The sequence below is a fragment of the Streptomyces sp. NPDC058457 genome (genome assembly GCF_042720695.1).
Lineage (GTDB): Bacteria > Actinomycetota > Actinomycetes > Streptomycetales > Streptomycetaceae > Streptomyces.
Genome location: NZ_JBHXLU010000004.1, coordinates 1 through 57,671, shown reverse-complemented (window position 1 = coordinate 57,671; position 57,671 = coordinate 1). Strand labels below are relative to the sequence as shown.

Genomic DNA, 57,671 nt, shown 5'->3' with positions numbered 1-57,671 from the left:
CCAAGGGGGAGCGGTAGCCCTCCAGGCAGGAGCGGTAGCCTGCCAGAGCCCCTCTCGAACATTCGCTCCCCACGGGATAGCCTCCGGTAATGGCCGATGGACAGTGGTATCCCCCCGAGTGGCCGGACCGCATCCGCGCACACGCGGAGGGCACCCTCGTGCCGGTGGCCCCGAAGCGCGCGGCCACCGTGCTGCTCCTGAAGGACACCCCGGACGGTCCCGTCGTCCACATGCTGCGCAGACGCGCCTCCATGGCCTTCGCCGGAGGCGCGTACGCGTATCCGGGCGGCGGTGTCGACCCGCGCGACGACGACCACCAGGTCCGCTGGGCGGGCCCCACGCGCGCGTGGTGGGCCGAGCGGCTGGGCGTCGACGAGGCGGGCGCCCAGGCGATCGTCTGCGCGGCCGTGCGGGAGACGTACGAGGAGGCGGGCGTCCTGCTCGCCGGGCCCGCCGCGGACGCCGTGGTCGGGGACACCACCGGGGACGACTGGGAGGCCGACCGCGCGGCCCTGGTCGCCCGTGACCTGTCCTTCGCCCAGTTCCTGGACCGGCGTGGCCTGGTCCTGCGCTCGGACCTGCTGGGCGCCTGGACGCGCTGGATCACCCCGGAGTTCGAGAGCCGCCGCTACGACACCTGGTTCTTCGTCGCCGCCCTCCCGGAGGGCCAGCGCACCCGCAACGCCTCCACGGAGGCCGACCGCACGGTGTGGATCGGCCCGGCGGAGGCGGCCGCCGGCTACGACAAGGGCGAGCTGCTGATGATGCCGCCCACCATCGCCACCCTGCGCCAGCTCCTGCCGTACACCACGGCTGCCGAGACGCTCGCGGCGGCGCCCGCGCGGGACATGACGCCGGTGCTGGCCCGCGCCCGCCTGGAGGACGGTGAGATCGTCCTGACCTGGCCGGGCCACGACGAGTTCACCAAGCACATACCGACCGACCTGACGAGCGGTGGAGCCTGACCATGACGGACGCAGCAGCCCTGCCCGGCCAGCCGCGCGGCGGAGCCCTCTCGGGTCCTGCCACCGCGCGGGCCGTCAACGTGCTGGCGCCCAACGCCTCCGCGATGACCCTGGACGGCACCAACACCTGGATCGTCGCCGAGCCCGACTCCGACCTGGCCGTGGTGATCGATCCGGGCCCGCTGGACGACGGCCACCTCAAGAACGTCGTCGACACGGCCGAGAAGGCCGGCAGACGGATCGCGCTCACCCTCCTGACCCACGGCCACCCCGACCACGCGGAGGGCGCCGTACGCTTCGCGGAACTGACCGGCACGCGCGTGCGTGCCCTTGATCCGGCGCTGCGCCTCGGCGACGAGGGCCTGGCCGCCGGCGACGTGATCACGACCGGCGGGCTGGAGCTGCGGGTCGTACCGACCCCGGGCCACACCTCCGACTCGCTGTGCTTCCATCTCCCGGCCGACCGCGCGGTCCTGACCGGCGACACCGTCCTGGGGCGCGGTACGACGGTCGTGGCGCACCCGGACGGCCGGTTGGGCGACTACCTGGACTCGCTGCGGCGGCTGCGCTCGCTGACGGTCGACGACGGGGTCCACACCGTCCTGCCGGGCCACGGACCCGTCCTGGAGGACGCCCAGGGGGCCGTCGAGTTCTACCTGGCCCACCGCGCCCACCGGCTGGCCCAGGTAGAGACGGCCGTCGAGAACGGCCACCGCGCCCCCGCCGAGGTCGTCGCCCACGTCTACGCCGACGTGGACCGCTCCCTGTGGCCGGCCGCGGAACTGTCCGTCCGGGCCCAGCTGGACTACCTGACCGAGCACGGGCTGATCCAGTCGGAGATCTAGTCCCAGCCCTCCGGCCGGGGCGCCTTCACGCCGTGCACGCGCGCGTACTCGTCGGCGAGCCACGGGCCGAGGTCGTCCACGTACGACCGCAGTACGGCGAGGTCGCCGACCGGCTCGTACCCGGACACGGCCGCGCGGCGCAGCTGTTCGGCACGCTCCGGGTAGTAGCCGGCGAACGCCTCGGCCATCTCCCGCAGATCGCTCGTCCAGCCGTTCCAGCGGGGCATGACGAGGGTGAAGCCGGTGCGGACTAGATGCCGTGACATGAAGCGCACCAGGGGGCGCAGGGCCTCCTCGGTGTCGTCCGCGGCCGCGATCCGGTCCCGCCAGCGCGGCAGCCGGTGAGCCAGGTCGCCGTTGGTCTCGCGGGCGAGCAGGGAGTCGGGTCGGTAGCGGGGCAGGAACTCGGCGAGGTCCTCGCCGAGCAGCGGGGTGCACTGGCAGGCCACGAACCAGCCGATGTCGTACCGCTCCAGCTCGCTGAGCACCCGCCCGCGGGAGTACAGCAGGGTCCCGACCCCGTCGATCTCCGGGAACTCCTTGTCGACGGCCTCCCCGAGGGCACGGGCCGCGTCCCGGTCGGCGCCGGTCGGCTCCTTGCCGAGGACGGCCACCAGATCCAGGTCGCTGCGCCCCACGCGCGCGGTGCCGCGCGGGATCGAACCGTAGAGGTAGGCGCTGTCCAAGCACGCCCCGAAGGTGTCCAGGAGCCGGTCGCGGGCGGTGGCGACCACAGGGCGGAAAGCGCGCGGCACGCGCGCGTGCGAGCCCTCGCGCTCGATGAAGCCCAGGGGGTCGAGGCCCCGGGACGCGACTGTTTCAGGCATGGGGAACCAAATACCAGCCCGTCCGGCGATTGAGGGCGAGGTCGGAGGCGAATGATGCGGGGATCCGGGGGCGGCAGCCCCCGGAAACCGGTGCCTACCGGGACCGCTTCGCCAGCCGCTCGACGTCCAGCAGGATCACGGCCCGCGCCTCCAGGCGCAGCCAGCCACGCTGGGCGAAGTCCGCGAGGGCCTTGTTCACGGTCTCGCGGGACGCGCCGACCAGCTGGGCCAGCTCCTCCTGCGTGAGGTCGTGGACGACGTGGATGCCTTCCTCGGACTGCACGCCGAAGCGGCGGGAGAGGTCCAGCAGGGCGCGCGCGACCCGGCCCGGCACGTCGGAGAAGACCAGGTCGGACATGGCGTCGTTGGTCTTGCGCAGTCGGCGGGCGACCGCGCGCAGCAGGGCGGTGGCCACCTCGGGGCGCGCGTTCAGCCAGGGCTGGAGGTCGCCGTGGCCGAGGCCCAGCAGCTTGACCTCGGTCAGCGCGGTGGCGGTCGCCGTGCGCGGGCCCGGGTCGAACAGCGACAGCTCGCCGATCAGCTCGCCGGGGCCGACCACGGCGAGCATGTTCTCGCGGCCGTCGGGGGAGGTGCGGTGGAGCTTGACCTTGCCCTCGGTGACGACGTAGAGCCGGTCGCCCGGGTCGCCCTCGTGGAACAGGGAGTCGCCACGCGCGAGGGTCACCTCACTCATGGAGGCACGCAGCTCCGCGGACTGCTCGTCATCGAGCGCCGCGAAAAGCGGGTTGCGCCGCAGAACGTCGTCCACGAGTTCTCTCCTTGTCGACCTGCTCAGGGGATCTTGCTCCCCCTTGGTACCAGGGGACCGTGCTCCCCATTTTGCCGGACGGTCCAAACAGTGTGATCTGTCACAAGGATGCCGCACAGGTGTGCCGAGGTAAGCGGCAGGGGTCCAATCGGGGGCTGATCTTCCGGGCCTGGGGCGGATGTCGGTGCCGGGCTTTAGGCTGGCCGGGTGTCCAAATCGCCGGTGAGAGCACAGGCCAAGGGGGCTGGGCGGGTGGTTGTACGAGGTGATTCCGCTGTGGGCGAACATGGGTCCGATGCCGTCTCCGGTGAGCCGAAAAAGGTGACAAAAGCAGTGAAAGCCGCGAAGAAGGCGGCGGTGGAGAAGACAGCGGCGAAGAAGGCGACGACGAAGAAGAAGGCGACGGCGAAGAAGACGGCGACGGCGAAGAAGACGGCGACGGCGAAGAAGACGGCGACGGCGAAGAAGACGGCAGCGGCGAAGAAGACGGCAGCGGCGGTGAAGGCGGCGCAGGCGAAGACCGCGGCCAGGCGTGTCGCGTCCAAGACAGCCGCGGTCGAGAAGGCCGCCGCGAAGCCGCAGCCGGCCGGGAAGCCCGAGTCGCAGACCTCGCTGGTCCGCCGGGCCCGCCGGATCAACCGCGAGCTCGCCGAGGTGTACCCGTACGCCCACCCCGAGCTGGACTTCGAGAACCCCTTCCAGCTCCTGGTCGCCACGGTGCTGTCCGCGCAGACCACCGACCTGCGCGTCAACCAGACCACCCCGACGCTGTTCGCGAAGTACCCCACCCCCGAGGACCTGGCCGTGGCCAACCCGGAGGAGGTCGAGGAGATCCTGCGGCCGTGCGGGTTCTTCCGGGCCAAGACCAAGTCGGTGATAGGGCTCTCCAAGGGGCTGGTGGAGGAGTTCGGCGGCGAGGTCCCCGGCCGGCTCGAAGACCTCGTCAAGCTGCCCGGCGTCGGCCGCAAGACCGCGTTCGTCGTGCTCGGCAATGCCTTCGGACGTCCCGGCATCACCGTGGACACGCACTTCCAGCGCCTGGTCCGCCGCTGGCGGTGGACCGCGGAGACCGACCCCGACAAGATCGAGGCGGCCGTCGGCGGGCTGTTCCCCAAGAGCGACTGGACCGACCTCTCGCACCACGTGATCTGGCACGGCCGCCGGATGTGCCACGCCCGCAAGCCCGCCTGCGGCGTCTGCCCCATCGCCCCGCTCTGCCCGGCCTACGGCGAGGGCGAGACCGACCCGGAGAAGGCGAGGAAGCTGCTCAAGTACGAGAAGGGCGGCTTCCCCGGCCAGCGGCTCAATCCGCCGCAGGCGTATCTGGACGCGGGCGGCCGCCCGGCGCCGCCGCTGGGCGGCGTATCAGGAACATGACCCAGGGGTCTTCTCAGGGACGGAGAACGGAACGATCAAGGAGACTTCGGGCGTTGGAACGGGCAGGACGGGGGAGCAGGGCAGGACGGGGGATGCCGTGACACACAGCAGCAAGGAGCAGACCGGCGGTGCGCGCGCGGGCGTGTCGCTCGGCAAGGAGGGCCTGCCGGAGTGGCTGGACCCGGTGATGCGGGCCGCCGAGACGGTCCAGCCGCTCCAGCTGAGCCGCTTCCTGCCGCCGGAGAACGGCGCGGGGCGGCAGTCGGCCGTGCTGATCCTGTTCGGGGAGGGAGAGCAGGGGCCGGAGCTGCTGCTGATGGAGCGGGCCGGCTCGCTGCGCTCGCACGCCGGGCAGCCCTCCTTCCCCGGCGGCGCCCTCGACCCCGAGGACGGCGACCCGAAGGCCGACGGGCCGCTGCGGGCCGCTCTTCGCGAGGCCGAGGAGGAGACCGGGCTGGATCCGGCCGGCGTCCAGCTGTTCGGGGTGCTGCCCAGGCTGTACATCCCGGTGAGCAAGTTCGTGGTCACCCCGGTGCTGGGCTGGTGGCGCGAGCCGAGCCCGGTGGGGGTGGTGGATCCGAACGAGACGGCGCGGGTCTTCACCGTTCCCGTGGCGGATCTCACGAACCCGGCCAACCGGGCCACCGCCGTGCACCCCAGCGGCCACCGAGGTCCGGCATTCCTGGTCGAATCGACCCTGGTGTGGGGGTTCACGGCCGGGGTGATCGACCGACTGCTGCACTACGCGGGATGGGAGCGCTCCTGGGACCGCGAGAAGCTGGTCCCGCTCGACTGGCGGTCATGACAGGGTGTCCACCGTGCTGTGTCATCCGGGGGACGCCGTGTCCGATTGCCGCTGCGCGGCGGGCCGGACCCCCGGCCGACCTGTAGAGACCGCGAAGCGACGAGGCGAGGCTTGACTCGGTGAACGTGCTGGACATCCTGTTGCTGGTCGCCGCCGTGTGGTTCGCGATCGTCGGCTACCGCCAGGGGTTCGTCGTCGGCATCCTGTCGGTGATCGGCTTCCTGGGCGGCGGACTCGTCGCCGTCTACGTCCTGCCGGTGATCTGGGACGCGGTGACCGACAACGCCGAAGTGGGCACCACCGCCGCGGTCGTCGCCGTGGTCGTCGTCATCGTCTGCGCCTCCGTCGGCCAGGCCCTGACCACCCACCTGGGCAACAAGCTGCGCCGGTACATCACCTGGTCCCCGGCCCGCGCCCTGGACGCCACCGGCGGCGCGCTGGTCAACGTGCTGGCGATGCTGCTGGTCGCCTGGCTGATCGGCTCCGCCCTCGCGGGCACCACCCTGCCGACGCTCGGCAAGGAGGTGCGCAACTCCAAGGTGCTGCTCGGGGTGTCCAGAGCGCTGCCCAACCAGGCCGACACCTGGTTCGCGGACTTCTCCGCGGTCCTCGCGCAGAACGGCTTCCCGCAGGTCTTCAGCCCGTTCGCCAACGAGCCGATCACCGACGTCTCGCCGCCCGACCCGGCCCTCGCGAACAGCGCGGTGGCCACCACCGCCAAGCAGTCCATCGTCAAGGTGACGGGCACCGCGCAGAGCTGCGGCAAGATCCTTGAGGGCACCGGGTTCGTCTTCGCCGACCGTCGCGTCATGACCAACGCCCACGTGGTCGGCGGCGTCGACGAGCCCACCGTCCAGATCGGCGGCGAGGGCCGTAAATACGACGCCAAGGTCGTCCTCTACGACTGGCAGCGCGACATCGCCGTACTGGACGTGCCGGACCTGCGGGCCAAGGCCCTGAAGTTCTCCGCCACGGACGCCGACACGACCGACGGCGCGATCGTCGCCGGGTTCCCGGAGAACGGCTCGTACGACGTCCGGCCCGCCCGGGTGCGCGGCCGGATCACGGCCAACGGCCCGGACATCTACCACCGCGGCACCGTCCGCCGTGACGTCTACTCGCTGTACGCGACCGTCCGCCAGGGCAACTCCGGAGGCCCGCTGCTCACGCCCAAGGGCAGGGTGTACGGGGTCGTCTTCGCGAAGTCACTGGACGACGCCGACACCGGGTACGCCCTCACGGCCGACGAGATCCAGGCGGACATCGCCCGGGGCCGTACCGCGAGCCAGCAGGTGGGCACCGACAGCTGCGCCCTGTAGAGCCCCTCCAGAGGTCTTCGGGGCCCGCGGGGCCGTGTGAGCCGTCAGCCGCGGGTGTGGCGCAGACGTACCGAGACCCAGCGGGCCCGACGGCGCAGGATGCGCGGAATCCCCACCCTGAGGTCCGTGCCCGGCGGCTGCGGAGCACCTCCTCGGTGGGAGTTCAGGCCGCCTGTCGTACGGCGGTTGCGGGGTGCGTCACTGTAGTCGTGCGTCCAGCCCATACCCCGACGTCTGCCCCTGCCCCAAGGTCGATAACCTCCCGCGCGCCCCTGAATCGGCCTATGCGCCGGGCATGTGGCCGTTCGTAGAACAGCTGTGCAGGTCCGGATACCGGGCGCATCGGCGCGGTCACCGATCGGGTTCGGGGTCTTTCAGCCAGTTGACGAGTTCGGCGGAGAACGCGACCGGGTCCTCCTCATGAGGGAAGTGCCCGAGCCCGTCGAACAGCCGCCAGCGGTACGGCGCTTCGACGTACTCGCCGGAGCCGGCCGCGCTGCGGGTGCGGGTCACCGGGTCCAGGGAGCCGTGCAGATGGAGCGTCGGGACGCGCACCGGGCGCTTCATCCTGCGGTTGAACTGGATGCCGTCCGGGCGCGCCAGCGAGCGCACCAGCCAGCGGTACGGCTCGATCGAGCAGTGTGCGGTGGAAGGGATGCACATGGCCCGCTGGTACGTCTCCACCGCCTCGTCGTCCGGCAGCCGCGGCCCGGACCAGTCCCGGATCAGGCGGCCGACCAGCGCGCCGTCGTCGGCGGTGAGCTGCCGCTCCGGGATCCAGGGCCGTTGGAAGCCCAGGATGTAGGAGGCGGCGGCGGTCTGCCGGCGGTCCCGGAGCATCGCCGAGCGCCAGCGCCGCGGGTGCGGCATGGACACCACCGCGAGCCGTCGTACCAGCTTGGGGCGCATCGCGGCCGCCGTCCACGCCAGGTAGCCGCCCAGGTCGTGGCCGACCAGCGCGGCGTCCGGCTCGCCCAGGGAGCGGATCACGCCGGTGATGTCGAGTGCGAGGTTCGCCGGGTCGTAGCCGCGCGGGGTGCGGTCGCTGCCGCCGACACCGCGCAGGTCCATGGCGACGGCCCGGAAGCCCGCGTCGGCGAGCGCGACCAGCTGGTGCCGCCAGGTCCACCAGAACTGCGGGAAGCCGTGCACCAGCATGACCAGCGGTCCGTCGCCGAGCTCGGCGATGTGGAAGCGGGCGCCGTTCGCGGCGACGTCACGGTGTGTCCAGGGGCCCTCCGGCCGTACGGCCGAGGGAGCGGGATCCGTCATGACGTCGAGCGTGCCACAGCCTCGATGGCCGGCACCTCGTCCCGGGGGAGCTCCGGGCGCGGATGCGGCTTGGCGTTCTGGAGCACGCCCGCCGTCTCCTTCACCGAAGCGGCCACCTTCTGCGGACCCTTGCTCTTCTTCGCCTTCTTCGCGAACACCACGCCGATCAGCGCGAGGGCGACGGCCACCAGGACGTTCGCCGCGAAGGAGAGCAGGAAGCAGATCGCGAGATTCCAGTGGCTCCAGGTCCGAATCCCGTACGCCAGCGCGAAGTTGAGCATCGGCAGGGAGAACAGCAGCAGCACACCCGCCACCGAGAACGCGCCGCCGCTCGCCGCGCCCCGCTTGACGTCCTGCTTCAGCTGGGCCTTGGCCAGCGCGATCTCGTCGTGCACCAGTGCCGACATCTCGGTCGTGGCCGAGGCGAACAGCTGGCCGATGCTGCGTTCGGCACCGACCGGGCTGCCGTCGGGTGCGCTCATCGCGGTCTCCCTCTGCGTCTTCGTCATCGTCTTTGCGTGCCGGTCTTCTGGCACCGGTCTTCTGGCACCGGTCCTTTTGTGCCGGCCTTTTTTGTACCGTCTCGTCAGATCATGCCGGACGGCCGCCCTGCTCGCCTGCCCCGCCCGGTACTTCGGCGGGCGCGTCCCGCCTGCCGGCCCCCTAGGGGGCGGCCTTCTCCGCGGCGATCCTGCGGTGTTCGGCGGCCTTCCGCTCGTAGATCTCCGCCATCCGCAGGTGGTACGCGGGGTTGTCCTCCTCGTAGACGTCCGGGATGCCGTCGAGGTCGTCGTCCCGCTCCTCGGCCGCGACCAGCCTGCGGTAGCGGGTGTTGCGTATCTTCAGCAGCACGGTGGCGCACAGGGCCGCGATGAGCGAGCCGGTGAGGACGGCGGCCTTGACCTCGTCCGTGAGTACGGCGTCGCCGGCGAAGGCGAGTTCGCCGATGAGCAGCGACACGGTGAAGCCGATGCCGGCGAGCGTGGCCACCGCGAAGACGTCGGCCCATTCGAGGTCCTCGCTGAGCGAGGCCCGGGTGAAGCGGGCGGTCAGCCAGGTCCCGCCGAAGATCCCGGCCGCCTTGCCGACGACCAGGCCGAGGACGACCCCGAGCGTCTCCGGCTTGGTGAAGACGTCGCCGAGCGCCCCTCCGGACACCGTCACACCGGCGCTGAAGAGCGCGAACAGGGGCACGGCCAGCCCCGCGGACACCGGCCGCACCAGATGCTCGACGTGTTCGCCGGGGGAGTGCTCCTCACCCTCACGGGTGGTGCAGCGCAGCATCAGGCCCATGGCGACACCGGCGATGGTCGCGTGCACGCCGCTGTTGTACATCAGCGCCCAGATCACGACGGCGAGCGGCACGTACACGTACCAGCCGCGCACGCCTCTGCGCAGCAGCAGCCAGAAGACCGCGAGGCCGAGGACCGCGCCGCCGAGCGCGGCGAAGTCGATCCGGTCGGTGAAGAAGACCGCGATGATCAGGATCGCGATCAGGTCGTCGACGACCGCGAGGGTGAGCAGGAAGGCGCGCAGGGCGCCCGGCAGCGAGGTGCCGATCACCGCCAGCACGGCCAGCGCGAAGGCGATGTCGGTGGCCGTGGGCACCGCCCAGCCCTGCGTGGAGCCGCCGCCGGTGAGGTTGGTGAGGGTGTAGACGAGCGCCGGTACGGCCATCCCGCACAGCGCGGCGACCACCGGGAGGACGGCTGCCTTCGGGTCCCGCAGGTCGCCGGCGACCAGTTCGCGCTTGAGCTCGATGCCGGCGACGAAGAAGAAGACCGCGAGCAGGCCGTCGGCGGCCCAGTGGGCGACGGAGAGGTCCAGGCCGAGGGCACCGGGGCCGAAGTGGAAGTCGGCGACGCTCTCGTAGCTGTGGTGGAGCGCGGGGATGTTCGCCCAGACCAGTGCGGCTATCGCGGCGACGAGGAGGAGCACACCGCCGACGGTCTCGGTCCGCAGCGCGTCCGCCACGATGGTCCGCTCGGGCAGCGAGAGCCGGCCGAGGACCTTCCGGACGGGGGCGGTGCGGGGCGCGGACACGGGGACCTCCGGTCGGTGGGCAGGGCAGGGCTACTTGCCGACCAGACTTCCCGGCACACCTTGGGGTCACGTTACTTTGCTTAGTTTACCTAAGATGTGATGGGAGTTGCCAGGTGAGTCTCACGGTAGGTGCAAAAAGGGCGCCCGGCGCGTTTCGCGCCGGGCGCCCTTCGAGCCCTTCGTGGCCGTGCTGCCGGTCGGGGTCAGTCCTCGCTGGGCGCCGCCGGGAGCTTCGCCTGGATGAGGTCCATGACCGTCGAGTCGGTCAGCGTCGTCACGTCACCGAGCTGCCGGTTCTCGGCGACGTCGCGCAGCAGCCGGCGCATGATCTTGCCGGAGCGGGTCTTCGGCAGCTCGGCCACCGGCAGGACCCGCTTCGGCTTGGCGATCGGACCGAGCGTGGTGCCCACGTGGTTGCGCAGGTCGTTGACCAGCCCCTCGTCCTCCGCGTTCGCCGTACCCCGCAGGATCACGAAGGCGACGATCGCCTGTCCGGTCGTCTCGTCCGCCGCACCGACCACGGCCGCCTCGGCGACCGACGGGTGGGACACCAGCGCCGACTCCACCTCGGTGGTCGAGATGTTGTGCCCGGAGACGAGCATGACGTCGTCCACCCGGCCGAGCAGCCAGATGTCGCCGTCGTCGTCCTTCTTCGCGCCGTCACCGGCGAAGTACTTGCCCTCGAACCGCGACCAGTACGTGTCCAGGAACCGCTGGTCGTCGCCCCAGATCGTGCGCAGCATCGACGGCCACGGCTCGGTCAGCACCAGGTAGCCGCCACCGCCGTCGGGCACCTCGTTGGCCTCGTCGTCGACGACCGTCGCCGAGATGCCGGGCAGCGGGGTCTGCGCGGAACCGGGCTTGGTCACGGTGACGCCCGGCAGCGGCGAGATCATCATCGCGCCGGTCTCGGTCTGCCACCAGGTGTCCACGATCGGCGTCTTGTCGGCACCGATGTGCTTGCGGTACCAGATCCAGGCCTCGGGGTTGATGGGCTCGCCCACCGAACCCAGCACCCGCAGGCTGCTCAGGTCGAACTTCGCGGGGATGTCGTCGCCCCACTTCATGAACGTGCGGATCGCCGTCGGCGCCGTGTACAGGATCGTCACCCCGTACTTCTGCACGATCTCCCAGAACCGGCCCTGGTGCGGGGTGTCCGGGGTGCCCTCGTACATCACCTGCGTCGCGCCGTTGGCCAGCGGCCCGTACGCGATGTACGAGTGGCCGGTTACCCAGCCGACGTCGGCCGTGCACCAGTACACGTCCGTCTCCGGCTTGAGGTCGAACACCGCCCAGTGCGTGTACGACGCCTGGGTGAGGTAGCCGCCCGAGGTGTGCAGGATGCCCTTCGGCTTCCCCGTCGTGCCGGACGTGTAGAGGATGAACAGCGGGTGCTCGGCGTCGAAGGCCTCCGGTGTGTGCTCGGCCGGCTGCCGCTCGACGATCTCGTGCCACCACACGTCCCGCGAGTCGTCCCAGGCCACTTCCTGCCCGGTGCGCCGCACGACCAGTACGTGCTCGACGTTGTCCACCTTGCCGATCGCCTCGTCCACGGCCGGCTTGAGCGCGGACGGCTTGCCGCGCCGGTAACCGCCGTCGGAGGTGATGACGACCTTGGCGTCCGCGTCCTGGATACGGGTGGCCAGCGCGTCCGCCGAGAAACCGCCGAAGACCACGGAGTGCGCGGCGCCGATCCGGGCGCAGGCGAGCATCGCGACCGCCGTCTCCGGGATCATCGGCATGTAGACCGCGACCCGGTCGCCTTTCTGAACACCCAGCTCCAGCAGGGCGTTGGCCGCCTTGGAGACCTCGTCCTTCAGCTCGGCGTAGGTGATCGCACGGCTGTCGCCGGGCTCGCCCTCGAAGTGGATGGCGACCCGGTCGCCGTGCCCGGCCTCCACATGCCGGTCCACGCAGTTGTACGCGACGTTGAGCGCGCCGTCCTTGAACCACTTGGCGAACGGCGGGTTCGACCAGTCCAGTGTCTCGGTCGGCTCCTTGGCCCAGGTCAGCCGGCGGGCCTGCGCGGCCCAGAAGCCGAGCCTGTCAGCCTTGGCCTGCTCGTACGCCTCGGCCGTGACATTGGCGTTCTCGGCCAGGTCAGCAGGCGGCGCGAAGCGTCGCTCCTCCCTCAAGAGGTTGGCCAGGCTTTCGTTGCTCACGACATCTCCCTTTCGAAGGGTGTCCGTTGTGTCCCAGGCCACAGCTCATCAGACCTGGGGCCCCGGTGACAAGGGCCGCCGAAAAATTGGTTTAGACCTATCAGGTGTGGCGGGTCATGTCACCGTCGGGCGTGCCGCCGTCGGGCGTGCCGAGCCTGCCAGTGCCGGGTGTGCCGTGGCACACCGGGCCCGCCGCTGCCGGCCGATGTCCGCCGGTGCCGGGCGGTGCCCGCCGGTGCCGGCCCGTGGTGCCGACGGGCCCGGTCGCCGTTTCGCTCACGCCGGGCTGGGCAGCTCCTCCGCGCCGGGTACCCCCTGGAACACCTCTCCCGCTCCGTCCGCGTCGCCCCGGCCGAGCAGATACGCCTGCGCCTCGCCCACGTGGAAGTACATCCCGTGCAGCTCCAGCTCACCCGCGGCCAGCGCCCGCGCCACCGAGTCGTGCGCCCGCAGATGCTCCAACTGCTGGACCACATTGGTCAGGCAGAGCCGCTCCACCGTGTCCGCCGGTGCCCGCCCGGCCAGCCGGACCCCGGTACGGCCCTCGTCGGCCAGCCGCGCCAGGCTCGGCAGCCCGTGCCGCAGCCACCGCCCGAGCGGGGTCGCCGCGCCCCCGGTCCCGGAGCCGAGCAGCGCCTGCATCGCCCCGCACCCGGAGTGCCCGCACACCGTGATGGACCGCACCTGCAGCACGTCCACCGCGTACTCGATCGCGGCCGCCACCGAGTCGTCCCCGTTCTCCTCACCCGGAAGAGGGACCAGGTTGCCGACGTTGCGGACGACGAACAGGTCCCCCGGACCACTGGAGGTGATCATCGAGGTGACGAGCCGGGAGTCGGCGCAGGTGAGGAAGAGCTGCGACGGCCGCTGCCCCTCGCGCGCCAGCCGGGCCAGCTCCTCCCGGACCAGGGGCGCGGTGTCGCGCTGGAACGCACTGATCCCGCGGGCGAGTTCACGGCCCGCCCCGTCCGATCTGCCGAGCCGGCGTCCGGAGCCGTGGCTCACGCGCGGCCCGGGACGGTGGCTGTTCGCCGGTCCGTGGCCGTTCGCAGGTCCGTGAGCTTGCTCCGGGCCGTGGCCGTGTTCCGGTCCGTGGCCATGTGCTGGGGCGCGGCTGTCCTCCGGTCTCTGGCCGTGCTCCGGTCCGCGACTGCGTTCCGGTGCGTGGCCGTACTCCGGTGAGCGGACGCCCGCGCGGCAGCCGGTCAGTTCGGCGGAGCCGCCCTGCGCGGTGTGGGCCCTGCGCCAGTCCCGCAGTGACTCATATGCCGCGTGGTCCATGAACGAACCGTCCAACTCCACCACGGCGTGGGCGCCCTGCGGCACGAGATGCAGGACTCTGCTGAGCCGGGGCACCGCGAGGAACGTCAGCTGTCCTCTTACGTGTACGCGATGGACTCCCCCTTTCTCTTCATGGGTGATGCGGGTGCGGGCGAGGCGGTGGAGGGCGACGGCGACGGCCACGGCGACCCCGAGGACCACGCCCTCCAGGACGCCGAGGAGAACCACCCCGAGCGTGGTGACGGCGTACACCAGCACTTCGCGGTGGCGGGTCACCGTGCGGATGTGGTGCAGGGACACCATCTGGACGCCGACGGCCATCACCAGGGCGGCGAGCGAGGCGAGCGGGATGAGATCCAGGACCGGGACCATCAGCAGCGCGGCGACTACTACGAAAACGCCGTGCAGCATCGTGGAGTTCCGGCTCACGGCACCGGATTGCACATTCGCCGAACTGCGCACCGCGACTCCCGCGACCGGCAGCCCGCCGAGCGCCCCCGACACGATGTTGGCCGCGCCCTGTCCGAGCAGCTCCCGGTCCAGGGCGGCGCGGCCGAGGCGGGACTGGGGCCCGGTGCGGCCGGCCACCAGCTTGTCCACGGCGACCGCGCCCAGCAGCGACTGCACGCTGCACACCAGGGTGGTGGTGAGCACGGCGGCGACGAGGCCGAGCACCGGCCCCTCGGGCAGGCCCGCCAGGGCATGGCTGCTCCAGGACGGCAGGTCGACCCGGGGCAGGGTGAGCCCGGTGAGTGCGGCGGTCGCGGTGGCACCGGCGACGGCGACCAGGGCGGCCGGGACCGTGCGCAGTAGACGGCCCGCTCTGCCCGGGATCCGGGGCCAGCCGAACAGCAGGGCCAGGGTCAGTGCGCTCATCGTCACGGCGGCCGGGTGCAGGTTGGCCAACTGAGCGGGCAGCGCCCGGACGTTGGCTAGGACGGAGCTCTGCGGGTTGCCGCCGAGGACGATGTGCAGCTGGGCGACGGCGATGGTGATGCCGATGCCGGCGAGCATGCCGTGTACCACGGCCGGGCTGACGGCGAGTGCGGTGCGGGCCACGCGCAGGCAGCCCAGGCCCAGTTGGGCCAGGCCGGCGAGGACGGTGATGCCGCAGGTGGCCCGCCAGCCGTACCGGTGGATCAGGTCGGCGGTGACCACGGTGAGCCCCGCGGCGGGGCCGCTGACCTGGAGCGGGCAGCCGCCGAGCCGGCCGGCGACCAGACCGCCGACGGCCGCCGCGACCAGTCCGGCCTGGAGCGGGGCGCCGGTGGCGAGGGCGATGCCGAGGGACAGCGGCAGGGCGATCAGGAACACCGCGACGGACGCCGACAGGTCGGCGCCCGCGACGGGGAGGCGGCCGCGCGGGGGCGTGGACGGGCGCTGCGGCCGGTCAGCGGCGGTGACGGCCTTGGGAGTTGTGGCCCGGGCGAGGCCGAGGCTCTCGGGGTGGGTGGGTACGCAGGCTGATGACATGTTTCCCGTCTCCTCCGGGGCAGCGCGGTCGCGGATCTGGGGGTCCCCTCGCCTGAGGGGCTCGGTCGCGGCCGTGGGTCACGGCGTGCAGTGGCGGGATGAATCAACACTCGGTAAACGAATCGTAATGCAGAGTAAAGGTCAAGCATGGATTTTCTGTGCAAATGGGGCACTCGTTCACCTCCATGGGTGAACTGAGCAGTTCATCGGCTTGTCGTATTAATCCCTCTCTCGGTCCTATGCGACCTTGGCCGCGCTGTCGGCAGATACCCGGCACATCGCCATAAAACGCCGTCACTGGCGTTCGCCGAGAGAAGGAAGAAGGTGAGCGGAATTGGCCGCCACCCAGAGGATTGCCGTCGGCGCCGTGGCCGCCGCGGCCTGTGCCGCGTCGGTCGCCGGTTGCGCGACCGGTACCAACTCCGAAGAAGGGACGTCCGGGCCGCAGAAAGGAGCGCCGGCGCCCCAGAGCGTGGTCCGTCTGATCGGCGACGGGTCCACCGCGTACACCGGGGGGCAGCCGCATCTGCCCCGCCCCGAGCGGCTCAAGGCGGGTGAGAAGCCGCCACAGTTCGTGGTGTTCTCCTGGGACGGTGCGGGCGAGGACAGCCAGAAGCTGTTCTCGCACTTCCGCAAGGTCTCCAAGGAGAACCACGCGAACATGACGTTCTTCCTCAGCGGCGTCTACATGCTGCCCGAGGAGAAGCGTGACCTCTACCGGCCCCCGCAGCACTCGCCCGGCAGCTCCGAGATCGGCTTCAACGACGAGCAGGGCATCGCCGACACCGTCGAGCAGCTACGGCTGGCCTGGCTGGAGGGCAACGAGATCGGCACTCACTTCAACGGGCACTTCTGCGGCCCCGACGGCGGGGTCGGCGAGTGGTCGGTGGCCGAGTGGAAGAGCGAGATCGCCCAGGCCAAGCAGTTCGTGAAGACCTGGAAGACCAACACCGGCATGAAGAACGCCGCACCGCTGCCCTTCGACTACGACAAGGAGCTCATCGGCGCCCGAACCCCCTGCCTGGAGGGGCAGAAGAACTTCGTGAAGGCGGCGAGCGAACTGGGCTTCCGCTACGACACCAGTGGTGTCAACGACCAGGTCTGGCCCAAGAAGAGGGAAGGGCTGTGGGACCTGTCGATGCAGCTCGTCCCCTTCCCCGGCCACTCCTACGAGCAGTTGACCATGGACTACAACTTCATGGTCAACCAGTCCGGCACGTCGACCCAGGGTGACCCCGACAAGTACGACTACTGGGGCGACCAGATGCGCGACGGGCTGCTCCAGGGCTTCAACCGCGCCTACAACGGCAACCGCGCACCGCTGGTCATCGGCAACCACTTCGAGTCCTGGAACGGCGGCACCTACATGCGCGCCCTCGACGAGGTCGTCGAGAACGTCTGCAACAAGCCCGAGGTGCGCTGTGTCTCCTTCCGTCAGCTGGCCGACTGGCTGGACGCCCAGGACCCGCAGGTCCTGGCGAGACTGCGCAGCCTGAACGTGGGCGAGGCCCCGCGGCAGGGCTGGGAGTCCTTCCTGTCCGGGCGTCCCGCCCCGGCACCGAAGGGGGTGCCCGGGGCGCCGGCGGTCAAGCAGTAGGCGCGGAACCGGGGCCGGCCGCCCGTCAGACGGGGGCGGCCACTCCCTCGCCGAGTACGAAGCCGGGGTCGATCTGCGCCGCCAGGTCGACCCCGGTGCGCTCGTTGCCCCATGACAGGGCGTTCTTCAGGTGGAAGTGGACCATCTGCCGGGTGTAGCGCTCCTGGTCGCGCAGCTCGTATGTCGCGTCGGTGGCCACCTTGAGGGTGTGCAGGGCACGGGAGTTGGGGTTCTCCAGGAGCTCGAACCGGGGCGGGCGGCCCTTCTCCATGGCGCGCACCCAGTCCGAGTGCCCGACCGTGACCAGCAGGTCGTCCCCGACCTCCGAGCGCAGGAAGTCGATGTCCTCCTGTCCCTGCACCTTGTTGCCGACGACCTTCAGCACGACGCCGAAGTCCCGGGCGTACTCCTTGTACTGGCGGTAGACGGAGACTCCCTTCCGGGTCGGCTCGGCGACGAGGAACGTGATGTCGAAGCGGGTGAACATGCCGGAGGCGAAGGAGTCCGAACCCGCCGTCATGTCGACCACGACGTACTCGTCGGGGCCGTCGACGAGGTGGTTCAGGAACAGCTCCACCGCTCCTGTCTTGGAGTGGTAGCAGGAGACCCCCAGGTCGGCGTCCGTGAAGGGCCCGGTGACCATCAAACGGACGGCACCGCCGTCGAGTTCCACCGGCCGCGCACACGCGTCGTACACCGGGTTGGGCTCCCGCACCCGGACCAGCCGTGAACCCTCGCCGGGCGGGGTGGTCTTGATCATCGTCGCGGCGGAGGTGATGCGCGGGTTGTTGCCGCGCAGGTAGTCCTTGATCAGGGAGAGCCGCTCGCCCATCGCGGGCAGCGCCTCCGCCTCCGTCTCGTCGAGACCGAGCGCGGGGCCCAGATGCTGGTTGATGTCGGCGTCGACGGCGACGACCGGCGCGCCGGCGGCCGCGAGATGGCGGATGAACAGGGAGGAGAGCGTGGTCTTGCCGCTGCCGCCCTTTCCGACGAAAGCAATTTTCATGTTCACGAAGGGTAGTCGGGTGATAGCTGTACGTGCACATGAAGTGAAGAAGACCACTCCTTCGTGGAGTCCTCGGGCGGGGTGCGTACTGTCGTACTCATGAGTACGACAGGTGCGACCGCTGATCCGCTCGCGGCCCTGGGTTCGCTGCCCGGGGTGGCCGAGTCCGTGGAGTCCGTGCGCAAGGCCGTGGACCGGGTCTACGGGCACCGGGTCATGCGGCGCCGCAGCAATGCCGTCACCTCGGAGGCCGCGCTGCGCGCCGCCCGGGGCAGCGCCGCGCTGTCCGGTGCCGACTGGGCGCTGGAGGAGGTGCGGCGGCGTTCCGACTTCGGTGTGGACGACGACGCGCGCGTGGTGGGCGCGGCCCTGCGGCTGACCGCGGAGGCGGGCCAACTGCTCTCCATCTGGAGGCAGTCGCCGCTGCGGGTGCTGGCCCGGCTGCACCTGGTGGCGGCCGCGACCGGTGACGACGAGGTCGGCCGGCCGCGCCGGGCCGGCGAGGGCGTCGACGAGCCGCTGGTGGAACTGCCGCTGCCGGACGCCGACGAGGTGTCGGGGCGCCTGGAGGGGCTCGCCGAGCTGGTCGTCGCGGGGGGCGGGGCGCCCGCACTGGTGACGGCCGCCGTGGTGCACGGCGAACTGCTCGCGCTGCGGCCCTTCACCTCGTGCAACGGGCTGGTCGCGCGCGCGGCCGAGCGGATCGTGCTGATCGGCAGCGGCCTCGACCCCAAGGCGATCTGCCCCGCCGAGGTCGGCCACGCCGAACTGGGCCGCGCCTCCTACCTGGCGGCCCTGGACGGCTATGTCTCCGGCACTCCGGAAGGGATGGCGGCCTGGATCGCGCACTGCGGGCGCGCGGTGGAACTCGGCGTGCGCGAGTCGACGGCGGTGTGCGAGGCGCTGCAGCGCGGGGCGGCGTAGGGCCTGGGCGGAAGGCCGCGCGGGGATTCGGTCGCGCGGGGCTCAGGCCACGCGGGGCTCCGGAAAAGGGTTGCGGCGGTACGAGTTCTCGTACCGCCGCTGGCATGCTCACCGGGTTACCAAGCGTCCTCGATATGTCGCCCATCAGGTCGGGTGCTTTGCCCGTCACCTGGTGCGGCTGGCCCGTAATCGACGGGTCGACGTCGCGTGGGTGCCCAGTGTCCATGCTGGGTCCGTGGGGCCAAATGCGTTTTAAAGGTGATCCTCTCGGATGTCCTTTGGTCTCGCGGGCCGCTAACCCCTTTGTACTGCAAGCCCGGAGCAAGCGGAAGCCCTGCCTGCAGTTCTTTACTTTTAGGTTCAAAGACGCACTAAAGGGGCGTCGGTTCAGGCGACCGTGCTCCGGCGTCGGCTCGCGTACCAGACCAGGCCCGCGGTGGCGGCCGCCGCTCCTATGGCCGCCGCGGCGACCAGGGCCGGGCGCGGGGGCGTGGAGATCCGCTGCTTGAGCCGTACCGGCCGGTGGAAGTCCAGGATCGGCCAGCCTTGGGCGAGCGCCTCGCGGCGCAGTGCGCGGTCCGGGTTCACGGCGTGCGGATGCCCGACGGCCTGGAGCATCGGCACGTCGGTCGCCGAGTCGCTGTAGGCGTAGCAGCGGTCCAGGTCGTACCCCTCGGAGGCGGCCAGCTCCCGGACGGCCTCGGCCTTGGTCGGGCCGTACGCGTAGTACTCCACCTCGCCGGTGTAGCAGCCGTCGTCGCCGACGACCATGCGGGTGGCCACCACCCGGTCCGCACCCAGGAGTTCGCCGATCGGCTCGACCACCTCGGCGCCCGAGGTGGAGACGATGACGACGTCCCGGCCGGCCTGGTGGTGCTCCTCGATGAGGGAGGCGGCCTCGTCGTAGATGATCGGGTCGATCAGGTCGTGCAGGGTCTCGGCGACGATCTCCTTGACCTGCTGGACATTCCAGCCACGGACGAGGCCGGACAGGTAGGCGCGCGTGCGCTCCATCTGGTCGTGGTCCATACCGCCGAGCAGGAACACGAACTGGGAGTACGCGTTGCGCAGCGCCGCCCTGCGGTTGATCAGGCCGCCTTGGTAGAACGACTTGCTGAAGGTGAGCGTGCTCGACTTCGCAATGACCGTCTTGTCCAGGTCAAAGAAGGCCGCTGTGCGAGGCAAGGAGTGGTTTTCCACGACCCCGAGCATAGGCGCCCACCATTCGGCGTAAGGTGGGGCGCGTGGGTTTGCCTGAGAGGGCTCTCGGGTACACCATGGAAGTCACGGATCGTTCGCGACCGTGCTAACCCGGTCCGGCTCCTCCCCCCCCGAGTCGGCCGTGGAGACGACCCCCACTCTCCCCCCCGGTGGGGGTCGTCGCATGTCCGGACGGGTTTTTCCCCTCTCTCGCAGGCCGTGAGGCCTTCATCGGGCGGCCTCGGCCGCCCTTTTCGTTTGCCCATGATCCGTCACGGCGGGTAGTCGCAGCGCTGCGCTGTGGAAGCCGCGCAGGGCCCGGAACGGGCCTCACCGGTAGGGGCGACAGCGATATTCACAACCATCGGGTTGTCCACAGTTTTGGACCAAGATCCACACGATTTCCGGGTTCGCTGCACCGTGATTCCAGCGCGCTCCGGCGGCGGCGAGTTCATGGCCGGTTCCGTTTGTCGGGCGCCAATGGCCGGTTTCTGTCGGCCGTGCATATGGAGGCCGCTTGCCGGCTCTCCGCACGTTTGGGAATCGCGTGGCCGCAGGGGCCATGCGGAAGAACGCAGCCAAGGGGGAAGCTCACGTGGCCGGAACTGTCACCCAGGATCCGCCGTCCGCCGCCTCGGGACGGCCCGGACGCCCGATGATCGTCACCGAGGACGCCGAACTCCTCGACGACCTGCTGCGCCTGTGCGCGGCGGCCGGCGCCAAACCGGAGGTCCACCACCGCCCGCCGGAACGCGGCGGCGGCTGGGAGTCCGCCCCGCTCGTCCTGGTCGGCGACGACGCCGCGCGGCGGGTGCGGGGCGCCGCACGCCGGCGCGGGGTGGTGCTGGTCGGCCTCGACCAGGACGACCCCGACGTGTGGAAACGGGCCGTGGAGATCGGCGCGGACCACGTCCTGATGCTGCCCGACGGCGAGCAGTGGCTCGTGGACCGGATCGCCGATGTCGTGGAGGGCGTGGGCCGCCCGGCCCTCACCGTCGGCGTCATCGGCGGCCGTGGCGGGGCCGGTGCCTCCACACTGGCCTGCGCGCTCGCCGTCACCTCCGCGCGGGAGGGACTGCGCACCCTGCTCGTGGACGCGGATCCGCTGGGCGGCGGAATCGACGTACTCCTCGGCGGCGAGACGGCCGAGGGCCTGCGCTGGCCCGCCTTTGCCGCCTCGCGTGGCCGGCTGGGCAGCGGAGCCCTGGAGGAGTCGCTGCCCGAACTGCACTCGCTGCGGATTCTCAGCTGGGACCGGGGCGACTGCGTGGCGATCCCGCCGCCCGCCGTCCGCGCGGTGCTCGCGGCCGCCCGGCGGCGCGGCGGCACGGTCGTCGTCGACCTGCCGCGCCGCCTGGACGACGAGGTCGCCGAGGTCCTCACCCAGCTCGACCTCGCCGTCCTGGTGGTTCCCGCCGAACTCCGTGCCATCGCGGCGGCCGGACGGGTCGCGGCCACCGTCGGCATGGTCGTACGCGATCTCAGGGTGGCGGTACGGGGGCCGTACGCGCCGGGGCTGGACGACCGCGAGGTGGCCCGGCTGCTCGGCCTGCCGCTGGCCGGCGAAGTACCCGCCGAACCCGGCCTGTCCCGTCCGAGCCGGAAACCGCCGGGGTCCGTCGCACGCGGACCGCTGGCCCGCTTCTGCAAGGGCTTCTGGGAGCGCACGCTGGTCGAGGCGGGGGGCGCCGTATGAGGCCCGGCACCGTGGGCGCGGACGGCCCGGCCCTGCTCGACGGGGTACGGCGCTGGCTTGCCGAGAGCGGCGCCGAACCGACACCCGCGCGGGTGGCGCAGGCGCTGCGCGAACAGGGCCGGGTCCTCGGCGACGCCGAAGTCCTCGGCGCGGCCGAGCGACTGCGCTCGGAACTGGTCGGCAGCGGCCCCCTGGAGCCGCTGCTGGCCGACCCCACGGTCACCGATGTCCTGGTGACCGCCCCGGACCGGGTCTGGGTGGACCGCGGCGGCGGTCTGGAACTCACCCGGGTCGCCTTCCCGGACGCCGCGGCGGTACGACGCCTCGCGCAGCGGCTGGCCGCGGTGGCCGGCCGGCGCCTGGACGACGCGCGGCCCTGGGCGGACGCCCGGCTGCCCGACGGCACCCGCCTGCACGCGGTGCTGCCCCCGGTGGCCATCGGCTGCACCTGCCTGTCCCTGCGGGTGGTCCGGCCCCGGGCGTTCACGCTCGGCGAACTGGTCGCGGCCGGGACCGTGCCCCCGGGCGGCGACCGGATCCTGCGGGCGCTCATCGCGGCCCGGCTCTCCTTCCTGGTCAGCGGGGGCACCGGCACCGGCAAGACGACCCTGCTGAGCGCGCTGCTCGGCCTGGTCGGACCGGGGGAGCGGATCGTGCTCGCCGAGGACTCGGCGGAGCTCAGGCCCGAACACCCGCATGTCGTAAGGCTGGAGACCAGACCCGCCAACCAGGAGGGCGCCGGCCTCGTCACCCTGGAGGACCTGGTCCGCCAGGCCCTGCGGATGCGGCCCGACCGGCTTGTCGTCGGCGAGGTCCGCGGGCCCGAGGTGGTCCACCTGCTTGCCGCGCTCAACACCGGCCACGAGGGCGGCTGCGGCACCGTGCACGCCAACGCGGCCGCGGACGTACCGGCCCGCCTGGAAGCCCTCGGCACAGCCGCCGGGCTCGACCGGGCCGCCCTGCACAGCCAGCTGGCCGCCGCACTGTCGGTGGTGCTGCACCTCGTCCGGGACCACGCGGGCCGGCGACGGATCGCCGAGGTCCATGTCCTGGAGCGGGACCCCTCCGGGCTGGTGCGGACGGTACCGGCGCTGCGCTGGGAGGCGGAGGCGTTCGCCCGGGAGCCGGGGTGGGAGCGGCTGCGGGGGCTGCTCCGGAGCTCGGACTGACGAGTGACGTGGGTGAGCTGTGAGCTCCCAGGTGACCGACTGATTCCGTCTGAAGTGACCTCAGTGATCAATGAGTTGAAAGGGACATGTGTGATGGGTGAGACGACGGTCGGTGCGGCCGTGGTGTGCGGTGGGGTCATGGCCTGGCTCCTGGCCGAGCGGCAGCGCGAGGTACGGCGGACACGGCTGCTGCTCGCCGGCGGCGGGGTGGTGGCCACCGGGCCGCCCCCCTGGGAGCAGGCGCTCGGGGAACTGCGGCGGCTGCGTGGCCGTTGGCGGGGTGAGTGGTGGGCCCTGGCCGCCGGCGTCGCGCTAGCGCTCCTCGCCGCCTCGGTCCTGCCGGTCCTCGCGGGGGCGGCCGGGGTGCCGGTGCTGCGCCGGGTGCGGCTGGCCCGGCAGGCGCGGCGGACCCGGCAGGCGCGCGCCGATGCGGTGATCGCGCTGTGCGGGGCGCTCGCAGGCGAGGTGCGCGCGGGACGGCAGCCGGGCGAGGCACTGTTGCGGGCCGCGCGGGACTCCGGTGGGCTCGGCGAGGCCCAGCCTGCCGTGGTCGCGGCGGCACGCTTCGGCGGGGACGTGCAGGGCGCGCTGGTGGTGGCGGCGCGGCAGCCGGGCGCCGAGGGCCTGTTGGGGCTCGCGGCCTGCTGGCGGGTGGCCGTCGACCAGGGCGCCGGGCTCGCGGCGGGCCTCGACCGCCTGGAGGCCGCCCTGCGCGCGGAGCGGGACCAGCGTGCCGATCTGCGCGCCCAGTTGTCGGGCGCCCGGGCCACCACGGTGATGCTCGCCGCCCTGCCCGCCCTCGGTCTCCTGCTCGGTTCCGCCATGGGCGCCGATCCGCTGCGGGTGCTGCTGCACACGGGGGCCGGACTGGGCTGCCTGGTCGTCGGCGCGGTGTTCGAAGGCGCCGGGATGTGGTGGGCGGCCCGGATCGTGCGGGGAGCTGAGGCGGCATGAGCGCCGAAGTTGTCCACAGGCTGGGGGTGATGGTCGCGGCGCTGGCGGCCCTGGGCTGGTCGGCATGGTGGCTGGAGCGGGCCAGGCGCAGGCGCTGGGCCCGGCGGAAAGCGGCCGAACTGCTCGGCCTGGAGCGGGCGGAGAGGGACTCCGACATCAGCGGAGCCGTCCGCAGGTGGCTGCCGGTCGCCGGTGTGGTGTGCGGCGGCTGGGTGCTGGTCGGCGGGGTCGTCGGAGCGCTGCTGGGGCTGGGCGTCGCGGTGGTGCTTTGGCGCTGGCGGGGCCGGGCGGGCGACGGAGGCCGGACGGCCGAGGTGGAGGCGGCCGAGGCCGCTCGCCAACTCCCGCTCGCCGCCGACCTCCTGGCGGCGTGCATCGCCGCCGGGGCCGGTCCGGTGGTGGCCGCCCAGGCCGTCGGAGAGGCCCTCGGCGGACCTGTCGGGGAAGGGCTGGCGCGGGGCGCCGCGGAGGTGCGGCTGGGCGGTGAACCCGCGGCTGCCTGGCGGCGGTTGGCCGTACTGCCGGGTGCCGCGGCACTGGCCCGGCTGCTGGAGCGTGCGGACGAGTCCGGGCTGCCGGCGGCCGCGCCCGTCGCCCGGCTCGCCTCGGACGCCCGCGCCGAATGGGCAAGAAGCGCGACCTCGCGGGCGCGGCGGGCGGCCGTACTGATCTCGGCGCCCGTGGGGCTGTGCTTTCTGCCCGCGTTCATCGCGATGGGCGTACTTCCCGTGGTGATCGGACTCGCGGGTGGGGTGCTGCGAGGGGGAGGCGGATGAAGGGCGCGACAGCGGGGCCGTCAACAGGAACTGAATTCAATTCGAAGCGAGTTCAAGGGAGTCGAGATGCGTGAGATGTGCTGGAAGATGTGGAAGCTGATGCGCCGGGACGCGGGAATGGTCACGTCCGAGTACGCGATGGGGATCATCGCCGCCGTCGGGTTCGCCGCGGTCCTCTACGCGGTCGTGACGAGCGGGCAGGTCAATGCGGAACTCCAGGCCATCGTGAAACGAGCCCTCAGTGCGCGGATGTGAGCGGGGGCGCGGGGCGGACCGGGGGTTCGTGACGGCGGAGGCGGCCGTGGTGCTGCCGGTGCTGGTGGCGTTCACGATGGCGCTGGTGTGGGGGCTGCTCGTGGTGGCCGCCCAGATCCGGTGCGTGGACGCCGCCCGCACCGGGGCGCGGGCGGCCGCGCGGCAGGACCCCGAGGACGCGGTGGTCGCGGTGACGAAGGAGGCGGCGCCGGCCGGGGCGACGGTGACGGTCGGCCGGGAGGGCGACGAGGTGCGGGTGACGGTGGTGGCGAGGCCGCCGGTGCTGGGCGCGTTGCCGTTCGAGGTACGGGAGTCGGCGGTCGCCTTGGCGGAGGGGCCGACAGAGGTGGGGCCGTGACGGGGCGACGGGCGGTCGTTCGGCTGCGGGTGCGTGGGGGCTGGTCGCGCTCACGCGGCGGAGCCGCAAATGTCACAGCCCCGCGCCCCTTTGGGGCGCGTTGCAGCGGGGCGCGTGATCAAGGCTCTGCCACTGTCTGGAGCGTCGGGGCGATCGCCGTCCTGTGCGTCGTATTCGGCATCGTCCTTGGGCTGGAACAGGCAGTAGTCGTCCGGCATCGTGCGGCGGGCGGTGCCGACCTGGCCGCGCTCGCCGCGGCGGACCACTGGGCCGAGGGGACTGCGGCGGCCTGCGCCCAGGCGGACCGGGTGGCACGGGCCCAAGACACGCGGCTGACGCGGTGCGTAGTCGTGGGGGACGTCTCGGATGTGACCGCGGCGTCAGGTGACGGGCCGTTCATGGCGGAGGTCCGGGCCAGAGCCGGCCCCGCTGCAACGCACCCCTGAAGGGGCGCGGGGCTGTGACATTTACGGCTCCGCCGCGTGGGCGCGACCAGCCCCCACCGACCCGCACTGACGCAACGGCCTATCCCGGCGCCCCCTTCAACAGCACCGTGAGGAGTCGCACAGCCCCCCGCTTGTGCAACGGCTCGTTCCCGTTCCCGCACTTGGGGGACTGGATGCACGACGGGCACCCGGCGTCGCACTCGCACGCGGCGATCGCCTCCCGGGTAGCCGTCAGCCACGTGCGGGCCGTGTGGAAGGCGCGCTCCGCGAAGCCCGCGCCGCCGGGGTGGCCGTCGTAGACGAAGACCGTCGGCAGGAGCGTGTCGGGGTGCAGCGGGATCGACACGCCGCCGATGTCCCAGCGGTCGCAGGTCGCGAAGAGCGGCAGCAGGCCGATGGAGGCGTGTTCGGCGGCGTGCAGGGCGCCGCCGAGGATCTCCGGGTTGATCCGGGCCTCGTCGAGCTGGTCCTCGGTGACGGTCCACCACACCGCGCGGGTGCGCAGCGTACGAGGAGGGAGGTCGAGTTTCGACTCGCCCAGGACCTCGCCGGTGATGAGCCGGCGGCGCAGGAAGGAGACCACTTGGTTGGTGACCTCGACGGAGCCGTAGCAGAGGCGGCCGTCGCCCCAGGGGACCTCGATGTCGGTCTCCAGGACGGAGATGGCCGTGGTGTCGCGGGCGACCGTGGAGTACGGCGGCTCGGCCTGCTCGACCAGGGCCACCGAGTCCTCCAGGTCGAGGGACCGCACGAGGTAGGTGCGGCCCTGGTGGAGGTGGACCGCGCCCTCGTGGACCGTGGAGTGGGCGGCGCTCGCGTCCACCGTGCCCAGCAGCCGCCCCGTCCCCGCCTCCACGACCTGCACCGGCCGGCCGCCCTCGCCGCGGATGTCGGTCAGCTCGGCGGCCCGCTCCCGGCGGGTCCAGTGCCAGGCCTTCGTCCGGCGGCGCAGCAGCTTCGCGGCCTCCAGCTGCGGGAGCAGCTCCTTGCAGGCGGGGCCGAAGAGGTCGAGGTCGTCGTCGGTGAGCGGGATCTCGGCCGCTGCGGCGCACAGGTGCGGGGCGAGGACGTAAGGGTTGTCGGGGTCGAGGACGGTGGACTCCACCGGTTGGTCGAACAGGGCCTCGGGATGATGGACCAGGAAGGTGTCCAGCGGGTCGTCGCGGGCGACCAGGACGGCGAGTGCGCCCTGCCCGGTGCGGCCCGCCCGGCCCGCCTGCTGCCACACAGAGGCCCTCGTACCGGGGTACCCGGCGATCAGTACGGCGTCCAGCCCGGAGACGTCCACACCCAGCTCCAGGGCCGTTGTGGCGGCAAGTCCGAGGAGCTCCCCGGAGTGCAGCGCGCGTTCCAGGGCGCGCCGCTCCTCGGGGAGGTAGCCGCCGCGATAGGCCGCGACACGCCGGGCGAGGGAACGGTCCACCTCGGCCAGCCGTTCCTGGGTGATGACGGAGATCAGCTCCGCCCCGCGTCTGGAGCGCACGAAGGCGACCGAGCGCACGCCCTGCACGGCGAGGTCGGTCAGCAGCTCGGCGGTCTCGGCGGTGGCGGTACGGCGGACGGGGGCGCCCTTCTCGCCGTGCAGCTCGGTCAGCGGCGGCTCCCAGAGGGCGAAGACCAGCTCGCCGCGCGGGGAGGCGTCGTCGGCGATCTCCACGACCGGCAGGCCGGTGAGACGCCCGGCGGCCACGGCCGGCTCGGCGGCGGTGGCGGAGGCCAGCAGGAAGACCGGGGAGGCGCCGTAGCGGGCGCACAGGCGGCGCAGCCGGCGCAGCACCTGGGCGACGTGCGAGCCGAAGACGCCCCGGTAGGTGTGGCACTCGTCGACCACGACGTACTTCAGCGACTTCAGGAAGGAGGACCAACGGGCGTGCCCGGGCAGGATCCCGCGGTGCAGCATGTCCGGGTTGGTGAGCACGTAGTTGGCGTACTGGCGGATCCACTCGCGTTCCTCGTACGGGGTGTCGCCGTCGTACACGGCCGGGCGCACGGCGTTGCCCAGCGGTTGTGAAAGTTCCTTCACCGAACGGCACTGGTCCGCTGCCAGCGCCTTGGTGGGCGCCAGGTAGAGGGCGGTGGCGCCGCGGCCGTTGGCGGCCTCGGAGCCGTCCAGAAGGGTGGACAGCACCGGTACGAGATAGGCCAGCGACTTGCCGGAGGCGGTGCCGGTGGCGACGACGACCGAATCGCCGTCCAGGGCGTGCTCGGCGGCCAGCGCCTGGTGCTCCCAGGGATGCTCGATGCCGCACTCCTGCACGGCCGCCACGACCTCCGAGCGAATCCGGTCAGGCCAGACGGCATGCCGACCCGCACGCGGGGGCAAGTGCTCCGTATGAGTGATGCGCGAAGCCCGGCTCGGCCCGGAGGCGAGCCGGTCCAGGACCGTGCCCGGGGAGAACCCGGACGCGGCCGGAACCGAGGGCCGATCGGATCGGTGATTTATGGCCATCGGGACCGAGTGTGTCACTGGAGTGACGGACAATGGGGCCAAGGCGTCGTGCACGCCTGCCGGTAAGTGATTGAATGCCATCGCGGCTGGCGAAGCGTCCCTGGGACTGCAAGCCGAGGTGTCCCGAGGGGCGACCGCTCGATAGCAAGGTGCTGGAGGATCCGTGGACCTGTCCCTGTCGACCCGTACCGTCGGCGATCGTACGGTCGTCGAGGTCGGTGGCGAAATCGACGTATATACCGCGCCCAAGCTGCGCGAGCAGCTGGTCGAGCTGGTGAACGACGGCAATTTCCACCTCGTCGTCGACATGGAGGGCGTGGACTTCCTCGACTCCACCGGGCTCGGCGTGCTGGTCGGCGGCCTGAAGCGGGTGCGTGCCCATGAGGGCTCGCTCCGCCTGGTCTGCAACCAGGAGCGCATTCTGAAGATCTTCCGTATCACCGGCCTCACCAAGGTGTTCCCGATCCACACCTCGGTCGAGGAAGCGGTGGCGGCCACCGACTGACCCCGGGCCGGCCGACGTACCCCGGACCGCCGATCGGTCCGTGCCGTCAGGCCGGCCCTCGGCAGGGGCCCGTACGCGCTGTACGGACGCCCGTGCCACCCCCGCCCGTCAGGGCCCGCATGCCCGTGCCGGAAGCCGCGCACGGGCCGCAGTGCCCGCGGCGCACGCAATTCATCGGGGGGTCCGGGTTCTTCGGCGACCCGGCCCCCTACCGCACGCCCGTAGTTCCGAGGGGGACGTATGGCCACCGTTGAACTCCGCTTCAGCGCGCTGCCCGAGCACGTCCGCACCGCCCGACTGGTGGCGGCCGCGGTGGCTCGCAGGGCCGGAGTGGACGAGGCCGTCCTGGACGAGGTCCGGCTGGCCGTCGGCGAGGCCTGTTCCCGCGCGGTGGGTCTGCATCAGGCCGCCGGCATCACCGAGCCGGTACGGGTGGCGCTGATCGAGGAGGAGAAGCAGTTCTCCATCGAGGTCGGCGACGAGGCACCCCGTTCCGCTCCCGGTGACCGGGCCTCCGGTGGCACGGCGGACGCGGACGTGGACACCGAGGAGGACGAGATGGGCCTCGCGGTCATCAGCGGCCTCGTCGACGACGTGGAGGTCACCGCCGGGGAGCACGGCGGGCTGATCCGCATGACCTGGCCGACGACCCCGCCCGGAGTCGCGCTCACCTGACGGCCACCCCGTCCGTGTACCGAAGGGCCCCACCGAGTGGGGCCCTTCGGCATGTCCGCGCCACCTGCGGCCGGTCGTACCGGTCGTACCTGCCGTACCGGTCGTACAGTGATCTGGTGCGATGGATTTAGTGAATTCATTCACGATCAATCGGGTGATAATTCGATCAAGTAAACGCCGCCGTCAATGCTTTTAGGGCATTACTGCTTTCGGGTTCGTCCGCGTGACCTCGATCATTTGCTGAAGAGCACGAGAAGGCCAATTCCGCTTACCGTCCCCTGTTTAGATCACTCGCGGGTACCTACAATCCGTCCACATCTTGAGCTCAGTCCAAGCGTCAAGGAGGACGAATGGCGGGGCTTTCTACCCCTCATCAGTTGGGCCACTCCACAACCTTCGCAGCCGCAGTACTGACCGACGACAACCGGGTCCTGGTGGCGGTCATCGCCGCCGTGGCGCTGGCCGCGCTCGTGGTCGCCTGGATCCTGGTGCGCCAGGTACTCGCGGCCGGCGAGGGCACGGACAGCATGAAGAAGATCGCGGGGGCGGTCCAGGAAGGCGCCAACGCCTATCTGGGCCGGCAGTTGCGCACGCTCGGCGTATTCGCCGTCGTGGTGTTCTTCCTGCTCCTGTTGCTGCCCGCGGACGACTGGAATCAGCGCGCCGGACGTTCGATCTTCTTCTTGATCGGCGCGGCCTTCTCGGCGACCACCGGTTATATCGGCATGTGGCTCGCCGTACGCAGCAATGTGCGCGTCGCCGCGGCGGCCCGCGAAGCCACTCCGGCGGCAGGCGAGCCGGAAAAGGATCTCACCGCCGTCTCGCACAAAGCCATGAAGATCGCTTTCCGCACGGGCGGCGTCGTCGGCATGTTCACGGTGGGGCTCGGCCTGCTCGGCGCCTCCTGTGTGGTGCTGGTGTACGCGGCCGATGCGCCGAAGGTGCTCGAAGGCTTCGGTCTCGGGGCCGCCCTGATCGCCATGTTCATGCGTGTCGGCGGCGGCATCTTCACCAAGGCCGCCGACGTCGGCGCCGACCTGGTCGGCAAGGTCGAGCAGGGCATTCCGGAGGACGACCCGCGCAATGCCGCGACCATCGCCGACAACGTGGGCGACAACGTCGGCGACTGCGCGGGCATGGCGGCCGACCTCTTCGAGTCGTACGCCGTGACCCTGGTCGCCGCGCTGATCCTCGGCAAGGCGGCGTTCGGCGACTCCGGACTGGCGTTCCCGCTCCTGGTACCTGCCATCGGGGTGCTCACCGCGATGATCGGCATCTTCGCGGTCGCCCCCCGCCGCAGCGACCGCAGCGGCATGAGCGCCATCAACCGCGGCTTCTTCATCTCCGCGGTGATCTCGCTCGTGCTCGTCGCGATCGCGGTCTTCGTCTACCTGCCCGGGAAGTACGCGGACCTGCACGGCATCTCCGACGCGGCCATCCGGGCCAAGGACGGCGATCCGCGGATCCTCGCGCTCGTCGCGGTCGCCATCGGCATCCTGCTCGCGGCCGTCATCCAGCAGCTGACCGGCTACTTCACCGAGACCAACCGGCGTCCGGTCATGGACATCGGCAAGACCTCGCTGACCGGCCCGGCCACCGTGGTCCTCGCCGGTATCTCGATCGGCCTGGAATCGGCCGTCTACACCGCTCTGCTGATCGGCCTCGGCGTCTACGGCGCGTTCCTGCTCGGCGGTACATCGATCATGCTCGCGCTGTTCGCGGTGGCGCTGGCCGGCACCGGCCTGCTCACCACGGTCGGCGTCATCGTCGCCATGGACACCTTCGGGCCGGTCTCCGACAACGCCCAGGGCATCGCCGAGATGTCCGGGGACGTCCAGGGCGCGGGCGCACAGGTGCTCACCAACCTGGACGCCGTCGGCAACACCACCAAGGCCATCACCAAGGGCATCGCCATCGCCACCGCCGTCCTCGCGGCGTCGGCGCTCTTCGGGTCGTACCGGGACGCGATCACCACGAACGTGCAGGACGTGGGCGCGAAACTCACCGGTGCGGGTGCCCCGTTGACCCTGTCCATGGACATCTCGCAGCCCAACAACCTCGTCGGCCTCATCGCCGGCGCGGCGGTCGTGTTCCTCTTCTCCGGACTGGCCATCAGCGCCGTGTCGCGGTCGGCGGGTTCGGTGGTCTACGAGGTGCGGCGGCAGTTCCGCGAGCACCCCGGGATCATGGACTACACGGAGCAGCCCGAGTACGGCAAGGTCGTCGACATCTGCACCAAGGACGCCCTGCGCGAGCTGGCCACGCCGGGACTGCTCGCCGTGATGGCGCCCATCTTCATCGGGTTCACGCTCGGCGTCGGAGCGCTCGGCTCGTACCTCGCGGGCGCGATCGGCGCGGGCACCCTGATGGCGGTGTTCCTGGCCAACTCCGGTGGCGCCTGGGACAACGCCAAGAAGCTCGTCGAGGACGGCCACCACGGCGGCAAGGGCAGCGAGGCCCATGCCGCCACGGTGATCGGCGACACGGTCGGCGACCCCTTCAAGGACACCGCGGGACCCGCGATCAACCCGCTGCTCAAGGTCATGAACCTGGTTTCCCTGCTCATCGCACCCGCGGTGATCAAGTTCTCCTACGGCCATGACAAGAGCGTCGGCGTGCGGATCCTGGTCGCGGTCCTCGCGCTGGCCGTGATCGTCGGCGCGGTGTACGTCTCCAAGCGGCGCGGTATCGCCGTCGGCGACGACGAGGACAGTGCCGAACGCGTGGCCAAGCCGGCCGATCCCGCGGTGGTTTCGTAGGCGGTCTTACGACGCCCACCGGGGCCCTCGCGAGGGGGACCGGTCAACGAGCGGGCGGATGGCGTGTGCTGACACGCCGTCCGCCCGTTTCGTACGCCGAGGCGCTCGCCGCCTGTCGTGCGCCGGAGTGTGCCGGGGTGCGCTCGGGGGCGGGGATGTGCGCGTCGTCTCGTCGTGAGCCTTCTCTCTCTTGGCGCAAAAGTGCTCAAAAGCTCACTTAATGGGTGCTTCCATGAGGGTGCTGTCCGTCCGCCGTGTAGATTCCGGGGGCCGAGAGCATGGAAGGGACCGATCCGGTGAACAAGAAGCTCGCGGCCGCACTGTCCGGCGGTGCGGTACTGGTACTGGCGCTGTCCGGGTGCAGCAGCAACAAGGGCACCGACCCCAAGCTGATCGCGTGGGCCAAGACCGTCTGTGACGCGGTGCCGGCGCAGGACGCGAAGATCAAGGCGGCGAACGAGGCGATCTCCACGACGGCCTCGGACACCACGAGTTCGGCCGCGACCATTCAGAAGACCGACTCCCAGGCCTTCCAGGACATGTCCGACGGCTACAAGGCGCTCGCCGCGGCCATCAGCAGCGCCGGCGCGCCCCCCGGGGTCGACGACGGCGCCAAGCGCCAGCAGAACGTCGTCACGACCCTCAACAGCCTCTCCGCGTCCTACGCCGACCTGAAGAAGAAGGTCGACGCGCTCGACACCAAGGACCAGGCGAAGTTCGCCTCCGGCCTGCAGGACGTCGCCTCGCAGACGACGCAACTGGAGGCGCAGAGCAAGAGCGGCACCGCGGCTCTGAACGCCCTGGAGCAGGGCGAGGTCAAGGACGCGATCGCCGAACAGGCCAGCTGCAAGAAGGTCTCGGCGACGACGGATCCCGCGTCGACACCCGCGTCGGGATCGACGCCGTCTTCGTCCTCGTCCTCGTCGACCGCGGGCTGAGGCCGGGGCTGCTGAGCCTCGCAGGGGCAGGGGCAGGGGCAGGGGTAGGGGCAGGGGCCAGGCGCGGAGCCGGCGCTGTGCGCTGAGGCCCGGCGCCGGAGCCCGGTGGTCCGGGGCCGTGTGCCGAGTCCGTCCGGCTGAGCAGAACCTGGCGGGTGGTTGAGCGGAGTCCGGTGGGTTGAGCAGAGCCTGGCGGGTTGAGCGGAGTCCGGCCGTCCGGGCCCGTGTGCTGAGCCCGCGGGCGGGCGGCACCGCGGGCCACAATGGAGGGCGTGACTGACTCCGGCCTCGCCACTCTGCCCGCCTCCGACCGCCCCGACGTCGCCGCCCGGCTGCGCACCGCCCTGCTGGGCGCCTCCTTCACCGCCGACGGGCTGCTCGACCTGCTCGGCGCACCCGCGTACGCGGCGCTGGCCCGCAGTGAGACGGTGCCCGCGCTGCGGGCGACCCGCGGGGACACGCCCCTGGAGACGCTCGTCCGGCTGTTCCTGCTCCAGCAGCCCGTGCCGTACGCGCGCGTGGCCGGCGTTCTGCCCGCCGACGACCTCCTGGACAGCGGCTGGCTGACCCGCGTGGGCGGCGACGAGGTCGCGGCCACCGTGGACGTACGGCCGTACGGCGGGTCCGACGGCGAGGACTGGTTCATCGTGTCCGACCTCGGGTGTGCCGTCGGCGGTGCCGGCGGCATCGGCCGGCGGCACGAGGGTGTCGTCCTCGGGGTCGGCGGTGCGTCCACGACACTCGCCGGCATCACCGTCCGTACGCCCGTCGCCGCCGCCCTCGACCTCGGCACCGGCTCAGGGATCCAGGCGCTGCACGCCGCCCAGCACGCCACGCGCGTGACGGCGACCGACCTCAACCCCCGCGCGCTGCACATCACGGCGCTCACGCTGGCGCTCTCCGGCGCACCAGCGGCCGAACTGCGCGAGGGCTCGCTGTTCGAGCCGGTCAAGGAGGAGGAGACGTTCGATCTGATCGTGTCCAACCCGCCGTTCGTGATTTCTCCCGGCGCCCGGCTGACGTACCGGGACGGCGGGATGGGCGGGGACGATCTGTGCCGCTCGCTCGTTCAACAGGCCGGGGAGCGGCTGAACGAGGGCGGGTTCGCGCAGTTCCTCGCCAACTGGCAGCACGTCGCGGGGGAGGACTGGCAGGACAGGGTCAGCTCGTGGGTGCCGCGCGGCTGTGACGCGTGGATCGTGCAGCGCGAGGTGCAGGACGTCAATCAGTACGCCGAGCTGTGGCTCAGGGACTCCGGCGACCACCGCGGGGATCCGGCGGAGTACCAGGCGCAGTACGACGCGTGGCTCGACGAGTTCGAGGCGCGCAAGGTGAAGGGGGTGGGATTCGGCTGGATCACGCTGCGGAAGACGGGCGCCGCCGTGCCCTCGGTCACCGTGGAGGAGTGGCCGCATCCGATCGAACAGCCGCTCGGCGAGACCATCCGCGCGCACTTCGACCGCCTCGACTACCTCCGTGACCACGACGACGCGGATCTCCTCGAAGGCCACTTCAGGCTCGCCGTCGAGGTGGTCCAGGAGCAGGTCGGACTGCCCGGCGCCGAGGACCCGGAGCACGTGGTGCTGCGCCAGCACCGCGGGATGCGCCGCGCGACGAAGGTGGACACGGTGGGCGCCGGGTTCGCAGGGGTGTGCGACGGCACGCTGAGTGCGGGTCGGATTCTCGACGCCATCGCGCAACTGATGGGCGAGGACCCGGTGTTGCTGCGCGACCGCACGCCTGCGCAGATCCGGCTGCTGGTGGAGCAGGGGTTCCTGGAGCCGGCGGTCTGACGGACCGGAAGGCATGGCCGGCGGACCCGTGCCAGGACGTGCCGGAGTACCCGCGGGTACCCGTAGGGGTCCCTGGGAACCCGTAGGGACTTGACGGGTACTCGTGGGGACTCGTGGGGACACCCTTGGAAGGCCCGGCGAGCGTGCGGGAGAAGAGTCCCCAGGACACGCCGGAGAGGAAAAGGGCCGGAAAAATCTGGCCGGAACCTTCGCCCTCGGGTCCGCCCGTGGTCCGTCCGCGGTCCGTCGCCGGTCCGCCTCTAGTCCGTCGATCGGATGTTCGAGCGGCTTACGGCGGCCCGTTCACCTCGATTTCGCCCGTCGGCCTCCCGCCCGCCGCCCGTACGTGCCAGTCTCCGGGCGCTGGGCAGTCGCAGGCGGCAGGGAAGGGGTGCGCGGGCCATGGAGAGCGGACCGGCGATCTTCGCAGGGGTGGCGTTCGCCCTGTTCGGGGCTGCACTGCTGGTGTGGACCGGGACCCGGCTCAGGCGTGGCGAACCCGTCGCCCAGGGTGTGAGCCAGATCGCATCCGCGACCCTCGCGAGCCTCGCCTCGGTGATCGCGCTGGGCCTCGCGGCGTACTGCCTGACCCGCCTCTGAGCGCATCCCTCCGGTAATCGGAGCATCACGCTCCGGGCAGGGCCGGGAGAGCGGCCGGGGACTCCGGGCGGCAGGAATGGCGGTAGTCGGGTTACCGTTCGAGTGGCCGTTGTGAGCTTTTCCCGTTTGACACGGGGGCGGGATGTACCGTCACACTCCGCAGCGTCACCAAGTGAGCGGGCACCCGTGCCCGTGCCGCGACCCCGGGAGCAAGGCCTGGGGAGGCCCCAGCGTCGACCGGAGAGAAGAGCGAAGTTGTCCCCGACCAGCGAGACCGCACAGGGCGGCCGCCGACTCGTCATCGTCGAGTCGCCTGCCAAGGCGAAGACGATCAAGGGCTATCTGGGCCCCGGATACGTCGTCGAAGCGAGCGTCGGGCACATCCGTGACCTTCCCAACGGCGCCGCGGAGGTGCCCGAGAAGTACACCGGCGAGGTCCGGCGCCTCGGCGTGGACGTCGAGCACGACTTCGAACCGATCTATGTGGTCAACGCGGACAAGCGGGCCCAGGTCAAGAAGCTCAAGGACCTGCTGAAGGATTCCGACGAGCTCTACCTCGCCACCGATGAGGACCGCGAGGGCGAGGCGATCGCCTGGCACCTCCAGGAGGTGCTCAAGCCCAAGGTCCCGGTCAAGCGGATGGTCTTCCACGAGATCACCAAGTCCGCGATCCAGGCCGCCGTCGCCAACCCGCGCCAGCTCAACCAGAAGCTCGTCGACGCCCAGGAGACCCGCCGCATCCTCGACCGCCTCTACGGCTACGAGGTCTCGCCGGTCCTGTGGAAGAAGGTCATGCCGCGCCTGTCGGCCGGCCGTGTCCAGTCCGTGGCGACCCGGCTCGTGGTGGAGCGGGAGCGCGAGCGCATCGCGTTCCGTTCCGCCGAGTACTGGGACCTGACGGGCACCTTCGGGACCGGCCGGGCAGGTGACCCGAGCGATCCGTCGTCCCTGGTCGCCCGCCTCCAGGCCGTCGACGGCAGGCGCGTCGCCCAGGGCCGTGACTTCGACTCGCTCGGGCAGCTCAAGACCGCGAACACCCTCCACCTCGACGAGGCGAACGCCCGTGCCCTCGCCGCGGCCCTGGAGAACACCCGGTTCTCGGTCCGCTCGGTCGAGTCCAAGCCGTACCGCCGCTCGCCGTACGCCCCGTTCCGTACGACGACCCTCCAGCAGGAGGCCTCGCGCAAGCTCGGCTTCGGCGCGAAGGCCACCATGCAGGTGGCCCAGAAGCTGTACGAGAACGGCTACATCACGTACATGCGTACGGACTCCACGACGCTGAGCGACACCGCGATCGCGGCCGCCCGCGCCCAGGTCACGCAGCTGTACGGCGCCGACTACCTGCCCTCGGCCCCGCGGACGTACGCCGCGAAGGTCAAGAACGCGCAGGAGGCGCACGAGGCGATCCGCCCCTCGGGTGATCGTTTCCGCACGCCCGCCGAGACCGGCCTCACCGGTGACCAGTTCAAGCTCTACGAGCTGATCTGGAAGCGGACCGTCGCCTCCCAGATGAAGGACGCGACCGGCAACAGCGTCACGGTCAAGATCGGCGGCACCGCCGCCGACGGCCGGGACGTCGAGTTCAGCGCCTCCGGCAAGACGATCACCTTCCACGGCTTCCTCAAGGCCTACGTCGAGGGTGCCGACGACCCGAACGCCGAGCTGGACGACCGCGAGCGCCGGCTGCCCCAGGTCGCCCAGGGCGACGCGCTGTCCGCCGAGGAGATCACGGTCGACGGGCACGCCACCAAGCCCCCGGCCCGCTACACCGAGGCCTCGCTGGTCAAGGAGCTGGAAGAGCGCGAGATCGGCCGCCCGTCGACGTACGCGTCGATCATCGGCACGATCCTCGACCGCGGCTACGTCTTCAAGAAGGGCACGGCCCTCGTGCCGTCCTTCCTGTCCTTCGCCGTGGTCAACCTCCTGGAGAAGCACTTCGGCCGGCTGGTCGACTACGACTTCACCGCCCGGATGGAGGACGACCTCGACCGCATCGCCGCCGGGCAGGCCCAGGCGGTGCCGTGGCTGAAGCGCTTCTACTTCGGCGAGAGCGGCGAGGGCACGACCACGGGCGGCGCCGCCGACGCCGGCAACGGCGACGGGGACCACCTCGGCGGCCTCAAGGAACTGGTGACCGACCTGGGCGCGATCGACGCGCGCGAGGTGTCCTCGTTCCCGGTGGGCAACGACATCGTGCTCCGGGTCGGCCGCTACGGCCCGTACATCGAGCGCGGCGAGAAGGACTCCGAGGGCCATCAGCGCGCGGACGTGCCGGAGGACCTGGCCCCCGACGAGCTGTCCGTCGAGCTCGCGGAGGAACTGCTCGCCAAGCCGAGCGGCGACTTCGAGCTGGGCGCCGACCCGGAGACCGGCCACCAGATCATCGCCCGGGACGGCCGCTACGGCCCGTACGTCACCGAGGTGCTCCCCGAGGGCACCCCGAAGACCGGCAAGAACGCGGTCAAGCCGCGCACGGCGTCGCTCTTCAAGTCGATGGCCCTGGACACGGTCACCCTGGCGGACGCGCTCAAGTTGATGTCGCTGCCGCGCGTCGTCGGCACCGACGCCGAGGGCCAGGAGATCACCGCGCAGAACGGGCGCTACGGGCCGTACCTGAAGAAGGGCACGGACTCGCGCTCGCTCACCTCCGAGGACCAGCTCTTCACGATCACCCTCGAAGAGGCGCTCCAGATCTACTCCCAGCCCAAGCAGCGCGGCCGGGCCGCCGCCAAGCCGCCGCTGAAGGAGCTGGGCACCGACCCGGTCAGCGAGAAGCCGGTCGTGGTGAAGGACGGCCGCTTCGGGCCGTATGTCACCGACGGGGAGACCAACGCGACCCTGCGCTCCGACGACAGCGTCGAGACGATCACCCCGGAGCGCGGCTACGAGCTGCTCGCCGAGAAGCGGGCCAAGGCGCCCGCCAAGAAGACGGCGAAGAAGGCGCCCGCGAAGAAGACGGCGGCCGCCAAGAAGGCCACGCCGGCGAAGAAGACGGCGGCCAAGAAGACCGTCGCGAAGAAGACGACGACCACGGCGAAGACGGCGGCCAAGAAGACGACGGCCTCCCGGACGGCGACCGCGGAGGACTAGAACCGCGGACGACCAGAACCGCGGTGGACGACTGAAACGCGGAGGACCGAGAGGCCTGAGGCGCCTCCGGGCCCTCACATCGGCTTCGCATTGTGCACGCCCCGGCATCAACTTGGTGTCGGGGCGGGTGTACCTGTGGACGGTCGCGCCAGGCTGTCGGCGGCTGCCGATAGGCTGAAAGCATGACGCGAGCCGAGCAGGCAACGGCCCCCCCGACAGATCCGGACGACGCGCTGGTAGCGGATTCCCGCGAGCGCGCCGTCCGCTCGCTGCTGCGCCGACCCGAACTCAGGCGGTTGTGGAGCGCCCAGCTCGTGAGCGGGATCGGCGACAGCCTGGCATTGCTGGTGCTTGTCGTGCTCACGCTTCAGGCGGCAGTCGCCCAGAGCTCGTTCGGCGGCGGATACCGCGGTGCGGCGCTCGCGGTGGCGGTCGTCTTCGGGGTGCGCATTCTCGCCACTCTGCTCTTCGGCGCGGTCCTGCTGGGCCCGCTCACCGCGCTGACCGGGCAGGACGGCCCGCTCGACCGGCGCTGGACCATGGTCGGCGCCGACGGCCTGCGCACCGTCCTGCTGATCATCGCGCCCCTGTGGATCGACTGGACGCCGGCGAACGCCCTGACGCTCCTCCTGGTGACGGCCTTCGTCACCGGAGTCGCCGAGCGCTTCTGGACCGTCTGCCGGGAGAGCACGGCCCCCGCCCTGCTGCCCGCCCCGCCCCTGGAGGGCGCGACGGTACGACCGCTGCCCGACCACCTGGACGCCCTGCGCCGCCTGTCGCTGCGGACGACGTTCCTCGCGATCCCGCTCGCGGCCACCGCCCTGGTCGTCGCGTCGCTGGTCAACAACCTGCTGGGCACGGGCATCGCCTGGTTCGCCCAGCATCAGGCGGCCCTCGGGTCGTACGTGGCGGCGGGCCTGTTCGCCGCGTCCCTCTCGGTGCTGGTCTCCCTGGAGGTGCCCGGCACCCGCACCCCCCGCGCGCGGTCCCCGCTGGAGGGCCTGCGCCGCCCCAAGACAGCCGCCGGCACCGACCTGGGCCGCACCGGCGCCATCCCGCTCCTGGTGCTGGCCTGCGCCGCGGTCGCCGGGGCGATCTCCGCAGCCGTCGCCGTCTCCGTGCTGCACGCCAAGGACCTGGGCGGCGGCCCGGTGCTGTACGGCCTGCTGGTGCTCGCCCTGACCGGCGGGGTCGCCGCCGGCATCCGTACGGCGCCCGCGCTGCTGCCGACGCTCTCCCGCCGCCGGCTGCTGTCGTTGGCGATCGCCTTCACCGGCATCGCGCTGCTGGCCGCAGGGCTCGTCCCGGACGTCACCACCGTGCTGCTGATCGTCGCGCTGGCCGGCATCGGCGCGGGCGTGGCCGCCAACACCGGGCACACCCTGCTCGACCAGGAGACCGAGGACTCCCGCCGGACGCGGACCACCGAGCACCTGCACGCGGTGGTCCGGGTCGCCATAGCGCTCGGCGCGCTGATCGCCCCCCTGGTGGCCGCGCTGATCGGGCCGCACCGGCTGGAGAACGGCAAGTTCGTGTTCGCGCACGGCGGCGCTGCCTTCACGCTGATGCTGGTCGGCGCGCTGCTGCTGCCGGTGGCCGCGCTGGTGCTCGCCAAGGTCGACGACCGCGCGGGTGTACCGCTCCGCCACGACCTGCGGGACGCACTGCTCGGCGGCGACGACCCGGCGCAGGCACCCACGGCCAGCGGTTTCTTCATCGCCCTGGAGGGCGGCGACGGCGCCGGCAAGTCCACCCAGGCCGAGGCCCTCGCCGAGTGGATCCGGGCCAAGGGCCACGAGGTCGTCCTCACCCGCGAGCCCGGCGCCACCCCGGTCGGCAAGCGGCTGCGCTCGATCCTCCTCGACGTCTCGTCCGCCGGTCTGTCGCACCGCGCGGAGGCCCTTCTCTACGCCGCCGACCGCGCGGAGCACGTCGACACCGTCGTCCGGCCCGCTCTGGAGCGCGGCGCGATCGTCATCTCCGACCGGTACATCGACTCCTCCGTCGCTTACCAGGGCGCGGGCCGCGACCTGTCCCCGACCGAGGTCGCCCGTATCAACCGCTGGGCGACCGCCGGACTCGTCCCGCATCTGACCGTCCTGCTGGACGTGGAGCCGGGGACCGCCCGCGAGCGGTTCACCGAGGCGCCCGACCGGCTGGAGTCGGAGCCCGCCGAGTTCCACGCGCGCGTGCGGGCCGGTTTCCTGACGCTGGCCGCCTCCGACCCCGGCCGCTACCTGGTGGTCGACGCCGGCCAGGAGCCCGAGGCCGTCACCACCGTCGTCCGGGCCCGGCTCGACACCGTGCTGCCGCTGTCCGAGGCCGAGGTCAAGGCCGCCGAGGAGGCGCGCAAGAAGGCCGAGGAGGAGGCCCGCCGCAAGGCCGAGGAAGAGGCCGCGCGCAAGGCCGAGGAGGAGCGCCTGGAGCGCGAGCGCCAGGAGCAGCTCGCCAAGCTGCGCGCCGAGGAGGAGGAGCGCAAGCGCCGCGAGCTGGAGGAGGCGCAGCGCCGCGAGGCCGAACGGCAGGCGGAGGAGGCCCGGCTGCGGGCCGAGGAGGCGCGTAGGCGGGCCGAGGAGGAGCAGGCCCGGCTGCTCGCCGAGGAGAAGGCCCGCGCGGAGGCCGAGGCCCGCCGCAAGGTCGAGGAGGAACAGCGCCGCAAGCAGGCCGAGGAGGAGGCCCGGCTGCGCGCCGAGGCCGAGGAACGGCGCCTGGAGAAGCAGCGCAAGGCCGAGGAGGCCCTGCTCAAGGCCGAGCAGGCGCGGCGCGCCGCGGCGGAGGCGGCGGCAGCGGCCGACGTGGCCGCCCAGCAGTCCGCCGCCCGGCAGCCGACGGCACCCGGCGTCACGCCGGAGGCGATGACCGTGCCGACGCCGGTGGTGAGGCCGGAGGCCGGGCGGGGCGGGTCGGAGGCCCGGGACGACGAGACGAAGGTGCTGCGCCCGGTGCGGGACGAGCGGGCGTCCGCGGCCCGGGAGCCCGACTCCGAGGTGACGGCGGAGCTGCCGCAGCCGCCGGTGCGGTCTGCGGGGGCGGCGGACGAGACGGCCGTACTGCCTCCCGTGGGCGCGGCCGACGAGACGGCCGTGCTGCCGCCGGTGCGGTCTGCGGGGGCGGCGGACGAGACCGCCGTGCTGCCTCCCGTGCGCGACGATGCCGCGGCTCCCACCGATGCCCCGGCGGACCGGATGCCGCCCGGCTTCTTCCGGGACGAGCGGGCGGGCGGGAACCCGGACGGCTCCGAGGGCCGCACCCGCGAGCTGCCGCAGGTCGAAGCCGAAGCCGAAGCCGACACCGACGGTCCGGCCCGGCGCCGGCGCCCCCGGCCCGACTGGGCCGAGGAGACCCCGCTGGACGACCTGCCGTCGCTGGCGGACGAGCTGCTGGGGTCGTACGAGGAGTCGGAGTACGACGACGAGCAGGGCCGTGGCAGAGGGCGCGGCCGGCGCGGCTGAGGGCTCTGGTGCGGGGGCGGCGCGGGCCGGGAGTATCGGCCGGTGCCGCCCCCGTTGTCAGTGGGCACCCGCACAATGGAGTCCGGACCATGGAACCGGTGGACTTCGGGCCACGGAACCGGTGAGCTCCGGATCGGTACGTATGCAGGTGTGACGAAAGGGCGGCGTGACCCATGACCGTGTGGGACGACCTCGTCGGGCAGGAGCGGGTGAGTGAGGTGCTCACCGCCGCCGCCCGGGATGCCGACGCCCTCGTCACCGCCGCCGCGGCCGGCCGGCCGCTGCCGGAGTCGTCGAAGATGACGCACGCCTGGCTGTTCACCGGCCCGCCCGGGGCCGGCCGCAACCAGACGGCGCGGGCCTTCGCCGCCGCCCTCCAGTGCGTGAGCCCCGACCGCGCCCTGGGCGGCGCCCCCGGCTGCGGCTTCTGCGACGGCTGCCACACCGCGCTGATCGGCACCCACGCGGACGTCACCACGGTCGCCGCCGTCGGCGCCGAGATCCTGGTCAAGGACATGCGCGACACGGTCCGCAAGTCGTACACGTCCCCGGCGACAGGCCGCTGGCAGATCATCCTGGTCGAGGACGCCGAGCGGCTGAACGAGAAGTCGGCCAACGCCGTCCTCAAGGCCGTGGAGGAGCCCGCCCCCCGCACGGTCTGGCTGCTCTGCGCCCCTTCCCTGGAGGACGTGCTGCCCACGATCCGTTCCCGTTGCCGCCACCTGAACCTGAGCACGCCGTCGGTGGAGGCGGTCGCCGACATGCTCGTCCGGCGCGAGGGCATCGAGCCCCAGGTGGCCGCGGCCGCCGCCCGCGCCACCCAGGGACACGTCGACCGGGCCCGCAGGCTGGCCACCGACCCGGCCGCCCGCGAGCGCCGCGCGGCCGTGCTGAAGCTGCCGTTGCGGCTGGACGAGGTCGGCGCGTGCCTGAAGGCGGCCCAGGAGCTGGTGGACGCGGCGGCGGAGGACGCCAAGCAGCTCGCCGAGGAGATGGACGGCAAGGAGACCGAGGAGCTGAAGGCGGCGCTCGGCGCGGTCCAGGGCGGGCGGCTGCCGCGCGGTACGGCGGGCGTGATCAAGGACTTGGAGGACATGCAGAAGCGCCGCCGGACCAGGACTCAGCGCGACAGCCTCGACGTCGCCCTCACCGACCTCACCGGCTTCTACCGCGACGTCCTCGCCCTCCAGCTGGGTTCCAGGGTCGCGATCGCCAACGGGGACGCCGAGGATGCCCTGGAGCGGCTGGCCCGGGCCGGCTCGCCCGAGGCCACGCTGCGCCGGATCGAGGCGATCGCCGCCTGCCGGGAGGCTCTGGACCGCAATGTGGCGCCGCTGCTGGCGGTGGAGGCGATGACCATGGCGCTCAGAGCGGGCTGACGAGGACACCCGGGGCGCGGAGGGGTTCCTTCCCCGTACGACGCCGTACGGGAGAACCTCTGCGGCGGGTGCGCGGCGTTGACCGGGGTCACCCGTACGAGCCACAGTCACCACGCACGGCACTGAGATCATTTCCCGGCGTTACGCTCGATTGATGCACATCAGGCGAATCCCCCGCCGGACCCGAAATCGGCCCCGGGCCCACACCCGGACCATGGCGGCCGCCCTGCTCTCGGCCGCCGTCCTGCTCGTCTCCGCGTGCTCCTCCTCGGGGAGCGCGTCGACGTCGACCTCGGCGTCCACGTCGGCCGGCGCCGCCCAGCTGGCCGCACTGCCCCGCTCGACGCCGTCCGTGCTGGCGCCGTACTACGACCAGAAGCTCACCTGGCGCGACTGCGGGGTCCCCGGTTTCCAGTGCGCGACGATGAAGGCCCCGCTGGACTACGCCAGGCCCGGCGCGGGTGACGTCAGGCTGGCGGTCGCCCGGAAGAAGGCGACCGGCAAGGCGAAGCCGCTCGGTTCGCTGCTGGTCAACCCGGGCGGGCCGGGTGGCTCGGCGGTGGACTACCTCCAGCAGTACGCGGGCATCGGCTACCCCGCCGAGGTGCGGGCGCGCTACGACATGGTCGCCGTGGACCCGCGCGGAGTCGCCCGCAGCGAACCCGTCGAGTGTCTGAACGGGCCGCAGATGGACAGGTTCACCGAGACCGACATGACCCCCGACGACCAGAAGGAGACGGACCAGCTGGTCGGGGAGTACAAGACGTTCGCGGAGGCCTGCGGGACGCATTCGGCGCAGCTGCTGCACCATGTCTCCACCGTGGATTCGGCGCGGGACATGGACATCCTGCGCGCGGTGCTCGGCGACCCGAAGCTGAACTACGTGGGGGCCTCGTACGGCACGTTCCTCGGCGCGACCTACGCGGGCCTGTTCCCGGAGCGGGTCGGCCGGATGGTCCTGGACGGCGCGATGGACCCGTCCCTGTCCGCGCGTGAGCTGAACCTCCAGCAGACGGCCGGGTTCGAGACTGCGTTCCAGTCCTTCTCCAGGGACTGCGCGAAGCGCACCGACTGCCCGCTCGGCGCCAAGGGCAGCACGCCGACGCAGATCGCCGACAACCTCAGGACGTTCTTCCTGAAGCTGGACGCGCACCCCATCCCGACCGGCGACCCGGACGGCCGCAAACTGACCGAGTCCCTCGCGACGACCGGCGTGATCGCGGCGATGTACGACCAGGCGGAGTGGGAGCAGCTGCGCGACGCCCTGCACACGGCGATGAAGGACAACGACGGCGCGGGTCTGCTCGCCCTCTCCGACAGCTACTACGAGCGGGACGCCGACGGCCGCTACTCGAACCTGATGTTCGCCAACGCCGCGGTGAACTGCCTGGACCTGCCGCCCGCCTTCACCAGCCCCGAGCAGGTCGAGAAGGCACTGCCCGAGTTCGAGAAGGCGTCCCCGGTGTTCGGCCCGAACCTGGCGTGGGCGTCGCTGAACTGCGCCTACTGGCCGGTCAAGGCGGCGGGGGAGCCGCACCGGATCGAGGCGAAGGGTGCCGCCCCCATCGTCGTGGTGGGCACCACCCGCGACCCCGCGACCCCCTACCCCTGGGCCCAGTCCCTGGCCCGCCAGCTCTCCTCGGCGCGTCTCCTCACCTACGTCGGCGACGGCCACACCGCCTACGGCCGGGGCAGCACCTGCATCGACTCGGCGATCGACACCTACCTCCTCGACGGCACCCCACCGGCGGAGGGAAAGCGCTGCTCATAGCCCCTACGGCCGGCCCCGGAGCCCCTGCTCCGGGGCGGGTACGGAGCACCCCGGAAACTGTGTAGACTTACCGACGTCGCTGATCGCACCATAGTGCGGGCGACGCGCCGCTTTAGCTCAGATGGCCAGAGCAACGCACTCGTAATGCGTAGGTCTCGGGTTCGAATCCCGAAAGCGGCTCCATTGAAACCCCGGATCAGGATCCTTCTGATCTGGGGTTTTCAGGTTTTTGGGGGGCTACTGGAGGGCGCTCACGACCCGTCCCGGGGCGCTACTGGGTGGGGGCAGGGGTGGTGGTTCGGGGGTCGTGGTTCCGGGGTGGGTGATCGTGATGGTCGCGTGGTGGGGGGGAGTCCGGGGTGTCGTGGGTGGGAGCCGGGCCGTGGGACTCGGTGGTGATCGTGAACGCTTCGGAGGTGAGGAAGGAGCCGAGGTCGTGCAGGTGGGCGTCCAGGTGCCGGGTGAAGAACTCGCGGACGCGTTCGGCATGTTGGGCGCCGAGCTGGATCGAGCGGCCGAAGTGGGGCTGACCGGAGAGGGACACGGTGGCGTGGCCGGTGATCTTGATGGTGGGCAGTCCGTGTTCGGTTTCGGGGCGCTGTACGACGTTCCGGGCGATTTCGCCGGCCGGCGTGTCGAGGTGGGTGGTCTGGGTGGGGGTGAGGGTGGTGGTGTCTTCGGTGGCGAAGGTGATGTCGTGGGTGACGGTGTGGGTGTGGGTGTGGGTGTGGGTGTGGGGCGGGGGTGTGGGTGTGGGTGTGGTGGGTTGGGGGGATGCGGTCCAGTGGAAGACGTGGCCGGTCAGGGTGCGGGGGGTGCCGTAGGGGCCGGTGCCCCCTCGGGCAGTTGCCGCAACCGTCGGCGCAGCACGTCGCGCACGCCCTGCGGCACTTCGGAGACCGCCACCAGGGCGCCCTCACTGGCGAGCAGCCGGGCGCTCTCGCGGACGTAGAAGGGGTTGCCCCCCGTGCGCTCGGCGAGCGCGGTCACGATGGCCGTGTCGACCGGCTCCCCGCACACCGCGCTGACCAGGGTGTCCACGTCCGGCAACGGCAGCCCGCCGAGCGCCAGCCGGAACGGCGAGCGGTGGGCGAGTTCGGCGAGGGTCTTGGTCAGCCGGTCCGCCGCGTCGGCCGGGCGGTACGCGGCGATCACCAGCACCGCCGAGCCGACCAGTTCGGCGGCGCGTTCCAGCAGGGCCAGTGTCTCGCCGTCCGCCCGGTGCAGGTCGTCGAGGACGACCGCCAGCGGTGCGTCCGCGGCGGCCTCCCGCAGCCAGGCGGCGAACGCCCGGTGCAGCCGGAACCGCCCGGCCGACGCCGCCCCGCCGTCCGGGCCCGGGAACCCGGTGCCTCCGTGGCCGTCCGCGCCCGGGAACCCGGTGCCCCCGTGGCCGTCCGCGCCCCGTTCGCCGTAGCCGGCCTCCTGGAGCAGCGCGCCGAGTGCGTCCGGGTCGGTGGGCGGCACGCGGCGGGCGAGCGCGCCGAGTGCCTCCGCCCAGGCCCAGGCGGAGGGGGCGCCGTCGAACTCGGGGCAGCGGCCGACCACCACAGTCCAGCCCTGCTCCCGCAACCACAGCCGGTACCGGCCGAGCAGCGCCGACTTGCCCGCATCGGCCTCCCCGGTCACCAGGACGACACCGCCGCCCCGCCGGGCGTCACGCGCCACCTCGGCCAGGGCCCGCAGTTCACCGTCCCGGCCCACGAACAGCTCCGCGGCAGGCAGGTCGACGACGACCGTGGCCGCGGAGTCCGCGGAGTCCGCGGAATCCGCCGATTCCGCAGGGCTCGTGACGGGCGTGGACGGGACGACGGGAGCCGCCTCGGAGCCCGTGAACGGGACGACGAGAGCCGCCCCTGAGTCAGTGAACGGTGCAGACAGGACGGCCGGAGCCGGTACGGGCGCCGACGGCACTGCCGGCACTGACGGCGCCGCCGGCACCGACGCGCGCAGGATCTCGGTCCGCCCCGTCAGCAGGGCCTTCTCCAGCTCGGTCAGGGCGTCGCCCAGGCCCAGGCCGAGCTCGTCGGCCATGACGGCGGCAGCCCGGCGCAGCTCGGCCAGAGCGTCGGCACGGCGCCCGCCGGCCCACAGCGCGAGGGCCAGCAGCCGCCAGCCCTCCTCGCGCAGCGGATGCTCCCGCACGAGCGCCTCGGCCGCCGGCACCGCCTCCGCCGAGGTTCCGGACGCGAGGGTCGCGCCGATCGCCAACTCCCGTGCCGCGAGGTGCAGGTCACCCAGCCGGGCCGCCTCGGCGACCGCCCACTCCTCGTCGGCCCACTCGCCGTACGCGGCCCCGTGCCACCACCCGATGGCCTCCTCGAGGAGGCGCCGGGCCTCGGCCGGAGGCGCGGTACGGGCCCGCCGCACCGCTGCCTCGAACCGCCAGGCGTCGACCGCGTGCTCGGGCAGCCGCACCGCATACCCGGGCGCGACGCTGACCAGGACACCGGCGGGGGTGCGCGGTGCCCGGCCGGGTTCGAGCACGCGGCGCAGGTTCGACACGTAGACGTGCAGGGAGGCCGCCGCCTTCTGCGGGGGCCCGCCCCGCCACAGGCGGTCGATGAGCCGGTCGACGGGCACCACCCGGCCGCGGTTCGCCAGCAAGAGGGCGAGGACCGCACGTTGCCGGGGGCTTCCCAGGTGGACCGGTGCACCGTCGATGTCGGCACCGATCGGTCCCAGGACCTGAACAGAGAGCATGAACGGGCAATTTACAGCGCGGCTTCGTCCCCCCGGAGGCGCTCCGTGGCGTGTCCGAGCGCTTCCCGGGGCGTGGTGGGGAAGCGGCTCGCGGCCGGTGCGCGTGCGGTGCGCGTGCGGTGCGCATGGGCGTCCGCGCGGCGCCACCAGGCAGGCCCATTTATGGAGTATCGACCTACCTGTGGTGACGCCTTGGTGAACAATGGCCATCCTTGGGGACAGGTGCGGCTGCCGCCGTCGGCCGGATGGGGTGAGGGGCATGCAGGAGCCGAGACTCGGGGTTGCCGTGGTGACCATGGGAAACCGGCCCGACGAAGTCGACGCCCTGCTCAGGTCCGTCGCCAAGCAGGACCTCGCCCCCGACCGCATCGTGATCGTCGGCAACGGCTGTCGGCTGCCCGAGTTCGCCGGCCGTCTCGACCTGCCGGGTGAAGTCACCGTCGTCGACGTCGAGGACAACCTCGGTTGCCCCGGGGGCCGCAACGTCGCCCTGGCCGCCCTGCGCGCGTTCGGCGACGTGGACGTCGTCGTCGAACTGGACGACGACGGACTGCTCGTCGACGTCGAGGTGTTCCGGCAGGTCCGGGATCTGTTCGCCGCCGACCCCCGGCTCGGCATCGTCGGCTTCCGCATCGCGGACGAGCACGGCGTGACCCAGCGTCGGCACGTGCCGCGCGTCGGCAACGCCGATCCCCTGCGCGGGGGTTACGTCACCGGGTTCCTCGGCGGCGGCCATGCCCTGCGCATGGACATGCTCGCCGAAACCGGCGACTGGCCGGCCGAGTTCTTCTTCGCCCATGAGGAGACCGACCTCGCCTGGCGGGCCGCCGACGCCGGCTGGAAGATCCTCTACGCGCCCGAGCTGCTCCTCCAGCACCCCCGGACCTCGCCCGCCCGGCACGCCGTCTACTTCCGGGTCACCGCCCGCAACCGGGTCTGGCTGACCCGCCGTCGGCTGCCCCTGCCGCTGATCCCGGTCCACCTGGGCGTCTGGATACTGATCACGCTCCTGCGCACCCGTTCGACGGGCGGCCTGCGGGCCTGGTTCGCGGGCTTCGCCGAGGGGCTGCGCGAGCCGGCCGGGGAGCGCCGCCCCATGCGCTGGCGCACGGTCTGGCGACTCACCAGGCTGGGCCGCCCACCCGTCGTCTGAATCCGGGGCACCGGGACACCGGGGCACCGGGACATCGGGACGCTCGGACACCGGGAATCCGTCCGAGAATCCTTCGGCGAATCCGTCCGGAAAACCATTCTGGAACCCATCCGGGAGACGGGACGAGGGTCCCGGTCGTTCACCTCCGCCGACCGGGACCCTCTTGCGCCCCCGGACCCAGGCCTGCGGCGACACTCCCCCGAGTTACGCGATCTACGCGTGCACCGTCCGACCCGATCCGATGCGAAGATCACATCAGGGCTCGCCAACGGATCGCTAACATGTGGCCAGCGGTTCTCCCGGAGGTCGCGAACCCGTTGGCGAGAAGCCGTCGTGCGGTTCCGGGAACAGCCCGGAAATCCAGCGGATTCCGGCTCCGACCGGCACAGAGAAGGTGGCGGGAAATCATCCCCTACGGGATGGAATTCCGCCAGGATCCAGGACCGGCGGGTACGTCCGCCGTGCGGCGCGGTCGGCCATGACCGCGCGGGAAGGCGATGGGCGGAGTGATGCGGCGGTACGAGCTGCGGTTCGGACTGCTGGGACCTCCGGTCCTCTACGACGCATCCGACGTACTCCCCATCGGCAGCCCCAAGGTCCGCACGCTGCTCGCCGCGCTGCTCCTGGAGGCCGGGCGGGTCGTCTCCGTCGAGTCGCTCAGGGAGGCCCTGTGGGGCGGGGCGCCCCCGGTGTCGGCGCGCGCCTCGCTGCACAACCACGTCACCCGGCTGCGCCGGCTCCTCGACGACCCGGAGCGGCTGCGGGCCGTACCGCCCGGGTACCTGCTGCGTGTCGACGACGGTGAACTGGACGTCGACGTGTTCGACGCCCGGGTGGCCCAGGCACGCGCGGCGCACGGGCGGCGGGAGTGGGCGCCGGTGCTGCGCGCCTGCGCCGACGCGCTCGCGCTGTGGCGCGGCAGCCCGCTCGGCGGCCTTCCCGCCGACTTCGGCGGCCGCGCCTTCGTGCAGCGCCTGGAGGAGGCCCGGCTGCTTCTGCTGGAGTGGCGCTACGACGCGGAGCTCGCCCTCGGCGGGCCCTGGCTGGGCGGCGTCGCACCGGAGTTGGCGGCGCTCGTCGCGGAGTATCCGCTCCGTGAGGCCTATCACCGCCAGCTGATGCTCGCCCTCCACCGAACCGGCCGACAGGCCGAGGCCCTCGCCGTCCACCGCGACCTGCGCAACCGCCTGAGAGACGACCTGGGCATCGAGCCCGGCCCGGCGGTCCGCCGGGCCCATGTGGAGGTGCTGCGGGGGAGTGGCGCGACGGGGGAGGCGCTGCGGTACGAAGGCGGGTCCGGCCGGGGCGCACGGCACGAGGGTGCGTCCGGTGTCGGTGCACGGCACGAGGGTGCGTCCGGCAGGGGCACGCCGTACGAGAGCGCGTCGGGCAGGGGCGCGCCGGATGAGGGTGCCTCGGGCGAGGGCATGTCGCACAAGGGTGCCTCGGGCGAGACCGTGCCGGACGTGGGTTCCTCGGGCGATGGGGTGCTTGACGAGGGTGGGGCGGGTGCGGGTACGTCGTGGCCGGTCGCGCAGTTCCCCGCGCCCCCAAGGGGCGCGTCGACGGGCCGTCGGTCGAAAGCCGAATGCGCCGTTGAACGAGTTGAACGAGTTGAACGAACGGAGTCCGCCGAAGCCACGACCGTACCCGTCGCCCCTCGTTCTACGCGCGACGACTCCCCGGCCCCCCGCCCCGCCCAACTCCCCCCATCTCCCGCCCACTTCACCGGCCGCACCACCGTCATCGAAGAGCTGACCCACACCCTCGCTCCGCCACCCCCCGCCCATTCCACCGGCCGCACCGCCGTCGTCGAAGAGCTGGGCCGGGCTCTCGCCCACTTCCCCGGCCTTACCGCCGCCCACCCCGAACCCACGCCAACAACCCCTGACCCGGTAGCCGCCCCCCGACCCGAAACCACGGCAACGGCCTTGGCCCCCGCCTTCACCGAGCCCGGTCCCCCTGCCTTCACCGAGCCCCATCCCCCCGCAGCCGCCGACGGCGCATCCGCCCCACAGGGGCCACCCGCACCCGACCACGAAACTGTCACGGGTGGTGCGGGTGGGAACACAAAGGCCGAAGGCGAAGCCGAGGCCACGGCCACCCGCCCCCGCCCCCGCCCCACCCTCACCGTGATCAGCGGCATGGCCGGCGTCGGCAAGAGCGCGCTCGCGCTGCACGTGGCGCACCAGCTGCGGGATCGTTTCCCCGACGGCCAGCTCTACGTCAACCTGCACGGCGCCACCCCCGGCATGCCCCCGCTCGCCCCCGGCCAGGCCCTCGCCGCGCTGCTCAGGGACCTCGGCGCCGACCCCCGCCACATCCCCGAACACCCCGACGCGGCCACCGCGTTGCTGCGCTCGCTGCTCGCCCCGACCCGCACCCTGCTGTTGCTCGACGACGCCGCCAACGCCGCCCAGGTGCGGCCGTTGCTCCCCGGCGGCCCCGGGTGCGCGGTGATCGTCACCAGCCGTTCGCCGCTCACCGCGCTCGACGGCGCCCACCGCTTCCCGCTCGGACCGCTCACCGGCGAGGACAGCGCGGCACTGCTGCGCGCGGTCAGCGGCCGTGCGGAGATCGGCGCCGGTCACCCGCTGGTCGGCCTCACCGGCAGGCTCCCGCTCGCCCTGCGCGTCGTGGCCGCCCGGCTGGCCGCCCGTCGCGCCCTCACCCCCGAGATGCTGGCTCGCCAACTGGCGGACACCGAGGGCAGGTTGCACCACCTCGAATACGACGACCTGAGCGTCCGGCGCTCTCTCGCCGTGGCCCATGACGCCCTCGCCGCCTCCGGCCGAGCATCCGACCGCGACGCCGCCCTCGTCCTGCGCCACGTCGGCACCCTCGACCTGCCCACCTACGGCGCTCCCCTGATCGCCCGGCTCACCGGCACCGACGAGCGCCGCGCCGAGGCCGCCCTGGACCGGCTGGTCGACGTGGCCCTCCTGGAGGAGACCGCGTACGGCCGCTACACCCCGCACGACCTGCTCCGGGACTTCGCCCGCGAGCTGGCGGAAGAGCCCGGCGGCACCGACGGCTCCCACCCCACCGACCGCACCGAGGCCGCGCTCACCGCCCTGCGCTGGTTCGCCGCCGTCGCCGAACGCGCCCTCGTCGCGATCCTCGAACCCGGACTCGACCAGGGCGACCGCCGCCGGCCCACCACCGCCCAGCCCCCCGAACACCAGCCGTACGCCGCCGCTCTGCCGCCCTTCGAGTGCGCCGAACACGCCTTCGCCTGGGGCGACATGGAGCTGGAGAACATCGTCGCCCTGGTGGAGCGGTACGCCGGCACCACCGACGCACGGATCAGCGCCTACCTCTCCACGCTCGTCCGCCTCCTCTACCCCTACGTCCTGCGCAGCGGCCGGGTCGCCGAGATGGAGGTGCTCGGCACCGCAGCCCTGGCCGCGGCCCGGCGCCTTGCCGACGAGCCCGCCGAGGCCTACGCCCTGGGCGACCTCGCAGGCCTGCGCTTCCTCACCGGCCGGCAGCGGGAGGCCCTCGCGCTGACCGACGGGGCGCTGGCCCTCTGGCGGCGGCTGGGCGCGGCGTCCTGGATCCGGCGCGGCCTGAACAACCGGGGGCTGCTCCTTGAGGGGCTCGGCCGGTACGACGAGTCGGGCGAGGCGCTGCGGCAGAGCCTGGACTACTCCCGGCAGCTGAACGACCCCTACGGCGAGGCCGTCACCCACAGCCATCTCGGCAACCTCTACGAGCACACCGACCCGCGCGCCGCCATCGAGCAGCACCGGCGCTCACTGGCGATCGGGGACGCGATCGGCGCCGTCATCCTGCAGCACTCGGCACACTGCAACATCGGTTACGCCCATCTCAGCCTCGCTGAACCGGCGGCCGCCGCCGCGCACTTCGAGGAGAGTCTGCGCATCCTCGGCGGCCACGGCGACTGGCACGGTGAGTCCCAGACCAGGCTCGGCCTGGTCCGCGCGCTGCGCGCCCTCGGCCGTACCGACCGCGCCCACCACGAGTGCACCGAACTCCTGCGCCGCGCCGACGCCCGCGCCGACCGCTACAGCGGCGGTCTCGCCCGCCACCAACTCGGTCTGCTCCTGTGCGAACAGGGGCGCACGGGCGAGGCGTACGGCGTCTGGCGCGAGGCCCTCACCGCCCTGGACGGCACGGACGAACCGGACGTCCTCGCCGAGCTGCGCGACCTGCTGGCACCCGGTGACCGATCCGACCGATCCGACCGATCCGACTGAACCGACTGAACCGGCTGATCACTTCGCGTCGGCATAGCACTCCACCACCGCCGTCGTGAACGGGAAACGCACCGGCGTCTGCCCGAAGGTCAGCCGTCCCGCCAGGTCGGCCGCCTCCCGTATCGCCGCCACGACGGCCTCGGTCTCCTTCTCGGGACAGTGCACGATCACCTCGTCGTGCTGGAAGAAGACCAGTTCGGCCGTCATGTCCGTGCAGGTCCGGCGGAGTGCCGCGAGCATCAGCAGGGCCCAGTCGGCGGCGCTGCCCTGGACCACGAAGTTGCGCGCGAAGCGGCCCCGGGCCCGGGAGTTGGTGGAGGCGTATCCCGGCACCCAGCCCTCGGCCGCACGCTCCTCGGGCTCCTCCTGGGGCATCCCCGCCTCCTCCGTGCCGTCACCCGCCCCGGTCGCCGGCGGACAGGTCCGGCCCAGCCAGGTGCGCACCAGCCGGCCCTCCTCGCCCGCCCGCGCCGCCTCGTCGACGTAGGCCACCGCCTTGGGGAAGCGGCGTCTGAGCGCGGCCAGGTTCTTCAGGCCGTCACCGGAGGTCTGGCCGTAGACCGCGCCGAGGACGGCGAGCTTGGCCTGAGCGCGGTCGCCGGAGAAGGCGCGGTCGGAGACGGACTGGTAGAGGTCGGTCTCCCGCCCGGCGACCTCCATCAGCCCGGGGTCGCGGGAGATCGCCGCCAGCACCCGCGGCTCCATCTGGTCGGCGTCGGCCACGACCAGCCGCCAGCCGGGGTCGGCGACCGCGGCCCGCCGGATCACCTTGGGGATCTGCAGCGCGCCCCCGCCGTTGGTCACCCAGCGCCCGGTGACCGTACCGCCCGCGTGGAACTCGGGCCGGAACCGGCCGTCGCGCACCCAGTCCTGGAGCCAGGTCCAGCCGTGCGCCACCCAGATCCGGTACAGCTTCTTGTACTCCAGGAGCGGTTTCACCGCCGGGTGGTCGACGGTCGACAGCTCCCAGCGGCGGGTGGACTTCACCTTGATCCCGGCCTGGGCGAAGGCCTTGATCACATCGGCCGGGAGATCCGGGCGCACCCGCCTGCCGAACGCCGCCGACACCTCGTCGGCCAGCTCGGCCAGCCGGCGCGGCTCGCCGCCGCCCGCGTACCGCTCGCCGAGCAGTTCGCGCAGCATCTCGCGGTGGACCTCGGCGCTCCAGGGCAGGCCCACGCGGTTCATCTCGGCGGCGATCAGCATCCCCGCCGACTCGGCGGCGGTCAGCAGCCGCATCCGCTCCGGGTGTTCGGCCCGGTCGTGCCTGCGCTGCTGCTCGGCGTAGACCGTGAGGAGCTCGTCGAGGGTGACACGGGCGGTGCCCTGCGGTTCGAACAGCGGTGACTGCGCGCCCGGTTCGGCCGCGCGCAGCGGCGGATCGGGCGGTACGGGACCGCCGCGGAGGCGGGCCAGGGCGGCGGCGGCCGAGTGCGGCTCGCCGGATCGTCCCTCGTGGCCCAGCAGAAGTGTCTCGGCGTCCTCGATGTCGTAGCACCGCTCTACTCGCACCCCCGTGGCGAGCAGACGCGGGTAGACCTCGGCGGTCGACCGCCACACCCAGCGTGTGACCTCCGGGCGGTCCCTGACCGCCGCGGCGAGATCGGGCTCCCGCCGCACCGGCCCGGCGGGCAGCCCGTCCGGACCGAGGGGGGCGACGTCCACGCCACCGTCCTCGGCCGGAGCGAGAGCCCACCGGTCGGTCATGCTGCGAGTGTGGCACCCACCACTGACAATCGCTCTCACCTGCGGATTCAGTATTTCGGCGGACTGCTCAGCCCGCCCCGCCCTCCTCCGCCCCGCTCGCCGCCTGCGCCGCGCCCGCCGCCTCGGCCGCCGCGTTCTTCTGCTCCAGCAGCAGTCCCAGCACCTTGGCGATGTACTCCTCGGTCGCGGGCTTGGTGATGCCCAGCTCGCTGAGGACGCCGTGGCCGTTCTCGTGTTCCAGGAGGGCCAGCAGCAGGTGTTCGGTGCCGATGTAGTTGTGGCCGAGGCGGAGGGCCTCGCGGAAGGTGAGTTCGAGGGCCTTCTTGGCCTCCGGGCCGTAGGGGACGAGGTCGGGGACGTCGTCCGAGGCCGGCGGGAGCGCGGCCGTGGCCGCCTGGCGCACGGTGTCCAGCAGGACGCCCTGCGCGAGGATCGCCTTCGCCGCGATGCCGTCCGGTTCGGCCAGCAGGCCGAGGACCAGGTGCTCGGGGCGGCCCTCGGGGTTGCGTGCCGCGACCGCTTCGTTGTGGGCCGCCATCACCACGTTCCTCGCGCGCGGGGTGTAGCGGTCGAAGCCCTGACTGGGGTCGAGGGCGGTGGACTCCTTGGGCACGAAGCGCTTCTGCGCCGCCTGCCGGGTCACGCCCATGCTCTTGCCGATCTCGGTCCAGGACGCGCCCGAGCGCCGGGCCTGGTCGACGAAGTGGCCGATCAGGTGGTCGGCGACGTCGCCCAGGTGGTCGGCGGCGATCACCGCGTCCTGGAGCTGGTCGAGGGGTTCGGGGTGCACCTTCTTGATCGCCGCGATGAGGTCGTCGAGGCGTACGGATGCCGTGATGTTCGGGGCGGTAGCCATATGTCAACCGTAGGTTGACACCCCGCACCTGTCAACCGACGGTTGACACTTCGCCGGCGGACAGGCCCGGCCGTGGGGATCGAGATGTTATCCACAGGGTGTGGACGGCCGCCGACCGCTGTCGGTGCCGCGTGGCACGATCGACACGTGACCAGCAGCCAGCCCAGCACCGTCGACCGAGCCTTCCAGCGCGCCCTGTACGACGACACCGACTCCGGCCTCGACACGGGCGCGTCCCTCCTCGCGGCCGACTCCGGCGCGGACGCGGAACTCGTGCACCGGGGCCGGGAGTTCGTCGCGGCGGCCTGGCGGCGCGGCTGGCAGCCCGCCGACGTCGTACGACTGGTGCGGCGCGAGCTGGACGACCCGCACGTCAGGCTCGCCGCCGGGCTGATCCGGGCGCAGGTTCCGGACGACCGGCCGCGCGGCCCCCGCTGGCAGGCGCAGCTCGACGCGCTGCCGCAGCAGGACGGTCATGCGCGCGTGGGCGACCGCTTCTCGCACGCCACCGCCGTCCTGGAGCTGTACCGGCTGCTGCTGCGGCTGCCCGCCCTGGAGCCCCTTGACGAGCCCCGACCCGCTGCGACCGCGCACCGTCCGCAGTCCCGCATGCTCACCCGGATCCGCGCGCTGCTCGCCAAGGCGGAGGCGACCGGGTACCCGGAGGAGGCGGAGGCGCTCAGCGCCAAGGCCCAGGAACTGATGGCCCGGCACAGCGTCGACGAGGCGCTGCTCGCCGCGGGGGCGCCCGCGCCGGACGCGCCGGGTGCCTGCCGGATCGGTGTGGAGCCGCCGTACGAGCAGGCCAAGGCGGTGCTGCTGGACGCGGTCGCCACGGCCAACCACTGCCGCGCGGTGTGGAACGAGCCGCTGGCCTTCTCCACGGTGGTCGGTTTCGAGGCGGACCTGGAGGCGGTCGAGCTGCTCCACACCTCGCTGCTGGTGCAGGCGACACACGCGATGACCAAGGCGGAGGCCGCGCAGCGGGCGGGCGGCCGCAAGCGTACGAAGACCTTCCGCCAGTCCTTCCTGGCGGCGTACGCCCACCGGGTCGGCGACCGCCTCAGAGCGGCGGCGCGGTCGGCCGTGGCCGAGACCGAGGCACCCCAGGCCCTGCTCCCGGTCCTGGCCACGAGAGAGCTGGCCGTGACCGACCGCATGCACCAGATGTTCCCGGACACCACCACGACCCGCCTGCGCGGAGCGACCGACGAAGCCGGCTGGACAGAAGGCACAAGAGCAGCAGACCAGGCCCAGGTCCGCTCACACACCCCACTCCCCTGAGACCCCCGCAAGGGCCGCGCCCCATAGGGGCGCGGGGAACTGCGCGACAAGCCCCCACCGGCGGTGTGCCGAATCACGACCGTGAGTGCCCCGTCAGGGGCGCGGGGAACTGCGCGAGAACCCCCCACCGGCGGTCAGCCGAAGCCCGACCGCACCACCCCCGAATCGGCCCCCCGAATCAGTCCCCCGCCTGCTGGAACGCCCCCACCGCAGCGTTCGGCTTCTCCGCAGCCCCCTTGCCCGCCACCGCCCCGTACTTCCACGGGAAGCTCTGCGTCGCGTCGCTCCCCGGCAGCGACACCGTCATCGAGGTGGCCGCGAGGCTCGCCCCGTCGCCGTCCTTGCCACGCACATAGCTGACCGAGAACGTCGCCGAGTCGCCCTTGGCGAGCTTCAGCTTGTCGGCCTTCGCGCCCGACTGCGCGGCGACCGTCGCCGACGTACCGCCCGCCTTCAGCGTGACACCGGCGAAGCCGTCCAGCGTGCACGGCGCACTCTGGTTGGTGATGCTCACCGGCACCTCGCCGGTGTCCCCCGCGGCCGGCGCGACGCTCGCTGAGCCGACCTGGACGGAGACCTTGCCGATCTCGCAGGCCGAGCTGTTCTTGCCGCTGGAGCCCGAGCCGCCGTTGCTGCAGCCGGTCAGGGCGAGGGCGGCGGCGACGGCGGTGACGGTGGTGACGGTGAGCGGAATGGCGCGCATGAGCAGTTCCCCATCGAGGTCGTGACGGTGTCCCAGCATCATCACGCCCCGGCCCGGGCCCCGCGCGCCCACCCCCGCCCATGACCGCTTCAGGTGTGTTTTCGCCGGACCGCAC

At 72.2% G+C, this 57,671-nt stretch carries 42 protein-coding genes, 1 tRNA gene and 2 pseudogenes; 28 read left to right on the top strand and 17 right to left on the bottom strand.

What is annotated here, in order from left to right; all coding sequences use genetic code 11:
- Positions 1 to 89: 89 nt before the first annotated feature.
- Both ACFWPS_RS05190 and ACFWPS_RS05185 read left to right on the top strand, forming a co-directional pair.
- A complete protein-coding gene (locus ACFWPS_RS05190; protein WP_383701134.1) occupies positions 90 to 965 on the top strand; it encodes an NUDIX hydrolase in 876 nt (291 codons plus the stop codon).
- Positions 966 to 967: 2 nt separating this feature from the next.
- The gene (locus ACFWPS_RS05185) at positions 968 to 1,810 is read left to right on the top strand and encodes an MBL fold metallo-hydrolase (RefSeq protein WP_383701132.1); all 843 of its coding nucleotides are present in this window, start codon (positions 968 to 970) and stop codon (positions 1,808 to 1,810) included.
- On the opposite strand, the gene ACFWPS_RS05180 is transcribed toward ACFWPS_RS05185, so the two are convergent.
- On the bottom strand, positions 1,807 to 2,637 hold the full coding sequence (locus ACFWPS_RS05180) for a nucleotidyltransferase (protein ID WP_383701130.1): 831 nt from the start codon (positions 2,635 to 2,637) through the stop codon (positions 1,807 to 1,809). The genes ACFWPS_RS05185 and ACFWPS_RS05180 overlap by 4 nt on opposite strands.
- 94 nt (positions 2,638 to 2,731) lie before the next feature.
- Entirely contained in the window at positions 2,732 to 3,406 is a 675-nt protein-coding gene (locus tag ACFWPS_RS05175) for a Crp/Fnr family transcriptional regulator (RefSeq protein WP_018547939.1), read from the bottom strand.
- Positions 3,407 to 3,739: 333 nt separating this feature from the next.
- On the opposite strand from ACFWPS_RS05175, the gene nth reads away from it, so the two are divergent.
- The 3 genes from nth to ACFWPS_RS05160 all read left to right on the top strand — a co-directional run bounded on the left by nth (position 3,740) and on the right by ACFWPS_RS05160 (position 6,907).
- Positions 3,740 to 4,783 (top strand): endonuclease III, encoded by a 1,044-nt coding sequence (gene nth / locus ACFWPS_RS05170; RefSeq protein ID WP_383701128.1) that lies wholly within the window; start codon positions 3,740 to 3,742, stop codon positions 4,781 to 4,783.
- A gap of 187 nt (positions 4,784 to 4,970) precedes the next feature.
- On the top strand, positions 4,971 to 5,588 hold the full coding sequence (locus ACFWPS_RS05165; protein WP_383701482.1) for an NUDIX hydrolase: 618 nt from the start codon (positions 4,971 to 4,973) through the stop codon (positions 5,586 to 5,588).
- Positions 5,589 to 5,707: 119 nt separating this feature from the next.
- Complete coding sequence (locus tag ACFWPS_RS05160; RefSeq protein WP_383701126.1) at positions 5,708 to 6,907, top strand: MarP family serine protease; 1,200 nt, start codon at positions 5,708 to 5,710, stop codon at positions 6,905 to 6,907.
- A 44-nt stretch (positions 6,908 to 6,951) separates the two neighbouring features.
- Here the strand turns inward: ACFWPS_RS05160 and ACFWPS_RS05155 are convergent, their stop codons facing one another.
- The 7 genes and pseudogenes from ACFWPS_RS05155 to ACFWPS_RS05125 form a co-directional block, all read right to left on the bottom strand.
- Positions 6,952 to 7,131, bottom strand: coding sequence for a hypothetical protein (locus ACFWPS_RS05155; protein WP_089099987.1), 180 nt, complete (start codon positions 7,129 to 7,131; stop codon positions 6,952 to 6,954).
- Positions 7,132 to 7,258: 127 nt separating this feature from the next.
- Positions 7,259 to 8,179, bottom strand: coding sequence for an alpha/beta fold hydrolase (locus ACFWPS_RS05150; RefSeq protein WP_383701124.1), 921 nt, complete (start codon positions 8,177 to 8,179; stop codon positions 7,259 to 7,261).
- Positions 8,176 to 8,661, bottom strand: coding sequence for a phage holin family protein (locus tag ACFWPS_RS05145; protein WP_383701479.1), 486 nt, complete (start codon positions 8,659 to 8,661; stop codon positions 8,176 to 8,178). Before ACFWPS_RS05145 ends, ACFWPS_RS05150 begins: the two co-directional genes overlap by 4 nt.
- A gap of 109 nt (positions 8,662 to 8,770) precedes the next feature.
- A pseudogene (gene nhaA, locus ACFWPS_RS05140) lies at positions 8,771 to 10,222 on the bottom strand (Na+/H+ antiporter NhaA).
- 203 nt (positions 10,223 to 10,425) lie between these two features.
- A complete protein-coding gene (acs, locus tag ACFWPS_RS05135; RefSeq protein ID WP_383701121.1) occupies positions 10,426 to 12,384 on the bottom strand; it encodes an acetate--CoA ligase in 1,959 nt (652 codons plus the stop codon).
- 100 nt (positions 12,385 to 12,484) lie between these two features.
- Positions 12,485 to 12,664, bottom strand: coding sequence for a hypothetical protein (locus tag ACFWPS_RS05130; protein ID WP_383701119.1), 180 nt, complete (start codon positions 12,662 to 12,664; stop codon positions 12,485 to 12,487).
- Positions 12,661 to 15,138, bottom strand: a complete 2,478-nt coding sequence (locus ACFWPS_RS05125) for a SulP family inorganic anion transporter (protein ID WP_383701117.1) — start codon at positions 15,136 to 15,138, stop codon at positions 12,661 to 12,663. The genes ACFWPS_RS05130 and ACFWPS_RS05125 overlap by 4 nt, the downstream gene beginning before the upstream one ends.
- Before the next feature lie 334 nt (positions 15,139 to 15,472).
- On the opposite strand from ACFWPS_RS05125, the gene ACFWPS_RS05120 reads away from it, so the two are divergent.
- On the top strand, positions 15,473 to 16,735 hold the full coding sequence (locus ACFWPS_RS05120; RefSeq protein WP_383701115.1) for a hypothetical protein: 1,263 nt from the start codon (positions 15,473 to 15,475) through the stop codon (positions 16,733 to 16,735).
- Between the two features lie 25 nt (positions 16,736 to 16,760).
- Here ACFWPS_RS05120 and ACFWPS_RS05115 read toward each other — a convergent pair whose 3' ends face one another.
- Entirely contained in the window at positions 16,761 to 17,741 is a 981-nt protein-coding gene (locus ACFWPS_RS05115; protein WP_383701113.1) for an ATP-binding protein, read from the bottom strand.
- 99 nt (positions 17,742 to 17,840) lie between these two features.
- Between ACFWPS_RS05115 and ACFWPS_RS05110 the strand changes: the two genes are divergently transcribed.
- On the top strand, positions 17,841 to 18,665 hold the full coding sequence (locus ACFWPS_RS05110; protein ID WP_383701111.1) for an oxidoreductase: 825 nt from the start codon (positions 17,841 to 17,843) through the stop codon (positions 18,663 to 18,665).
- A gap of 387 nt (positions 18,666 to 19,052) precedes the next feature.
- On the opposite strand, the gene ACFWPS_RS05105 is transcribed toward ACFWPS_RS05110, so the two are convergent.
- Positions 19,053 to 19,877, bottom strand: a complete 825-nt coding sequence (locus ACFWPS_RS05105; protein ID WP_383701109.1) for an HAD family hydrolase — start codon at positions 19,875 to 19,877, stop codon at positions 19,053 to 19,055.
- Between the two features lie 583 nt (positions 19,878 to 20,460).
- Here ACFWPS_RS05105 and ssd point away from each other — a divergent pair.
- From ssd to ACFWPS_RS05070, 7 genes and pseudogenes are all read left to right on the top strand, one after another.
- Positions 20,461 to 21,561 (top strand): septum site-determining protein Ssd, encoded by a 1,101-nt coding sequence (gene ssd / locus ACFWPS_RS05100; protein WP_383701106.1) that lies wholly within the window; start codon positions 20,461 to 20,463, stop codon positions 21,559 to 21,561.
- Entirely contained in the window at positions 21,558 to 22,730 is a 1,173-nt protein-coding gene (locus ACFWPS_RS05095) for a TadA family conjugal transfer-associated ATPase (RefSeq protein WP_383701104.1), read from the top strand. The genes ssd and ACFWPS_RS05095 overlap by 4 nt, the downstream gene beginning before the upstream one ends.
- Positions 22,731 to 22,823: 93 nt before the next feature.
- Positions 22,824 to 23,684 carry a type II secretion system F family protein gene (locus ACFWPS_RS05090; protein ID WP_383701102.1) on the top strand — a complete coding sequence of 287 codons (861 nt, stop codon included), beginning with the start codon at positions 22,824 to 22,826 and terminating at the stop codon, positions 23,682 to 23,684.
- Positions 23,681 to 24,460 (top strand): type II secretion system F family protein, encoded by a 780-nt coding sequence (locus tag ACFWPS_RS05085; protein WP_383701099.1) that lies wholly within the window; start codon positions 23,681 to 23,683, stop codon positions 24,458 to 24,460. The genes ACFWPS_RS05090 and ACFWPS_RS05085 overlap by 4 nt, the downstream gene beginning before the upstream one ends.
- Positions 24,461 to 24,526: 66 nt before the next feature.
- Entirely contained in the window at positions 24,527 to 24,715 is a 189-nt protein-coding gene (locus ACFWPS_RS05080) for a DUF4244 domain-containing protein (RefSeq protein ID WP_383701097.1), read from the top strand.
- A gap of 28 nt (positions 24,716 to 24,743) precedes the next feature.
- Entirely contained in the window at positions 24,744 to 25,073 is a 330-nt protein-coding gene (locus ACFWPS_RS05075) for a TadE family type IV pilus minor pilin (protein ID WP_383701094.1), read from the top strand.
- Between the two features lie 113 nt (positions 25,074 to 25,186).
- Positions 25,187 to 25,519: pseudogene (locus ACFWPS_RS05070) on the top strand (Rv3654c family TadE-like protein); the annotation flags it as partial.
- A 79-nt stretch (positions 25,520 to 25,598) separates the two neighbouring features.
- Here the strand turns inward: ACFWPS_RS05070 and ACFWPS_RS05065 are convergent.
- A complete protein-coding gene (locus ACFWPS_RS05065) occupies positions 25,599 to 28,049 on the bottom strand; it encodes a DEAD/DEAH box helicase (protein ID WP_383701091.1) in 2,451 nt (816 codons plus the stop codon).
- A gap of 82 nt (positions 28,050 to 28,131) precedes the next feature.
- Between ACFWPS_RS05065 and bldG the strand changes: the two genes are divergently transcribed.
- The 11 genes from bldG (at position 28,132) to ACFWPS_RS05010 (ending at position 45,113) form a co-directional block, all read left to right on the top strand.
- The gene (gene bldG / locus ACFWPS_RS05060; RefSeq protein ID WP_010986038.1) at positions 28,132 to 28,473 is read left to right on the top strand and encodes an anti-sigma factor antagonist BldG; all 342 of its coding nucleotides are present in this window, start codon (positions 28,132 to 28,134) and stop codon (positions 28,471 to 28,473) included.
- A gap of 240 nt (positions 28,474 to 28,713) precedes the next feature.
- Positions 28,714 to 29,148: an ATP-binding protein gene (locus ACFWPS_RS05055; RefSeq protein WP_383701088.1), complete on the top strand. Its 435-nt coding sequence runs from the start codon at positions 28,714 to 28,716 to the stop codon at positions 29,146 to 29,148.
- Between the two features lie 350 nt (positions 29,149 to 29,498).
- Positions 29,499 to 31,907 carry a sodium-translocating pyrophosphatase gene (locus ACFWPS_RS05050; RefSeq protein WP_383701086.1) on the top strand — a complete coding sequence of 803 codons (2,409 nt, stop codon included), beginning with the start codon at positions 29,499 to 29,501 and terminating at the stop codon, positions 31,905 to 31,907.
- Between the two features lie 278 nt (positions 31,908 to 32,185).
- Positions 32,186 to 32,845, top strand: a complete 660-nt coding sequence (locus ACFWPS_RS05045; RefSeq protein WP_383701084.1) for a small secreted protein — start codon at positions 32,186 to 32,188, stop codon at positions 32,843 to 32,845.
- 263 nt (positions 32,846 to 33,108) lie between these two features.
- The gene (locus ACFWPS_RS05040) at positions 33,109 to 34,638 is read left to right on the top strand and encodes a methyltransferase (protein WP_383701081.1); all 1,530 of its coding nucleotides are present in this window, start codon (positions 33,109 to 33,111) and stop codon (positions 34,636 to 34,638) included.
- Between the two features lie 402 nt (positions 34,639 to 35,040).
- Positions 35,041 to 35,238: a hypothetical protein gene (locus ACFWPS_RS05035; protein ID WP_383701079.1), complete on the top strand. Its 198-nt coding sequence runs from the start codon at positions 35,041 to 35,043 to the stop codon at positions 35,236 to 35,238.
- A 255-nt stretch (positions 35,239 to 35,493) separates the two neighbouring features.
- Positions 35,494 to 38,328 (top strand): type I DNA topoisomerase, encoded by a 2,835-nt coding sequence (topA, locus tag ACFWPS_RS05030; protein ID WP_383701076.1) that lies wholly within the window; start codon positions 35,494 to 35,496, stop codon positions 38,326 to 38,328.
- 182 nt (positions 38,329 to 38,510) lie between these two features.
- Positions 38,511 to 41,780, top strand: coding sequence for a dTMP kinase (gene tmk / locus ACFWPS_RS05025; RefSeq protein ID WP_383701073.1), 3,270 nt, complete (start codon positions 38,511 to 38,513; stop codon positions 41,778 to 41,780).
- 173 nt (positions 41,781 to 41,953) lie between these two features.
- Complete coding sequence (locus ACFWPS_RS05020; protein ID WP_383701071.1) at positions 41,954 to 43,159, top strand: DNA polymerase III subunit delta'; 1,206 nt, start codon at positions 41,954 to 41,956, stop codon at positions 43,157 to 43,159.
- 154 nt (positions 43,160 to 43,313) lie between these two features.
- A complete protein-coding gene (locus ACFWPS_RS05015; RefSeq protein WP_383701068.1) occupies positions 43,314 to 44,930 on the top strand; it encodes an alpha/beta hydrolase in 1,617 nt (538 codons plus the stop codon).
- A gap of 106 nt (positions 44,931 to 45,036) precedes the next feature.
- Positions 45,037 to 45,113 (top strand) — tRNA-Thr (locus tag ACFWPS_RS05010).
- Between the two features lie 88 nt (positions 45,114 to 45,201).
- Here ACFWPS_RS05010 and ACFWPS_RS05005 read toward each other — a convergent pair.
- Together ACFWPS_RS05005 and ACFWPS_RS05000 are read right to left on the bottom strand one after the other, a co-directional pair.
- A complete protein-coding gene (locus ACFWPS_RS05005) occupies positions 45,202 to 45,474 on the bottom strand; it encodes a hypothetical protein (protein ID WP_383701063.1) in 273 nt (90 codons plus the stop codon).
- 257 nt (positions 45,475 to 45,731) lie between these two features.
- The gene (locus tag ACFWPS_RS05000; RefSeq protein ID WP_383701060.1) at positions 45,732 to 47,633 is read right to left on the bottom strand and encodes a BTAD domain-containing putative transcriptional regulator; all 1,902 of its coding nucleotides are present in this window, start codon (positions 47,631 to 47,633) and stop codon (positions 45,732 to 45,734) included.
- A 259-nt stretch (positions 47,634 to 47,892) separates the two neighbouring features.
- Between ACFWPS_RS05000 and ACFWPS_RS04995 the strand changes: the two genes are divergently transcribed.
- Positions 47,893 to 48,786 (top strand): glycosyltransferase family 2 protein, encoded by an 894-nt coding sequence (locus ACFWPS_RS04995; protein ID WP_383701057.1) that lies wholly within the window; start codon positions 47,893 to 47,895, stop codon positions 48,784 to 48,786.
- Between the two features lie 497 nt (positions 48,787 to 49,283).
- Positions 49,284 to 53,006, top strand: coding sequence for a BTAD domain-containing putative transcriptional regulator (locus tag ACFWPS_RS04990; protein WP_383701054.1), 3,723 nt, complete (start codon positions 49,284 to 49,286; stop codon positions 53,004 to 53,006).
- A gap of 18 nt (positions 53,007 to 53,024) precedes the next feature.
- Here ACFWPS_RS04990 and ACFWPS_RS04985 read toward each other — a convergent pair whose 3' ends face one another.
- Positions 53,025 to 54,713, bottom strand: a complete 1,689-nt coding sequence (locus tag ACFWPS_RS04985) for a bifunctional 3'-5' exonuclease/DNA polymerase (RefSeq protein WP_383701051.1) — start codon at positions 54,711 to 54,713, stop codon at positions 53,025 to 53,027.
- A gap of 67 nt (positions 54,714 to 54,780) precedes the next feature.
- Entirely contained in the window at positions 54,781 to 55,569 is a 789-nt protein-coding gene (locus ACFWPS_RS04980) for a Clp protease N-terminal domain-containing protein (RefSeq protein ID WP_383701048.1), read from the bottom strand.
- 147 nt (positions 55,570 to 55,716) lie between these two features.
- Here ACFWPS_RS04980 and ACFWPS_RS04975 point away from each other — a divergent pair, with 147 nt between their 5' ends.
- Positions 55,717 to 56,853: a DUF2786 domain-containing protein gene (locus ACFWPS_RS04975; RefSeq protein ID WP_383701045.1), complete on the top strand. Its 1,137-nt coding sequence runs from the start codon at positions 55,717 to 55,719 to the stop codon at positions 56,851 to 56,853.
- A gap of 178 nt (positions 56,854 to 57,031) precedes the next feature.
- Here ACFWPS_RS04975 and ACFWPS_RS04970 read toward each other — a convergent pair whose 3' ends face one another.
- Positions 57,032 to 57,556, bottom strand: a complete 525-nt coding sequence (locus ACFWPS_RS04970; RefSeq protein ID WP_383701042.1) for a DUF4232 domain-containing protein — start codon at positions 57,554 to 57,556, stop codon at positions 57,032 to 57,034.
- Between the last annotated feature and the right edge of the window lie 115 nt (positions 57,557 to 57,671).

Excerpts from the sequence above, each read along its gene's own strand:
- ACFWPS_RS05085 (WP_383701099.1), top strand. The coding sequence starts at position 23,681 with ATGAGCGCCGAAGTTGTCCACAGGCTGGGGGTGATGGTCGCGGCGCTG.
- ACFWPS_RS04980 (WP_383701048.1), bottom strand. The coding sequence starts at position 55,569 with ATGGCTACCGCCCCGAACATCACGGCATCCGTACGCCTCGACGACCTC.
- ACFWPS_RS05115 (WP_383701113.1), bottom strand. The coding sequence starts at position 17,741 with ATGAAAATTGCTTTCGTCGGAAAGGGCGGCAGCGGCAAGACCACGCTC.
- ACFWPS_RS05185 (WP_383701132.1), top strand. The coding sequence starts at position 968 with ATGACGGACGCAGCAGCCCTGCCCGGCCAGCCGCGCGGCGGAGCCCTC.
- ACFWPS_RS05110 (WP_383701111.1), top strand. The coding sequence starts at position 17,841 with ATGAGTACGACAGGTGCGACCGCTGATCCGCTCGCGGCCCTGGGTTCG.
- ACFWPS_RS05180 (WP_383701130.1), bottom strand. The coding sequence starts at position 2,637 with ATGCCTGAAACAGTCGCGTCCCGGGGCCTCGACCCCCTGGGCTTCATC.
- ACFWPS_RS05035 (WP_383701079.1), top strand. The coding sequence starts at position 35,041 with ATGGAGAGCGGACCGGCGATCTTCGCAGGGGTGGCGTTCGCCCTGTTC.
- ACFWPS_RS05090 (WP_383701102.1), top strand. The coding sequence starts at position 22,824 with ATGGGTGAGACGACGGTCGGTGCGGCCGTGGTGTGCGGTGGGGTCATG.
- tmk (WP_383701073.1), top strand. The coding sequence starts at position 38,511 with ATGACGCGAGCCGAGCAGGCAACGGCCCCCCCGACAGATCCGGACGAC.
- ACFWPS_RS05055 (WP_383701088.1), top strand. The coding sequence starts at position 28,714 with ATGGCCACCGTTGAACTCCGCTTCAGCGCGCTGCCCGAGCACGTCCGC.
- ACFWPS_RS05050 (WP_383701086.1), top strand. The coding sequence starts at position 29,499 with ATGGCGGGGCTTTCTACCCCTCATCAGTTGGGCCACTCCACAACCTTC.
- ACFWPS_RS04995 (WP_383701057.1), top strand. The coding sequence starts at position 47,893 with ATGCAGGAGCCGAGACTCGGGGTTGCCGTGGTGACCATGGGAAACCGG.
- ACFWPS_RS04990 (WP_383701054.1), top strand. The coding sequence starts at position 49,284 with ATGGGCGGAGTGATGCGGCGGTACGAGCTGCGGTTCGGACTGCTGGGA.
- ACFWPS_RS05165 (WP_383701482.1), top strand. The coding sequence starts at position 4,971 with ATGCGGGCCGCCGAGACGGTCCAGCCGCTCCAGCTGAGCCGCTTCCTG.
- ACFWPS_RS05190 (WP_383701134.1), top strand. The coding sequence starts at position 90 with ATGGCCGATGGACAGTGGTATCCCCCCGAGTGGCCGGACCGCATCCGC.
- ACFWPS_RS05125 (WP_383701117.1), bottom strand. The coding sequence starts at position 15,138 with ATGTCATCAGCCTGCGTACCCACCCACCCCGAGAGCCTCGGCCTCGCC.
- ACFWPS_RS04970 (WP_383701042.1), bottom strand. The coding sequence starts at position 57,556 with ATGCGCGCCATTCCGCTCACCGTCACCACCGTCACCGCCGTCGCCGCC.
- ACFWPS_RS05145 (WP_383701479.1), bottom strand. The coding sequence starts at position 8,661 with ATGAGCGCACCCGACGGCAGCCCGGTCGGTGCCGAACGCAGCATCGGC.
- ACFWPS_RS05020 (WP_383701071.1), top strand. The coding sequence starts at position 41,954 with ATGACCGTGTGGGACGACCTCGTCGGGCAGGAGCGGGTGAGTGAGGTG.
- ACFWPS_RS05015 (WP_383701068.1), top strand. The coding sequence starts at position 43,314 with ATGCACATCAGGCGAATCCCCCGCCGGACCCGAAATCGGCCCCGGGCC.
- ACFWPS_RS05095 (WP_383701104.1), top strand. The coding sequence starts at position 21,558 with ATGAGGCCCGGCACCGTGGGCGCGGACGGCCCGGCCCTGCTCGACGGG.
- ACFWPS_RS05065 (WP_383701091.1), bottom strand. The coding sequence starts at position 28,049 with ATGGCATTCAATCACTTACCGGCAGGCGTGCACGACGCCTTGGCCCCA.
- ACFWPS_RS05080 (WP_383701097.1), top strand. The coding sequence starts at position 24,527 with ATGCGTGAGATGTGCTGGAAGATGTGGAAGCTGATGCGCCGGGACGCG.
- ACFWPS_RS05040 (WP_383701081.1), top strand. The coding sequence starts at position 33,109 with ATGGAGGGCGTGACTGACTCCGGCCTCGCCACTCTGCCCGCCTCCGAC.
- ACFWPS_RS05105 (WP_383701109.1), bottom strand. The coding sequence starts at position 19,877 with ATGCTCGGGGTCGTGGAAAACCACTCCTTGCCTCGCACAGCGGCCTTC.
- ACFWPS_RS04985 (WP_383701051.1), bottom strand. The coding sequence starts at position 54,713 with ATGACCGACCGGTGGGCTCTCGCTCCGGCCGAGGACGGTGGCGTGGAC.
- ACFWPS_RS05150 (WP_383701124.1), bottom strand. The coding sequence starts at position 8,179 with ATGACGGATCCCGCTCCCTCGGCCGTACGGCCGGAGGGCCCCTGGACA.
- ACFWPS_RS05045 (WP_383701084.1), top strand. The coding sequence starts at position 32,186 with ATGGAAGGGACCGATCCGGTGAACAAGAAGCTCGCGGCCGCACTGTCC.
- ACFWPS_RS05155 (WP_089099987.1), bottom strand. The coding sequence starts at position 7,131 with ATGGGCTGGACGCACGACTACAGTGACGCACCCCGCAACCGCCGTACG.
- ACFWPS_RS05000 (WP_383701060.1), bottom strand. The coding sequence starts at position 47,633 with ATGCTCTCTGTTCAGGTCCTGGGACCGATCGGTGCCGACATCGACGGT.